Genomic DNA, 56,380 nt, shown 5'->3' on the forward strand with positions numbered 1-56,380 from the left:
TGAACCTGAAGCGGTTGATATGGAACACGAAATGACGCCAGTGAGCGTCTTTTTTTCTGCTCAAATTCCCATTGCTGATTTTCAGAGGCCACTTTGTCAACAGCTCCAAGTTGGGACGAAGTTGCGGACGGACGAAACAGTGGCGCTGGGCTTTGGTATTGGAAAGACCACCGTACAGCGATATATCCGCCTGACCGAGTTAATCCCGCCGATTTTGCAGATGGTGGACGAGGGGCAGATTAATAAAAAATAATTGGTATATTCTAAAAAAGGTCTATAAATTTAATCGTTTACTCTTTTTTTAAGAATTTTCGTTTCCATACTAAGCAGTGTATCAAGTATTACATCAATTTTAATGCCAATGTATGTCATTGACGCTGTTTTGTCAGATGACATTTTTAATGTAATAAAAGTTATTTTCGTATTCACAATTATACTATTATCTATATGGGTAATAAATATAATATTTTCCTGGTATGACAAAGTAAAAATGGAACGCCTTCATATTTCAATTTTAAGTGAATTAATGCAAAAAACAATCAATCTGGATTTAAGTTTCTTTGATAACACTACATCGTATGATAAATACAATCGAGCATATGCAAATTGTTGTAATGTTGTTAATAGTGTGAACTCAATTATATCTACATTTATTTTATCGCTAACAAATACTCTTTTAATTAGTAGCCTTCTTGTATGGATGGATTTATACATGTATTTGTTAATGTTTGCGACTATTTTTTTAAATCTTATATTAACAAATCTAATAAAAAAACGCGACTATGTCTATAATTTTAAGGTAAGTGAAAAAACAAACAATTAAATTATATTTACCGTCTTTTTTACATTCCGCAACTTACTTAGAGAAGTAAAAACTTCTAATTTAAGTTCTTTTGCACTTGGTTTAAAAAGCAATTTTGATAAATGTACTATTGAATTAATTAAAGCAAATATAAAAGAAAAAATGCCTTATCAATCAGTTTCTGGAATATGGAATTTATTAGAATCCAGTTTTGTTGCACTATACTTCGGTGTTTCTGTCGTATTAAAAAAAATTGCCATTTCTCAGTACTTTACTTATGTAAATGCATATAGTCAATTTAAAAATACAATTTTACAGTTTGGAGATGTATATAGTAAATTATATAGTAATAGTATGTATGCACGTGACTATATAGAGTTTCTTAATTCAGAAGAAAGTCATACATTAAACACTTCTGGAGAAACCCTAGACAAAATAAATGAGATCGAATTTTGCCATGTAACATTTAGGTATCCAAATTGTAAGAGTAATGCTCTATACAATATATCCTTTAAAATTTCTGCTGGCGAAAAAACGGCTGTTATTGGTAAAAATGGTGCAGGGAAAACAACCATTATAAAACTCTTGCTTAGACTTTATGATCCCCAGTCAGGAGAAATATTTGTAAATCACAAAAACATAAAACAATATAATACAGAATCTTTGCGAAATGCAATTTGTGTTTTATTCCAGGATTATGCTATTTACGCATTTTCAATTAGAGATAATATATCACTAGGAAGAAAAATTGAAGAAAAGAAAATATGGGACGCATTAGAGCAAATGGATTTAAAGGAAAAAATCAATGGATTTGAACGTTCTATTGATACACCCATTACAAGTCAATTATATCCAGATGGAGTAGAACTGAGTGGTGGTGAATCTCAAAAAATGGCCATATGCCGTCTATATGTTAGCAATGCTTCTGTACTTGCTATGGATGAACCAACAAGTAGTCTGGATCCACGTTCTGAATATCTTTTGTATAAAAGAATTATGGAAGAAAAGAGAGCAGATTCAATTTTTATTGTTATATCACATAGACTCACATTAACTTATAAAATGTCCAAAATTATAGTAATTGATAACGGACATGTAGCTGAACAAGGTACACATGAGGAATTAATGAAAAATCGTTCAATTTATTATGAAATGTATCAATTACAGGCTAACAAATACATTGATATGCAGGATAGCAAGGAGTAATGTAGTGAACCGTAATTATATCAAATCTTTACGACATAGTTAATGGAATCTATAACAACCACTCCATCACATCCACACTCTCCCCATTCCCCCTTACCTCAAAGTGCAGATGGCTGCCCGTTGGGGCTCCGGTGGTTCCCACATAGCCGATCACCTCGCCCTACACCATCTCCTGAAGTTTCCCATTTCCTCATAGGAAAGCTTTGGAGAATTCATTTTCACGCTGTGCTCTTTGCTGTGAATTTCAGCCTGACGATGTCTCTCCGGATATGTTGTGCGAATACTGCCGTTGTACACAAAGCGCTATGTCTTTCTCTAAAGGTCGTTTACTTCCCATGGATTGTAGATACGGGGAGAGCAAAGAAATTCTACCTGTTCCGCAGCGATGAATTGTCCTCAAAACGCAAAAAAGCGGAGCCTTTTTGCCCGAAAAAACGGACGGAAGGCTCCGCAAAGGGAAAAATATCTGATTTCAGGGTTTGGACATCTACGGTGCAGCGCACTTGAAAATTCGGGCTCAAAATGCCCGCAAACCCGCATGAAACCTGAAAAAAATGGGACGACATCTATTTTGTCGTCCCTTCATGGAGCGGGAGAGGGGAATCGAACCCCCGTATTCAGCTTGGGAAGCTGATGTTCTACCATTGAACTACTCCCGCAAAACATAATTCCATTTATTGCTTCTATAATGCTTTGTTATATTATCACATTTCTTTCTGAATTGCAAGAGGAAATGGTGAAAAAGTAGAAATGATTTTATCTGTGGTTCCAAAAGATAAAGCAGTTTCTTGACATAAAACTGAAATTGAGTTAAAAGAAAAATTCACATTCCGTATTTTTCACATTTTCCACAGGGTTTTCCACAAAGCAGCACTCGTTTTTTCTTGGTATTTCCTGATTTTTCCCGTCTTTTCCCTTTTTTCCACAGTAAAAGCACTGTGGAATTTGGGGAAAACTTGAATTAACATAATGTCTTAAGAAAATGCTTTATGCTTCATTAAAATGAAGAGCACGCGGTCCGGTATAATACGCAATGGCACGACAAATGAAATCTTCCGGCATTTCAAAATATTCCGCAAGCTGCCATGGCTCCCGGAACCCTTCCCGCATGGCTTGCTGAAGATTATCAAAAGGGAGGCATGATTCTATAGCCCAACGTTCAGCCTTATACTCGTGCCGCTCGACCAAATCGATGGGACTGCTCATGCGGTGCGTACACCCTGTTGCACAGTGTCCTATTTCATGCGCCAGCACTGCTTTCATATTTCGCAGGCTTGAAAAGCAGGCAGGGTCGAGGAAAATGGCGTATTTTTGCTGATACTCAATGGTGGCGGCTTGCGAGAAACCGATATCTCTCAAATAAAGATGAATATCCTGTTTGCGCAGTTCTCCGTACAACTGTGAAAGCTGTACCATATCATTTCTCCTTTGTTTCTTTTTCCTGCTCCGCTCTAAACAATCGGGCAAATTCAAGGAGGCGCTGTTTGTTTTCCGGCGACAGCTCTTTCGTCTCGTTGTGAAGGGCATAGGTGAAATCGTTAAATGTCAAATCCGGCTGTGTTTCGGTGAAAGGCTCTTCTCCACGCAGCAGATAATCCGCCGGGATTCCAAAGTATTCCGAAAGCTTCTGAAGAGTGGAACCGCTTGGCGTCGATCCGTTTTTCCATTTGGAGACTGTGGACCGGGAAAGATTGATATCTTCCGCAGCCCGCGAGGTACTTACACCCTTTCTGGCACAGAGACGGCTGAAATAATCGTAAAACATGGGAAATTCTCCTAAATAAAAAATGAGAAACATAAAATCACTCAAGTGAATCGCTTCCAGTTTCGGGCTCTTTGTGATATCCCGAACGTGTCGGGGTATACTGCAAAAGAGCGGGGCAAATGTTCCGCCAAAGGAGAAACAATCATGAAAAAAGAACAGAAGAATTTCGTACCTGAGGATCGACAGGCGTATGTTCCCTGGGAAACGGAGGAGGAGCTCAACGATTTAAGCGGTGTGGTTTCCTGCGGAGAATGCACCGGTTTGATTCCCACGCCGCCGGATGATGAAGCGGAGGGGGAAGCCTATGCGGAGCTGTATCCCATCCCGCAGCCGCAAAATGGAAAAAAACAAAAATAAAGGCGGGGCGATCCGGATGGATCGCCCAATTTTTGAAATACCCTTTAATAATACCGGATAACCGCTACCACGCGGCCAAGGATTGTCACGTCTGTAACATAGATAGGCTGGTAATCAGGATTTTCCGGCTGCAGGCGAATACAATCCTTATCGTGGTAGAAGGTTTTAACGGTTGCTTCATCTTCGATCAAAGCGACTGCGATTTCCCCGTCGCGCACGGTGGAAGTTTGGCGGGCAACAACAATGTCACCGTTGAGAATGCCGGCCATTTTCATGCTGTCGCCACGCACATTCAGTGCGAAATATTCTTCTCCCGATCCATGGGGAGGAGAAAACGGAACATATCCCTCTATGTGCTGTTCCGCCAGAATGGGCTGTCCGGCGGCTACGCGTCCCACAATCGGCACCTGCACCGCGCTTCGTTCTCCCACAATGTGAATGGCACGGTTTAACCCCGGATCGCGGATGATGTACCCCTCCCGTTCCAGTGTTTTCAGATGCGCGTGAACACTCGACGTGGAACGCAGGCCTGTGGCGAGACAGATTTCCCGTACAGTAGGAGGCAGACCATCTCTTGTTCTGCTTTTTAAATAATCATAAACCTTTTGCTGGCTTTTGGTAAGCATATCCTTCACCCTTTCCAAGTGGAACATGTCATTATCGCTTGGATTTTTACGGATTGTATATAGTATAGCATAAAAGCTGTCACTAGTCAAACAAATGTTTGTAAAAACTATCTCTGTTCTTGTTTTAAAATGCAAGGGAATAATTCAAAGAATATTCACAGCGCTGTAACAACTATTTTGAGCAATGTGGCTATAATAAAGCTGTAATCAAGGAAATGGAGCCGCACCATTCTTTGATTCATGTTCTACCCTCCTCAATATACCCTCAAGCAAAAGAAAAAGCCGGCCCTTCGGGGTCGGCTTTTTCATGTTTCAAGCGGCTTTGGATGGCAGTTATGGTTCCATCCAGCCGGTATATCGGATGATGGAAGGGTTCTGCCCCTCCGGATTCCCGCTGAGAACCTGCTTTCTGTATTCCGATGGTGTCAGGTGTACCATTTGGCTGAATTGGCGGTGAAAATTGCTCAGCGAACTGAATCCGGTCGCTTCGGCAATGTCAAGAATGGTTCGGTTGGTGTTGGTCAGGAGTTCACAGGCTTTTGTGATGCGGACACTGTTGAGATAATGCAGAGGACTGATCCCCATCACTTCTTGAAAAATTCGTCTGAAATGCGTCAAACTGATGTGGCAGAGGTTTGCCAGTGTTTCCATGGAGAATTGATTCATGTAATGGTCCTCGATATAATCCAGAGCGGGGGCGACCCGAAGAATGTTGCTCCCTGCTGTGCGGCGGGTTTCCTTTTCCATTGCAGTGGGAACGGGCTGCTTGCTTTGGAAGTGCATAATTTCTGTGAACAGGGTAAACAGATAGCTTCTGACTAAAATAGGATTGGCCGAAGGAAGAGAAAGCTCCTGAATGGAGGCCTGTGCCAAAAAGGAAATATTGGTGGAAGGTTGAGCAGGTATGATGTACTTTTTTACATCTTCCTGAAGGAAAAAAAGAGGAGAATTGGGCTGGAGCAGATCAATAAACAGCTGGCGGGGATCAAAGAAGAGATACGACCAACGGCTGTTTGTACCGGGATCGGAAAACGTGGTGTGCGGCGTATTACGCGGAATACAGGTGATATCTCCCGCAAAGAAATGAATTTCCTGACCGTTGCAAAATCGCAGAGTCCCGCTTCCGGAATGGCAAATCCCAATTTCAAGACAGTTATGGAAATGGAGACGCTCGCTTGGAATATCAGAAATTTTCCATTTGGGTCCACTCAGGAACACAAGGGGAAAATGGGAAGGGAGATAATAATTTCTGTATTCAATGATTTCCTTCCCTTTTTTGAATGACATGTAAATTCTCCTCTCTAAACCCAGGCTGAATCTGGATACATCTGTTTTCACAGCGCAGAATCGCTTTTATGACAGTCTATTGAGCAAGAAAGCTTGCCCGGGGCATCCAAATGGTGTCCCGGGCAAGCTTCTTTGTTCCATGGATACAGAACGGAATATAGGCTGGCAGCACTTATTCGGCCTGAATGGCTTTGTTCATTTCGACCAGCTTGGCGACATCCTCCGCCTGAGCGACAGCCTCGTTATAGAAATACTCAAACACTTCGTCCACATGATAGTTGTTTTGCAGCTCAGCAATCATGTTATCGCGGATCTGTTCGAATTCTTCATCGGAGGCAGCGGCAACAGCCAGAACGACGTTGGTGCCCATATATGCGTTGATTTCATTGACATACGTGTCGATATCGCCTTCCGGATCGCCGAAGGAGATGTACATCATGGAGTCGGTGGTGGGAGTCTCGGCGCGGTAAACATCGACCTGGGATTCCTGGCCGTAATGCGCAATGAAGTCCTTCATGGTATCGTTCAGCTTTGCTTCGTTTGCCTTGTCGGAGAACTGATACAGATCGATCGCAACGTCAGTCGAAGGCTCGATCGTACCGTTGCCGAAGCCGCAGAAGTGATGGAACACATTCACACCGGTTTCCACTCCCAGAGCGTCGTCCTTGGTTACGGTCAGATACTCGTCGGTCGGCACGGGGACACCGTCCTCCATGTTCCAGTACTGGCCTTCCAGGCCGTTCCAGGCGATGCGGGAGAATTCATAAGTGGAAACGAAATCGAGCAGGGCGACACATCTCTCCGGATATTCCGTCTGCGCGTTGACAACATACTGACGCTCACTGCGGTACATGTTGCCGAAGCGATCCTCCGCGTCGCCGCTCAGGCTGGGCAGGGAGATGAAAGTTTTCTGGTTGCCCTCGGTTTTGTTGAATTCTGTATTGGCGCTGGTGGACATCCAGCCGGGTACATTGAACATGTATTTGCCGGCCTTGAGATTTTCCTCATAGATATCGGAGGTCATGGTAAAGGAGTCGGGATCGAGCAGGCCTCTCTGGTTGGCTTTGTTGTAGAAGCGGACCGCTCTCCAGAAAATCCCCTCCGGGTCGGTGAGCTGGTTGTTTTCCAGCGGGGTGGAGTCCACCGTGGAAACGCCGAGCACACGGCCTGTGGTTTCGATCAGGTTGACGCCTTCCTGCGGCCCAAGGCCAAAGGTAAATACCCATTCGCCCCAGCCCTGTCCGGCGCCAAACCATGCGCCAAGGCCATATGTTTTCAGACCATCCTCGGTCTCCGGCTCGAGAGCCACAAGCTGCTCGAGAACATCCAGCAGGTCCTCGTCATAGCTTTCCAGCTTCGGATAACCGGCTTCCTTATACAGATCCCAGCGGATGTAGTGGCCGCAGGTCGGTACCGTGCCGTCATCCCAGGAGCCTTTGCACATGCCCCACAGATACATGTTGCCGTCCGGACTGTTCGCGGGCAGACGCTGCGCCTCGATCATCAGAGCGCCGGCGGGATCGTTGACGGTGTTGGGGGCGTATTCCTCCAGATAAGGCTCCAGATTCAGCGCGGAATTGGACTGAATCAGCATCGGGAGCTGCTTGGTCGGATCGGACAGCATGAAAATATCGGGCAGATCGCCGCTCGCCATCAGGGCGGCCAGCTGTGTCGGTCAGTCCGCCTCGGTCAGAGCGGTCAGATACAGATCAATGTTCAGGGAATCCTCCACATATTTGGACACCGGATCGCTTCTCAGGCCGTCGGCTTCACCGCTGCCGACAAACGCCACAACGTCAAGAGCCACACGCTCCGCAAATTTGGATTCTTCGCCGCCGTTTTCTCCGGCGGAAGCGTCAGAGGCGGTGGAACCGTCTCCCGACGGTGCGGAGGAAGTTCCTTCGGAAGAGCTGCAGGCAGTCATGCCGCCAACCATCGAAACAGCAAGCGCAGCAGCAATCATTTTAAGTACAAACTTCTTTTTCATATGTTCTCCTTCTTATTTTCCTACTATGAAATTTCATTCCCTGCCGGAAATGAATAGTAAGAACACAGTCACACGCTTTCAGCCCTTCACCGCACCGAGCATGATGCCCTTGGTAAAGTAACGCTGCATAAAGGGATAGACGCACAGAATCGGGAAAATCGTGACAAAGCTCATGGCCATGCGGAGCGTCATGGAGCTGACCTTGACAGCCGCGCCAGCCGCCGCGCCGGCTCCCACAGAGGTGACCACGTTGGATTGCAGGTTTTGGTACAGGAGATATTGCAGGCAGTGCAGATTTGCCGCGCCGCGTCCCTGCATGAAGAACATGTCATCCGACCAGGTGTTCCACTGGTTTACAGCGGTAAATACCACGATGCATGCCAGGATAGGTTTGGACAAGGGCATGATAATCTGCGCATAGATGCGGAAGATCCCCGCACCGTCAATTTCTGCCGATTCGATCATTTCACCGGGAATGGATTCGATGTATGTTTTAATCAGAATGATGAAATAGGCCTGTACGGCGGTGGGCAGGATGTAAACGAGAAAATTGTTTCTCAGGTTCAATGCGCTGATCGTCAGATAATAAGGAATGAATCCCGCGTTGACATACATGGTAATAATAAAGAAACGGTACAGGAATTTTTTTGCTGGCAGAAATTTATCCGCGAGCAGATAGGCCGTGAAGCTGGAGCAGAGCACCGTGAGAATGGTGCCGAAAATCGTTCTGGCAAAGGAGACGAAGATGCTTGATGTCAGCCCCGGAATCTGGACCAGATTTGTATAAGCTTCGGTGGTGAATTCCAGCGGGATAAAGTACACGCCGCGGTTGACTGCCGCGGGGGATGACCAGGAGTTGATAAAGATGTACCACATTGGGTACAGACACAGGAAGGTGAACAGAACCAGGATGAAAATATTGATTGCGCCGGGGACGGTCAGCTTCTTTTTGTTCTCCATACATTCAAATCCTTTCGTGGTAATCTCAAATAATGTCCGATGCCGGCTTTAGAAAATGGAGTTGCCTCTGAGTTTTTTGGAGGCAAAGTTGGCAAAGGACAAAAGCAGAATGCTGACCACCGACTTGAAAATGCCCATCGCGGTGGCAAGGGAATATTCCATGTTCCGAATACCCATGCGGTACACATAGGTATCAAAGACTTCCAACTTGTCCCATGTCATGCCGGTGCCCAGCAGCCAGAACTGATCGAAGCCGTTGGAGAGCATGTTGGAGATCGCCAGCAGCAGGAGAACAAAGAATGTGGACAGCAGGCCGGGGATAGTAACGTGCAGGATTTTCTGCCAGTTGTTCGCACCGTCGACATCGGCCGCCTGATACAGCTCCTGATCGATTGAGGTGATGGCGGACAGATAGATGATGGCGTTGTAGCCGAGAGTTTTCCAGATGTTGATGGATACCTGAACCGCCCAGGCATGGTCCGCGTTGGTCAGCGGATTGACCGGATCGCTGATCACACCCAGCCCCATGAGAATGTTGTTCAGCGCGCTGTTTTCCGAGGAAAGCAGCATGAATACAATGGAATACACAAGAACCCAGGAGATGAAATTGGGAATTGATGTGCAGGTTTGTACAATCTTCGCAAATTTCTTGTATTTTACCTGTGAAATCGCAATCGCAAAAATAGCAGGAAGTACGGAAAAGCAGATGTTCAGAGAGGAGATGGCCAGCGTATTCCGCATGACCTTGATGAAATCTTTGGAGTTTGTAAAAATACGCTCAAAATATTTGAGCCCAACGAAATCGCATTCCCAAATCTGCAGGCCGGGAGAGTAATCGACGAAAGCGTAACTCCACCCGAACAGCGGCACATAGCTGAAAATGGCTACCATGGCCATAAACGGAAGAAGAAAAAGGACAAGCTTGATTTGCTTCTGCCGTCGCCCCGAGAGCCGTCCCGCCTTTCTTGTCACAGTGTTTTCTCCCATGTGTGATCGACCCCTTTCTTGATGAATGTGTGCTGGCACAATTTGCTGTATTTTCACAGACAAAGAAATGCGGTGCCTTTTTCCGTTTCTTCCTTCGATTTGTAAGATTCGGAATTGTGAATTTTTACAGGAAGAAACAGATGTGAGTTTGTCGCGTTTTCAGCACGGTTTTTTTTGGTTTTTTCTGCGTTTTCACAAACTGTTCTTGATTTTTTCAAAAAAACTATGCATTTCTTTGCTAACTTGTGCTGTTTTACAATATGTTTTGTGCATAATGCTATCTACATTATGATATATTTTGTGTGCTCTTTCATCCACATTTCGCAACCTAACATGTGCAATTTCAACCATAAAGGTGGAGAATGTACAAAAGAAAACTTTTTGAACAAAACAGAAACGCACATAGTGGTATTTCAAACTCTTTCTTTCTGCAAAATAAACACATAAAAATTTTAATTTCCAAAAAGAGGAAGAAAATTGCGTTCAAAAATCCTTCAAATTTTAGTTAGATCCGTGTCATAATTGTTTCGTAGTATAATTATTAAGTTACTAAATAAAATAAAAGCCTGTCTGTGGGGAAAACTGCCAGTATGTTTTTCCCATGACAGTCTGGAAAAGAGGGAGTCTGTTGCAACAGGAGCAAAAAAAGCGGCTGCTGGAAGTGCTGCGCAGCCTGAAAAAAAACCGCCCGGTACTGCGAACACCGGGCTTATCACAGAATGAATTCTTTCTTCTGTACCATATGCGGGAGCATCTGCACCGGCAGGGGGAGGATTCGATGCGGATCGGAGATTTGCATCACTGCACCCATACCAGCCTTCCGGCGGTTTCGCAGAGCCTGGGAGTGCTGGAGGCCAAGGGATTCGTCGTACGCAGCACCGACCCGGGCGATCGCCGGAGTGTCAAGGTTTCTCTGACGAAGGAAGGGGACGAGGCGATCGAGACAGCGCTGGAAAAGGCCCGGAATTTTCTCAACCGGCTGGAAAACAAGCTGGGAGCGGAAAATATGGAACAGCTTATCACGCTGATGGAACAGCTTTCCGAGGCGCTTGACGCGCTTTGGGAGGAGGATGCCGGGGAACGCCGGAATGAGTGGACTGCAAAGAAGGAGAGACAACCGTGAAAAAGCTTGCCAAGTATCTGCGCCCCTATCTGGGCCTGATTGTGCTCTGTGTCGCGCTTTTGTTCGGGCAGACGGTGTGCGATCTGACGCTGCCGAACCTGATGTCGGATATCGTAAACGTCGGTATCCAGCAGGGAGGCGTGGAGGAAAGCGCACCCAAAGCCATCAGCCGTCAGGGCCTGTCGTTTCTGGAAGTGTTTTTGAGCGGCGAGGACGCCGCACGTCTGGAAGGATGCTATGAAACCGTCGCCGCGGGAAGCGACAGCATTCTGACGGATTCCTACCCCGCTGCGGCACAGGAGGATATCTGTGTGCTGCGGGAAGGCGGTGAGACTGAAGCGCAGGAGCTGTTCGGAAAGGCCGCGGCGGCTATGACAAAGAGTGCCGAACTCATGATGGAACAGGCCGGAACCGGTTCGGAGCCGTCGGGCGGGGAAGCACAGGACGCACAGACCGGCGAAACGCAGATGGATGTGCAGGCTCTTTACAGCATGCAGCCCCTGTTTGAGCAGCTTCCGCAGGAAACCATGGAGGAGACGCGCAGCTATGCGCAGGCGCTGGATTCTTCGATGCGGGAGCAGATTGCTACAGCGCTGATCCGCCCCTTTTATGAGGAGCTTGGTGTGGACACGGATGGTATGCGCAGCGGGTATATTCTGCGTGTCGGCCTGCAAATGCTTCTGGTTACGCTGGCGGGTGCTGCCTGCACCATCCTGGTCGGATTCAACGCTTCGCGGATTGCGGCGGGCGTGGCCCGTTCCATGCGCCGCGATGTGTTTGCGACGGTGGAGAGCTTCGGCAGCGCGGAATTTGACCGCTATTCCACGGCTTCCCTCATCACCCGCACCACAAACGACATCACCCAGGTGCAGATGCTGATCGTCATGGGCCTGCGGCTGATCTGCTATGCGCCCATTATGGCGATTGGCGGTTCGGCCATGGCGCTGCAGAAGAGCGTCTCTATGAGTGGAATCATTGTGGTGGGCGCGCTTTTTCTGATTGGCATCATCGCTGTGGTGTTTTCGATCTCCCGGCCGAAGTTCCAAATCGTGCAGAAGCTGATCGATCGCCTGAATCTGGTGACCCGCGAAAACCTCAGCGGTATGATGGTCATCCGCGCTTTTGGTACGCAGGAGCAGGAGGAAAAGCGCTTTGACAAATCTAACCGCGATTTGACAAGCGTTAACCTGTTTGTCAACCGTGTGATGGTATTCCTCATGCCGGCCATGATGTTCTGCATGAACGCCATCAACCTGGTGATCGTGTGGGTCGGCGCGCATCAGATCGAAGCTGCCGCCATGCAGGTGGGCGATATGATGGCCTTTATGCAGTATGCGATGCAGGTGATCATGAGCTTCCTGATGATTTCCATGATGTTTATCATGGTGCCGCGTGCCGCCGTTGCGGGCGACCGCGTAGCGGAGGTGCTCGAGACGGTTCCCTCCGTGCAGGATCCGGTTTCGCCGAAACGCTTTGGGCCGCAGACGGGCGGAGTGGAATTCCGCCATGTTTCCTTCCGCTACGACGGCGCGCAGGAGGATACGCTGCACGATATCACGTTCACAGCGAAGCCGGGCGAGACGACGGCCTTTATCGGCGCGACAGGAAGCGGAAAAAGTACACTGGTCAACCTGGTGCCGCGTTTTTATGATGCAACCGAAGGACAGGTGCTTGTCGGCGGGCTGGATGTCCGTGAGGTCACGCAGAAGGATCTGCGGGAACGGATTGGGTTTGTCCCCCAGAAGGGGAACCTTTTTTCCGGTACGATCCGCTCCAATCTGGCCTATGGCTCTCCCAAAGCCACAGACGAGGACGTCCGTCGGGCCGCGAGCGTGGCGCAGGCTTCCGAGTTTATCGAGGAAAAGCCGCAGGGCTTTGACGAACCGATTGCGCAGGGGGGAGGAAATGTCTCCGGCGGACAGAAGCAGCGTCTTGCCATTGGCCGCGCTTTGACCAAAAAAGCGCCGGTTTATGTCTTTGACGACAGCTTTTCCGCTCTTGATTTCAAAACAGACGCTGCTTTGCGCCGCGCTCTGCGCGAATATACAAAGGATGCCGCTGTTCTGCTGGTGGCGCAGCGTGTGAGCACCATCATGAACGCGGAGCAGATCATCGTGCTGGACGGCGGACGGATTGTGGGCAAGGGAACGCACAAGGAGCTGCTGGCTTCCTGCCCGACTTACCGCGAGATTGCCGTATCCCAGCTTTCAGAGGAGGAGTTGCAATGAGTCAAAAGACAAACAGACCCGGTCTCGGTCACGGCCCGGGAGGTCCCGGCGCCGCTCATCCTGTGGAGAAAGCGAAGGATTTCCGGGGCAGCTTCGGCAAGCTGGTGCGGTATCTCGCACGTTACCGGGTGCGCTTCCTTCTTGTTCTCGTTTTCGCCGTGGCTTCCACCATCTTTTCCATTCTGGGTCCGAAGATTCTGGGGCAGGCTACCACAGAACTGTTTGAGGGGATCATGGGCAAGATTGCCGGGACTTCGGACGGGATTGATTTCGGCCGTATTGGGCAGATCCTTCTTTTTCTGCTGGGGCTGTATGTGATAAGCGCCGCGTTCTCCTATTTGCAGGGATGGATCATGACGGGCGTTTCCATGAAGGTCACGTATGGGCTGCGCGGGGAGATCATGAGCAAAATCAACCGCATGCCCCTGTCGTACTTTGATTCCGTCAGTCATGGCGAGGTGCTTTCCCGTGTGACGAACGATGTCGATACGCTGAACCAGACGCTGAACCAGAGCATCACACAGATTATCACCTCCGTCACCATGCTGGTGGGAATTCTGGTCATGATGTTCTCCATCAGCTGGCAGCTGACATTGGTAGCCCTCTGTATTCTCCCGGTGTCGAGCGGATTTATCGCCATGATTGTCCGCCGCTCCCAGAAGCATTTCAAGCAGCAGCAGGAGTTTCTTGGCCATGTCAACGGCCATGTGGAGGAAATGTACGGCGGCCACGTAGTGATGAAAGCGTTCAATGGTGAGGAGGACAGCCTGCACCGCTTTGACGAGTGCAATGACAAGCTGTATGAGTCGGCATGGAAATCACAGTTCCTCTCCGGCCTGATGCAGCCGGTCATGAACTTTGTGGGAAATCTCGGTTATGTGGCTGTGTGCATCCTTGGCGGCTGGTACGCCTCCTCGGGCGTCATGACAGTCGGTGACATTCAGGCGTTCATTCAATATATGCGCCAGTTCACCCAGCCGATTTTACAGATTGCAAATATCAGCAACATCCTTCAGCAGACAACGGCAGCGGCAGAGCGCGTGTTTGAGTTTCTGGACGCACCGGAGGAGGAGCCGGATCGGCCCGTGGTTCATGTCAACGAGGACGACAGTGTGCCGGACACCGATACCAATATTCATGTGAAGGGATCCGTGCAGTTTGCTCATGTCCATTTTGGTTATCATCCGGATAAAATCATCATCCACGATTTCAGCGCGAACATTAAGCCCGGCCAGAAGGTGGCTATTGTCGGCCCCACGGGAGCGGGCAAGACTACCATGGTCAAGCTGCTGATGCGTTTCTACGATGTCAACGATGGCGCTATTCTGATCGATGGCTATGACGTGCGCAATTTCACCCGCAACGAACTGCGCTCACAATTCGGCATGGTGCTCCAGGAAACGTGGCTGTATAATGGGACCATCCGGGAAAATATCCGGTACGGCAGGCTGGACGCCACGGATGAGGAGGTGGAGGCAGCAGCGAAAGCGGCACAGGCGGATCACTTTATCCGTACGCTGCCGGGCGGCTACGATATGGTGCTCAATGAGGAGAGCAGCAACGTCTCGCAGGGCCAGAAACAGCTGCTGACCATCGCGCGCGCCATTCTGTCCGATCCGAAAATCCTGATTCTTGACGAAGCGACCTCGAGCGTGGATACCCGCACCGAGATTCTGATTCAAAAGGCGATGGACCAGCTTATGAAGGGACGCACCAGCTTCGTGATTGCGCACCGGCTTTCCACGATCCGCGACGCCGACTGTATTTTGTGCATGAAGGATGGCGACATTGTGGAGCAGGGCACGCACGAGGAGCTGCTGGAGCGCGGCGGATTTTATGCCAATCTGTATAACAGCCAGTTTGAGCGTCCGTCCTCCCTTCCGGCATAACGGGCCTCTGCGCGCCATATATTGAGATCGGCCTGAACCTATCTTGACAGGAGGGGGAATGAGGATGGAACGAAACGATACCATCCACTATTTTGTTGACGCCAACAGCTCCGCAGGTTATGTGGACCTGTACGATCAAAGCTTCGGGGGCCTTTCCCGGGTCGTGGAGCTCAGCGATTTTCCGGATGAAACAGCGGAACGATTGCTGTTTTATCTGTCCGCCCGTGCACAGGAGGAGGGGCGGCGCGTGGAGGTGATCCACCACTGTCTCACCAACCGTCCCATGGGCTTGATCCTGCCTGAGCTTTCGGCGGGCGTGATCAACCGGCAGACCTGGAGACCGGGCGCTTTCTCCGCTCTTTCCGCGCTGGAGGACGAAACGCTGAGCGAGGCCCGAAACTGCCTGAAGGCGGCGTGGGAGCTCTTTGGCGAAGCCCGGGTAGTCCATGACGAATGGGAGAAATATTATATTGAGAACCTGGATTTTGCCGCGGCGGACAATCTGGCTTCGGAAACCTGCGAACGGCTGCTGGGAGGAAAACGGTCCGTATATCCCGGCGGCGGAAGCATGGTGGAGCGCTTTTTCGGCGCTGCTGCCGCCTTTGGTTCAGTCGATCACATCCCAAGCCTGACGGCAAACCTGCAAAAGCGCTATTTCCTCAAGGGCAGACCGGGCACAGGCAAATCCACCTTTCTCAAGCGGATTGCCGCGGCGGCGAAGGAGCAGGGCTTTGCCGTGGAGATGTACCGCTGCTCGCTCGATCCCGGAAGCTGCGACATGGTTCTGGTGCGGGAGCTTTCCTTCTGCGTCTTTGACAGCACCGCTCCGCACGAGTATTTCCCTGAGCGCGAGGGGGATGAAACCATTGATATCTACCGTGCCGCTGTGCGCCAGGGGACGGACGAAAAATATGCCGCTGAGCTGGCGGACGTGACAGAACGGTACCGCGCGATTGTGCGTCGGGCCACAGCTCAGCTTTCCTCGGCCCAGCGTGCGCTGGAAGCCTTCCAGCGGGCAAAGCTTCCCGTTTTCAGTGCCGGGACGCTCGCGGGGCAGCAGGAACGTCTGGCCGAAATACTGTTTGAGGACTGACAGAGACCGTGCGCCGGTTTCCCGGATTTGGGGAAACCGGCGTTTTTGTAAGAAAAACCGGAGACAAACGGAAAAGGATCTGCTATACTGAGACGAGAAAGCCCCCGATGGGGCGGGGAAAGGAAGGTCCATCCGAATATGATGAAGGGAAAAACGGTACTCCTTGGGGTCAGCGGCGGCATCGCGGCGTATAAGGCGGCGTATGTGGCCAGCGGCCTGACCAAAATGGGCTGTGACGTGCATGTGATTATGACGCCGCACGCTGTCAATTTCATCAATCCCATTACGTTTGAAACACTGACGGGCAACAAGTGTCCCGTTGATACCTTTGATCGGAATTTTGAGTTCCATGTTGAGCACGTTTCTCTGGCTAAAAAGGCGGATTTGTGCCTGATTGCTCCGGCGACGGCGAACGTTTTGGCAAAGCTGGCGCACGGCATTGCGGACGATATGCTCACCACGACGGTGCTGGCCTGCCGGTGTCCGAAAATCGTTTTTCCCGCGATGAATACCAGAATGTATGAGGCTCCCGTCACACAGGACAATCTGGAGACACTGCGCAAGTACGGCTATGTCGTCGCGGAGCCGGACGCGGGCCGTCTGGCATGCGGGGACGTCGGCGCGGGCAAGCTGCCGGAGCCGGATGTGATCCTCGATTACGCGCGGCAGGCCATCGAGTATGAAAAGGATCTCAGCGGCCTGCGGCTGCTGGTCACAGCCGGGCCGACACAGGAATCCATCGATCCGGTGCGCTATATTACCAACCATTCCACCGGCTCGATGGGCTATGCCATTGCCCGGGTGGCGTCCCGGCGCGGCGCGTCCGTCACGCTGGTGAGCGGACCGACGGCGCTGGAAAAGCCGCGCTTTGCCGAGACGGTCAACGTGGTGAGCGCCGCCGATATGTTCCGCGAAGTAACGAGCCGCCAGGCGGAGCAGGATATCATCATCAAGGCTGCCGCCGTCGCGGATTACCGCCCGTCGCAGGTCTATGAGGACAAGGTGAAAAAGGGCGACGGCGAGCTTTCTATCCCGTTGTCGCGCACGCAGGATATTTTGCAGTATCTTGGGGAGCACCGCCCGGAGGGGCAGTTCCTCTGCGGTTTCTCCATGGAGACGCAGAATATGCTGGAAAACTCGAGAAAGAAGCTGGAGAAGAAAAAGGTGGATATGATCGCCGCCAACAATCTCAAGGTTCCCGGCGCGGGCTTTGGCACTGCCACCAATGTGATTACCATCATCACAAAGGACAGCGAGGAGGAGCTGCCGCTGCTCTCCAAGGAGGAGACGGCTGATCGCCTGCTGACGGCGATTCTGCGGGAACGCGGAAAGAAAAATTGAAAAATGCGCGCTTTGCATCAGGTATAATCGCGAAGCGGCGGCGCACACTATCTGTGCCGGTTTCTTCCGGCAAAAGAGGCCACGGCCAAACACGGGAGTTGTCCGGTGTTTCCCACGGCTTGACAGAGAGGTGTCTGCTTGATGACCAGCTTACAATGTGATGTGAAGAACTGTGCGAATTTCCGGGATGGCTGCTGCTGCCGTCCAAGCATCCAGGTAGAGGGCTGCACAGCCCGCGGCTGTGACCAGACGTATTGCTCCTCCTTCCAGGAGAAGGACGGCGCATTTTCCAACAGCTGCTCCTGCTCCGTACCGAATACGGCGCTGGAGATTCGCTGTACGGCGGGCAATTGTGTCCACCAGAAGAACAACGCCTGCACAGCCAGTATGATCTCCGTGTGCGGCAGCACGGCCTGCCGCAAGGACGAGACCGAGTGCGCAAGCTTTTCCCTGAACTGAGCACGCGCTGAGCGGCAGGGCGGGACAGGCCATTCTCAAAAGATGGTCTGTCCCGCCTTTTCTTTTCCCCGGAAAATCTCGCTGATTTGCCTGAATTTTCGCCTGAGAGGCGGATTTTGTAAAGCAGGCGAAAATATTGCGCAAAATATCGGCCGATCGCTTGCTTTCGCATAAACTTGTGTTATAATACCTAAGTGGGGGATTCCCAAAATGGGAATTGTCCTGTGATTTTGATGTTTTGGCCATGGCGCTTTTCGCCGTGGCTGTTTTGTGTCCTGAAAAAAGCGGAAAATCGTTCGGAAAGAAGGTGGCGTTGTGAACCCTGACCCTTTATGCGGCGGAGAAACCAGGCAATTTCATAGAGGAGATGATACGCAATGCTGTCCTATTTCAAGACAGTGGACGGGCGCGTGCGCAGCACAGCGGGGTGGGAGCCCGGCTGCTGGATCAACTGTGTTGCTCCGTCGGAGGATGAGATCGCCGGTTTGATCCGGGATTTCTCCATTGAACCGGATTTTTTCCGCGCCGCAATGGACGAGGAGGAATCCTCTCATATTGATACGGAGGATGGGAACACCCTCATCATCATTGATATCCCGGTGGTAGAACGCACCGGGAAGGAAATCGCATACGTCACAACGCCGCTCGGCATCATTCTGACAGAGAAGAACGTGATCACCGTTTCCACCCGCGAAAACCCCATTCTTGACGAGTTTGCGGAGGGGATTGTACGCGGGGTGCAGACGAATCTGAAGACGCACTTCATCCTGCATCTGATGCTGCGCATCGCGTCGCGCTACCTGCAATACCTCAAACAGATTGACCGCATGACGAGCCAGATTGAGCGGGAGCTGCGCCGGTCGATGAAGAATTCCCAGCTTTTGCAGCTGATGGACATTGAAAAATCGCTGGTGTATTTTTCCTCGTCTCTCAAGGGCAATGAGCTGACGATCGAAAAGATCATGCGCGGGCGTGTGGTAAAGCTGTACGAGGAGGATCAGGATCTGCTCGAGGATGTGCTGATTGAAGTCAAGCAGGCTGTGGATATGAGCGGGATTTACCTGGATATCCTTTCCAGCACAATGGAATCCTTCGCCTCCCTGATCAGCAACAACCTGAATATGGTGATGAAGGTGCTGGCTTCCATCACACTGATCATCTCGATCCCGATGGTGATCTCCGGCTATTACGGCATGAACGTGGAAGGGATCCCGTTTACGACCTTCTGGTTCCCGATTGTGATATCGATCCTGTGCATGGCTGTCACGGCGGTTATTCTAAAGAAAAAAGAAATGCTTTAGGGCTTGTTTGAAAAATCATGAACATCGTCTTTTTCCCCAATAACGGCTGCTTTCTGCGTCAAAAATGCTCGGAATCCGGCAAGGATTCCTGCGCTTTTTTCCTGGAAATCACCTCGCTCTGGGAAAAAATTCGGCATTTTCTCTATTTTCAAACAAGCCCTAAGGGTTGCCTGAAACACCGGAGATCCTGTAAAATAATATCTGAAATAAGGCCCGAACCGGCGTTCAAGTGAGCGCCGGTTTTTTCCCATGCTTTGCATAGAAACGGCCGCAGTTTTCGACGCGGCCCAAGGAAGGATGACGAGACCATGAATACAAAGAACGGCAGAATATCCGTACATATGCAGGAGATTGCCGAAGCGGCCAAAACGCTGCGGGCAGGGGATAATATCCTGCTCAGCGGCGTGATTTACACAGCACGCGACGCCGCGCACAAGCGAATTGCGGCGCTGCTCGATGAGGGAAAGGAGCCGCCGTTCCCGCTGCGGGGGAGCGCTGTCTATTATGCGGGGCCGACTCCCGCGCCAGACGGGCTCCCGATTGGTTCCTGCGGGCCGACCACTTCCTCCCGCATGGATGTGTTCACGCCCCGCCTGCTGGATCTCGGGCTGACCGCCATGATCGGCAAGGGCGGCCGATCTCCCGCTGTCTGTGAAGCGATTCGCCGCAACGGCGCGGTGTACCTGTGCGCAATCGGCGGCGCGGGAGCGCTCGCGGCGCAGGCGGTGCGCTCCGTTGAGGTGATTGCGTTTGAGGATCTGGGCTGCGAGTCCGTCAAGCGGCTTCTGGTGGAGGACTTCCCGCTGGTGGTCGGCATCGACTGTGCGGGCGGCTCCCTCTTTCGGTAAAAGCGGGAAAGGCTGGGATTTGCATTGACAGAACTTCTGATTCGCCTTTTTGTCCGTGACTACCGGAACACGGAACAGCCGCAGGTGCGCGAGCGCTACGGAAAATTTGCCGGGATCGTTGGCATTGTGTCCAATCTGCTTTTATTCGCCATGAAAGCGATCACCGGTCTGGTGACAGGGAGCATTTCCATCATCGCGGATGCTGTGAACAACCTCTCGGACTCCGCTTCCTCGGTTATCACCCTTGTGGGCTTCAAGCTTTCCGGAAAACCGGCCGACGAGGAGCATCCCTATGGCCATGCACGGATTGAGTACATTTCCGGATTGATCGTTTCCTTTTTGATTCTGCTGCTCGGTGTGCAGCTTTTACAGGAATCCATCAACAAAATCATCACCCCCGAGGAGACGGTTTTCAATCCCGCGGCGGTGCTGGTGCTTGTGCTGTCCTGCCTGATCAAGGCATGGCAATCCTTCTTTTATCGAAAGGTGGGGCGCAGGATTTCGTCCCCCACCATTGAAGCCACGGCAGCGGACAGCCGCAGCGATGTGATTTCCACGCTGGCGGTTCTGTTGGGACTTATCATCTCGCGTCTGACCTCCTTCAATCTGGATGGCTATATGGGCGTGGCGGTGGCGCTTTTGATCCTGTGGACCGGCGTCAAGGTGGTCAAGGAGACGAGCGATCCGCTGCTGGGCATTGCCCCTTCCAGCGAAACGGTGGACGATATCTACCGAACCATCCTCTCCTATGAGGGAATTCTGGGGCTGCACGATCTGAATGTCCACATGTACGGGGAAGGCCGCACCTTTGCCTCCGTCCACTGTGAAGTGGATGCCAACGAGGACGTGATGGCCAGCCACGATTTGGTGGATAACATTGAGCGGGATTTCCTGCGCGACAAGAATATTCATCTTGTCATCCATATGGATCCTGTGGTGACGGACGACGAACCGACCAACCGTCTGCGCGAACAGATCAGGGAGATGCTGACCGGCATCTCTCCGGAAATCACCATGCACGATTTCCGCGTGGTCTGGGGGAAAACACATTCCAACGTCCTGTTTGACGTCTGTGTTCCCTTCGGCTTCCGCTATACCGACAGCGCTCTGCTCGACGAGATCGCGAATGGCCTTTATATGCTGGGGAAAAATTATGTGCCGGTTGTCACGGTGGATCACAGCTATGTGCCGGACAACAGGGAGAAGGAAGCGTAACGGCAAAACAGCGGAATAGCATAAGCTTGATAGCTGAGAACTGAGAAACCAGAGATTGTACAACAAAAACCGCCCGGACGAGAATGATATCGTTGGGCGGTTTTTTGTCAAGGATTTTGATGAAAGAAATAGAGGGAATATCATGTTGGATGTACCCAAAATCCAAGCGGTTTGCAGGAAAGCGAGTCATTGGGATTTGTATGGCGCCCCCTTTGGCGGCAATTATGTCCATATGCACTTGTTTCGGCCTGTTATTGATTTGGAGGAATTGGAGCTGTGGGAGGAAATCATGGGTTTTAAACTCCCGGAAGATTATCGGTGCTATTTAACGTGTTTAGGAAATGGAGGGGCAGGGCCTTATTATGGAGTGCGTCCTTTTCAGTTTCTGCTGCGGGATGAGTACCAAAAGAAAACGATATATGCTCGGGGACAGGAACAGCGGTTTCATAATTTGGCCAAAAGACGCTATGAATATGAGCTTCAGGATCCATTGGCGCTCTATGAAGAGTATTGCAGCCGCACGCCGGAATCTGAGCAAATGGATTATTATCAGTTTGATGAAATGCTTTGGGAAAAAGAAGAGCACGAAGTATATGAGGTCTTATACGAACATGGATTGCTCAGTATTGGTGATTTGGGGTGCAGCGGAGAAATCGGATTGCTGCTTAATGGTTCGCACCTGGGATATGTGGGAGGGGTGAGTCAGGAGGGATACTTTTGCAACTTGGCTCCTAATTTTTCCCTGGCTCAGGAAATGAAAAGCTGGGAACCCTTCGCGGATTATTTTATGGAGTATGTGCGAAGAACGCAGGAGTTTTGTGAGAATCTTTCAGTGGCACAAAAAAATCAGGCGCTTCGGGAGAGGGAAATTGTCCTGGCTTTTCAGGCGGCAGTGGAATGCCAGGATTGGAAAGAAACGCTTCATCTTCTGAAAAATACGGATCCCAAAATCTTGTCTGAAAAGACAACGTTTTTCCTTCAATATCATCAAAAGACAGTCTGCCAGGCATTGCCGGACGAGCCCTTGCCGAAGGACTTCTATCATGAAATGGAAAAGTGCAGCAAATGGAACTATGAGCGGTATCACGGCTTTTATGATCCAGAGAAAAAGAAGGTCATGAGAGATAACTATGAAGCCCATACCGATCTGGCAATTCCTACTTTTCAGCAGTTTTTTCAAACGTTTGTCGACATGAAAGAGGATGTTATCTGAATGGCAAAATGGCGCGCCATGTTTTGCCGGGAAAATTCTGTAAGCAGCTGTTTTCCTGAAAAACAGCTGCTCTGAAGTCGGGCTTTGTTCACATATTTTTCACCTGCTTTTCATTTGCGGGCGGGGGGGAATTGTGGTACAATGAGGTACATAAAATCCCGGTGTTTCGGGGAAATCATAGAGAAAAGCCGGGATTTCCGAACAGAAGAAAGGATGCGTGAAGCAGATGAAAATAGCAAAAAACCTGACAGAACTGGTGGGGAATACTCCTTTGCTCGAACTGCGCGGCTATGCGCAGAGACATGACCTCAAGGCGGAACTGGTCGCGAAGCTGGAAGCGTTCAATCCGCTTTCCTCCGCCAAGGATCGCGTGGCGCTGGCGATGATCGAGGACGCGGAGCGCCGCGGTCTTCTTTCGGAGGGCGGTACGATCGTGGAGCCGACCAGCGGGAACACCGGCGTGGGGCTGGCGTTTGTGGCGGCCACGCGCGGCTACCGGATGATTCTCACGATGCCGGAGACGATGAGTGTGGAGCGCCGCCGCCTGGCTGCCGCACTCGGCGCCGAGGTGGTGCTGACGGAGGGCGCGAAAGGTATGAGCGGCGCGATCGAAAAGGCGAAGGAGCTGGCCGCGGAGATTCCCGGCGCGTTTCTGCCCGGACAATTCTCCAATCCGGCAAATCCCGAGGCACACCGCACCACCACGGCGCAGGAGATTTGGCGTGATACGGATGGAAAGGTGGATATCTTTGTGGCGGGCGCAGGCACGGGCGGCACCATCACAGGTGTGGGCCGCGGCCTTCGCGAGCACAATCCCGCCGTTCGGCTGGTAGCGGCGGAGCCGGACGCTTCCCCGGTTCTTTCCGGGGGAAAGGCAGGACCGCACAAAATTCAGGGAATCGGCGCGGGCTTCGTGCCGGAAATCCTGGACGTTTCCCTGCTCGACGAAATCGTCCGTGTTCCGAATGAGGACGCTATTTCCACAGCGCGTGAACTGGCCCGGCACGATGGACTGTTGGTCGGTATTTCCTCCGGAGCTGCCGTCTGGGCGGCGGCGCAGGTGGCAAAGCGCCCGGAGAACGAGGGAAAACGGATCGTGGTGCTGCTGCCGGATACCGGCGAGCGCTATCTCTCCACAGGAATTTACGACGATTGACAGGGAGCTTCCCCGCTGGAAGGAGGGTTTTTCATGTATCAGATCCTGGTGGTGGACGATGAGGAAAACATCCGAAGCTTGATCAAAAAATATGCCGTGTTTGAGGGGAACGTCGTGTTTGAAGCGGCGGACGGCATGCAGGCCGTGGAAATGTGCCGGGAGCATCCGAACGATTATGACATCATCATCATGGATGTGATGATGCCGGAGCTGGACGGCTTTTCCGCCGTGAAGGAGCTGCGGAAATATTGCCAGGCTCCGGTGCTGATACTCTCCGCCCGCGGTGAGGAGTATGACAAGATCCACGGCTTTGAGCTGGGGGTGGACGATTACGTCGTCAAGCCCTTCTCGCCCAAGGAACTTATGATGCGGATCAACGCCATCCTGAAACGTGTGCGCCCCACGCCGGACGAGCCGTCCAAGGAGATTGTCCGCTTTGAGGGGCTGACGATCGACTTTACCGGCCGGATTGTGATGGTGGACGGGCAGAAGGTGGAGCTTTCCCCGAAGGAATACGATTTGCTGTTTTATATGGTGAACAACCGCAACATTGCCCTGACCAGAGAGAAGCTGATCACCAATGTGTGGGGCTATGATTTCTACGGGGATGACAGGACGCTGGACACGCACATCAAGCTGCTCCGCAAAAGTCTTGGCCCCTACAGCAAATTTATTGTGACGCTGCGCGGCGTGGGGTACCGCTTTGAAGCATAGGGAAGGCAGCACGCCGGGCGTACAGTGGGGACTGTTTGGCAGCTTTGCCATTTTTACGGCGGTGATCCTGGCTCTGCTGTGGATTTTCCAGGTGGTTCTGTTGGACGCCTTCTATAAGGCCATCAAAGTCAATGAGATCAAAACCTCCGCCCACACGATCTGCAACAGCATCAATTCCTCCACCTTACAGGAGGATTTGCAGCGAATCGCGCTGAATAACCAGATTTGCTGCATTGTCTGCGACGCACAGGGAAACCGTCTGTATTCGGAAAGCGCCGTACCCAATTGTGTCATTCACCGCCTGAACAACTGGGATTTGGCGATGGTTTACACACTGACGGCGCGCAACGGCGGATCGTATTTCGAGCGGTTCCCTCAGGAGATCCGCCAGTCGATCACCTTCCTTGGAGAGAACACGGCGGTTCTGCGTTCGCAGGAGGCGCCGGAGGTCATGATTTTTGCCCAGCTTGTCACACGAAGCGACGGAAAACAGCTGATGGTGCTGCTCAATTCCGTTATCTCTCCGGTGGGAGCGACGGTGGAAACGCTTCGCTACCAGCTTCTGACCGTCAGCCTCATCATGGTGCTGCTGGGCCTTCTGCTCGCTTATCTGCTTTCCCGCAAAATCGGGCGTCCCATTGAATCCTTGAACAGCGCGGCAAAAACGCTGGCAAAGGGGGATTATGAGGTTCATTTTGAGGGAGGGGGCTACCGTGAGGTGTGCGAGCTCTCCGACACGCTGAACTATGCGGCGCAGGAGCTCTCCAAAACGGAACGTTTGCAGCGCGATCTCGTTGCGAATATTTCTCATGACCTGCGCACTCCGCTGACACTGATCACAGGTTATGCCGAGGTCATGCGTGATCTGCCCGGAGAAAATACGCCGGAGAACGTGCAGATTATCATCGACGAAGCGACGCGCCTGACCACGCTGGTCAACGATGTGCTGGATCTCTCCAAGCTCCAGGCCGGGGTGGTTCCCATGGAGCGGGAGGTATTCAATCTGACGGAAAGCGTGCGCAGTATTCTCACACGGTATACGAAGCTGACCGATTATCATATTGTGTTTTACGCGGCGCAGGATGTTTTTGTCGACGCCGATGAGCTGAAGATTTCTCAGGTGGTTTACAACCTTGCGAACAACGCCTTGACCTACACCGGCGCGGACAAATCCGTGACGCTGCGCCAGTCTGTGCTCGACGGCAAGGTTCGCATTGCCGTTTCCGACACGGGTGAGGGGATTCCGCAGGAGAAGCTGGACGATATCTGGGAGCGTTATTATAAGGTGGATAAGGCGCACAAGCGCGCGCAGGTCGGGACAGGTCTCGGACTTGCAATTGTAAAAATGATTCTCGATATGCACGGCGGCGAGTACGGCGTACAGAGCCAGGAAGGAGTCGGCTCCACGTTTTGGTTTGAGCTGGACGCTGTCCAGCCTCCCGATGGCAGGGAACTGGCTTTGAACAGCGGTGCATAAGTTTTGCGGGAAACAGGGAAGGTCTCCATGTTTGGAGGCCTTCCTTTTTTGTGCAGCAGACTTGACAATTTGAAATATTGTATATATACTATATACACAGTATATATACCGTGCCCCTGTCGCGAGGGGGCGAAAGGGTGAAATCCTTGAATATTATCATCAGCAACAACAGCGGCAAACCGATTTACGAGCAGATTACCCAGCAGATCAAAACGGCAATTTTAAAAGGGGAGCTTTCCCCTGGCGAATCTCTGCCGTCTATGCGTCTGCTGGCGAAGGAGCTGCGCATCAGCGTGATTACGACAAAGCGCGCTTATGAGGATCTCGAACGGGAGGGTTTTCTGGTGAGCGTGGTGGGCAAGGGAAGCTTTGTCGCACCGCAGGATCCGGAGCTTTTGCGGGAGGCTCGCCTGCGCGGGGTGCAGGAGCACCTGGAACGCGCCGTCGAGGCTGCCCGGACGGGAAATGTTTCTCTTTCGGAGATGCAGGAAATGCTCGTTTTGCTGTACGGGGAGCCGGAGGAATGAGCCGAAAGGCGGGAGGCACAGATGGAACAGGAGCTGCTTTTGGTGGACGGTCTGACAAAACGGTATGGAAGCTTTACCCTGGATCAGGTAAGCTTTTCCGTTCCCGGCGGGAGCATAGTGGGATTTATTGGGGAGAACGGTGCGGGCAAAACCACGACGCTCCGCCTGATTCTCGACGAGATCCCACGCGACGGCGGACGGGTCTCCGTGTTTGGCAGGGACAACCGGGAACAGGGGAGCGAGGTTCGGGAAGAGATTGGTGTGGTGTTTGATGAATGCCATTTCCATGAAATGTTTACGCCGGGAGAAATCGGGAAAATCCTTTCCCGATGCTACCGGTGCTGGGATGGGGAACTGTACCGCTCTCTGCTTTCGCGCTTTGCTTTGCCGGAGAAGGGGAAAAGGGTCAAGGAGCTTTCCCGCGGCATGAAGATGAAACTGGGGATCGCGGCGGCGCTTGCCCACCATCCCCGCCTCCTTCTGCTCGATGAAGCCACCAGCGGGCTGGATCCCATTGTCCGTGATGAGATGCTGGAGCTGCTGCAGGAGTTTGTCGGGGACGAGGAGCATGCCATCCTTTTTTCGAGCCACATTACGGAGGATTTGGAGAAGGTGGCGGATTACATCGTATTTCTGCACAAAGGGCGTGTGGTGTTTTCCGAGCAGAAGGACACACTGCTCTATGATTGGGGCGTCATCAAGTGCGGCCAGGCGGATTTGTCCCGGATTGACCGGGAGGATATTGCCGCGGTGAAAAGCGGCGCGTTTGAGACGCGGGTGCTTACGAAAAATCGGGAGGCGGCGGCACGCAAATACCGCGATCTGACCGTCGACCATACCTCCCTCGAGGAAATCATGGTGCTCTATGGAAGGGGAGAGGAGCAATGAAGGGGATTTTATACAAGGATTTGCTGTTGGCATGGAAGAACATGAAATACCTGCTGCTTGCGTTTGCGTTTTTCGCGCTTGCTCTCGTGTCGCAGTCGCCGCAATCGCGCGCGATGATGGTAGGAATGTATCTGTGCCTGGTCGGCGTGCTTACCCCACTTTACACGTTCAGCTATGATCGGGCAGCGCGGTGGGATGTGTACGCCCGGTCGCTTCCCCTGAAGCGCTGGCAGATTGTGCTGTCCAAATATTTGTTGGGTGTTCTCTTTTTTGCCTGCGGCCTGGGGCTCGGGGGCTGCCTTGCTGTGGTGGTAGGTTTTGGCAGCACAGCGGCGCAGGCGGGGCAGCTGTTTGCCTCCCTGGCGGGGATGATTCTGGTTGGCCTGCTGATTCTCTCGATTGAGCTTCCGGTTTTTTACCGCTTTGGCCCGGAAAAAGCGCGTCTGATTATTATTCTGGTGATTTTTATGCTGGCGTCCCTGCTGGGCGCAAGTATTTCCTTTCGTGAGACGGAGGGAATCGATCTGCTGCTGTTTGTTTTGAACCAGTCTCCGGTTCTTCCATTTCTGTTTGCGGGTTTGATTGTTTTTATCGGGATCGGTTCTTTTTTTCTCAGTGTGCGCATTTACTCCAAAAGGGGAGAATGACGCGGCCGCGGCCCGGCTTTCCCCGAGGGGGAGCGGACACGGCCCGGCATGAGCCGGGAAGAAGGGTGCATGAAATCTGCTTTTTTGCCTGAAAATCCCCCTTTTTCACCAAAATAGCCGTTTGTATCTTTGAGGGTTTTATGCTAAGATAAGAGCAACATCCAAGGCCGCGGCGTTGGGTGAAAACAGGCGAAGCTCCGGCAAAGAGTCCGGGCCGCCGGAAAGGAAGGAAGAAGGCAAATGGATATGGGCTGGGCAATTTTCTGGCTGGCTATGATTGTGGTGGCCGTTGTGGTGGAAGCAATGACCAATCAGCTGGTTTCTATCTGGTTTGTATTGGGCGGGATTGCCGCACTGATCGCGAATCTCTGCGGTGCGCCGCTGTATGTGCAGTGGATTCTGTTTGTGGTGGTTTCAGCCATTGCTCTGGTGTGCACAAGGCCGCTTGTCAGAAAACTGACACACTTCCGCCGCCAGGACACCAACGCTGGACGCTGTGTTGGACAGATTGCCGTGGTAACGCAGGAGATCAACAACACGGCGGCAGCCGGGCAGGCCAAAGTGCTCGGCAGCATCTGGACCGCCCGATCGGCTCGCGGCACCGTAATCCCGGCGGGAACGGAGGTTGTCGTGCGCGCCATAGAGGGCGTGAAGATTATCGTGGAGGAGCTCCCCGCCGGCTCACAGATTTAACAGAGGAGGAATATACCGCATGTGGCCATTATATGTATTTCTGGCATTTGTGATCATCCTGATCATCGTGGTGATCAGCAATGTGAAGGTGGTTCCGCAGGCATATGCCTATGTCATGGAGCGCTTCGGCGCCTATAGTGCGACATGGGAAACCGGCCTGCACGTGAAAATCCCGTTTATTGACCGGATTTCCAAGAAGGTTTCCCTCAAGGAGCAGGTTATCGATTTCCCGCCGCAGCCCGTGATCACGAAGGATAACGCGACGATCCAGATCGATACCGTTGTGTATTTCCAGATCACCGACCCGAAGCTGTATGCTTACGGTGTGGAGCGCCCGATCTCCGCGATTGAGAATCTGACCGCGACCACCCTGCGCAACATCATCGGTGAACTCGAGCTCGACGCCAGCCTGACGTCTCGTGACATCATCAACACGAAGATCCGTCAGATCCTCGACGAAGCAACCGATGCCTGGGGTATCAAGGTCAACCGTGTGGAGCTCAAGAACATCATCCCGCCTCCGGAAATCCAGAACGCGATGGAGAAGCAGATGAAGGCTGTGCGTGAAAAGCGCGCCGTCGTTACGGAGGCCGAGGGTACCAAGCAGAGCGCCATTCTGGTGGCGGAAGGCGAGAAGGAATCCACCATTCTGCGCGCCGAGGCGAAGAAGGAAGCCCGCATCCGTGAGGCAGAGGGTGAAGCACAGGCTATTCTGGCTGTGCAGCAGGCTTTGGCGGACAGTCTCCGCATGCTCAATGAAGCCGCTCCGTCGGATCGCGTCATCGCGCTCAAGAGCCTGGAAGCCTTCCAGAAGGCTGCGGACGGCAAGGCGACAAAGATCATTATCCCGTCCGAGATTCAGTCTCTGGCCGGGCTGGCCACTTCCGTCAAGGAGCTGATCTCCGACAGCAGCACTTCGCGCTCTTAAGAGTCAGAATTCACAAAAAGCGCGGGGGAGGTCCCCACTTCCCCCATTTCTTCCACGAATTCAGCAAAACTGCTTGAATTTACAGCGCGTTTATCCTAAAATAAAGAGAGATAAATAAGCTTCTTCGGGAAAACCGGGGAAATGATGCTGGAGGGAAGAGCGCGATGGGGAATTGGTTTCTGTGTCGTTCCGCAGAGCCGCATTGCGTCAACTTCATCTTGTGACCGGAAACCGGGCAGGCTGCGCAGCAATCCATGCCGCAGCCTGCTTTCTTTTGTTTCCGGGTGATTCCCGTTTCCCGCAGGGGAAGCATGCAGAAGAGAAAGGAAGATGTCTGTGAAAAAGGTAGCCGTCATCATGGGGAGCGACAGCGATTTTCCGGTGGTAACTCCCGCCATCAAGCGTCTCAAGGAGTTTGGAATCCCGGTGGAGGTCCGTGTGATGTCCGCCCACAGAACGCCTGACGCCGCCGCGTCGTTTTCGGCAAACGCTGTGAAGGACGGCTTCGGCGTGATCATTGCCGCAGCGGGAAAGGCCGCGCATCTGGCGGGTGTTCTCGCCGCGCACACCACTCTGCCGGTCATCGGCATCCCTGTCAAGTCCTCCACCCTCGACGGCCTGGATGCCCTGCTCGCCACGGTGCAGATGCCCAGCGGGATCCCGGTGGCCACCGTTGCGATTGACGGCGCGGACAATGCCGCTATCCTGGCGGCCCAGATGCTGGCTCTTTCCGACGAGGGCCTTGCCGCCCGCCTGCTGGAAATGAAGAAGAGCATGGCTGAGGGCGTGGAAAAGAAGAATGCCGCTTTGCAGGAAAAGGTAGCGCTGCTCTAAGCGCACCAGAACGAAAACGGGAGGAATTGGATTCATGAATGAGAAAAGCTACAGCAACAGCTATAAAGCGGCCGGCGTCGACGTGACCGCCGGCTACAAGGCCGTAGAGCTCATGAAAGAGCATGTGAAGCGTACCAACATCCCCGGCGTCCTGTCCGGCATCGGCGGCTTCGGCGGCCTGTTCCAACCGGAGATCGGCGGTATGAAGGAGCCTGTCCTTGTCAGCGGCACCGACGGAGTGGGTACGAAGCTCAAGATTGCCATGCTGCTGGACAAGCACGATACGATCGGTATTGACGCGGTGGCAATGTGCGTCAACGATGTGGTGTGCTGCGGCGCCCAGCCCCTGTTCTTCCTTGATTACATCGCATGCGGAAAGAACGTGCCGGAAAAGATTGCGCAGATTGTGGCCGGTGTGGCGGAGGGCTGCGTACAGTCCGGCTGCGCCCTGATCGGCGGCGAGACGGCGGAGCACCCCGGCATGATGCCGGACGACGACTACGATGTGGCCGGCTTTACCGTGGGCATTGTGGACAAGGAGAAGATTCTGGACGGAAGCACCATGCAGGCAGGCGACGCCCTGATCGGCCTGGCTTCCACAGGCGTTCACTCGAACGGCTTCAGCCTGGTTCGCAAGGTGTTCAATCTGAGCGAAAAGAACATCAATCTGTATGTGGGTGAGCTGGGCGCCACGCTGGGCGAAACGCTGCTGACTCCGACAAAGATTTATGTGAAGCCGGTTCTCTCCGTGCTGAAAAACCATACCGTGCGCGCGATCTCCCATGTGACCGGCGGCGGCTTCTATGAGAATATTCCGCGCATGATGAAGGATGGACTCACTGCGAAAATTGAGCTGGCCTCTTTCCCGAAGCTGCCGATCTTCTCGCTGCTCCAGCAGCAGGGCAAGATCCCGGAGCGCGACATGTACAACACCTTCAACATGGGCATCGGCATGTGCATGGTGGTGCCGAAGGAGGAGACCGACGCGGTTCTGGCGGATCTCAAGGCCTCCGGTTCCGACGCATACCTCATCGGTGAGGTGGTCGAAGGCGAGGAGGGCGTGATCCTGTGCTGAACATCGCGGTGCTTGTCTCCGGCGGCGGAACCAATTTGCAGGCGCTGATCGACGCACAGCAGAGGGGCGAAATTCCGCAGGGGCGGATTGCCCTTGTTCTGGCCAGCAAGCCCGGCGTGTATGCTCTGGAACGGGCAAAGCAGGCGGGAATCCCTTCGGATGTGCTGGTGCGGCGCGAGTTCCCGACACAGGAAGCGTATGACGAGGCGCTGATCGGAAAGCTGGAAGCGGCGGGAACCGATCTGGTGATCCTCGCGGGATTTCTTACGATTATCAGCGAGACGGTGGTTAACCGTTTTGAGAACAGAATCATCAACGTGCACCCATCGCTCATTCCCTCCTTCTGTGGGGAGGGCTACTACGGCCTTCGCGTTCATGAGGAAGCGCTGTGCCGCGGCGTGAAGGTGACGGGTGCAACCGTCCATTTCGTTAACAACGTGTGTGACGGCGGCCCGATCATTCTCCAGCGTGCCGTGGAGGTGCAGGAAGGGGATACCCCCGAGACGCTGCAGCGGCGTGTGATGGAGGAAGCCGAGTGGAAGCTGCTGCCGAAGGCGGCCGCTCTGTTCTGCGAGGGCAGGCTTTCGGTGGAAAACGGCGTAGTGCATTGCAGGGAGGAGTAAAAAGCGTATGAAGAGAAAGGATATGAAGGCGGAGATCGCCTCAACAAGCTATCCGGGCCGCGGCATCCTGATCGGCCGCAGCGAGGATGGGAAAAAAGCTGTCATCGCGTATTTCATCATGGGGCGCAGTGAAAACAGCCGCAACCGCGTCTTTGAGCTGGTGGGCGACGATCTGAGAACCCGTGCGTTTGACGAGAGCAAGATGCAGGATCCGTCCCTCGTCATTTACAATGCTGTGCGCGTGCTCGATGATACCACGATCGTGACAAACGGCGACCAGACCGACACGATCTACGATTTTCTCGCGGCGGGCAAGACGTGGGAGGAAGCCCTGCGCACCCGTACCTTCGAGCCGGACGGCCCGAATTTTACCCCCCGCATTTCCGGCGTGGTCTGCAACAAGACGGGCGCGTACCGTCTTTCGATCCTCAAGAGTGATGACAATGACGAGTCCTCGGCACAGCGCTTTTTCTTTGAATATCCGCAGCCGAAGGCGGGCGAGGGCCATTTCATTCATACCTACATGGGAGACGGCAACCCGCTGCCTTCCTACGAGGGAGAGCCGACCCCGGTGACCGTGTGCGGCGATTTGGCGCAGTTCACGGAGGATATCTGGCAGTCGCTGGATTCGGACAACAAGATTTCCCTTTTCACCCGCTTCATCGATCTCGAAACCGGCAAGTGGGAGACGGAAATCCGCAACAAGAACCAGTAAGAAAATTCGATTGGATGGAGGAATCAGGATGTCTCAGGAATTGATGCTCAAATACGGATGCAACCCGAATCAGAAGCCGTCCCGGATTTTCATGCAGGACGGCAGGGATCTGCCGATTGAGGTGCTCAACGGCCGCCCCGGCTATATCAACTTTCTCGACGCTTTCAACAGCTGGCAGCTCGTGCGTGAACTCAAGGAAGCCACCGGCCTGCCGGCCGCTGCGTCCTTTAAGCACGTCAGCCCGGCGGGTGCGGCTGTGGCCGTGCCGATGAGCGACACGCTCAAGAAGATTTATTTCGTCGACGATCTGGAGCTTTCCCCGATCGCGACGGCTTACGCCCGTGCCCGCGGCGCGGACCGTATGTCCTCCTACGGCGACTGGGTTGCTCTCTCCGACGTGTGTGACAAGGAGACGGCTACCCTTCTCGCGCGCGAGGTTTCAGACGGCATCATTGCCCCCGGCTATACGGACGAAGCCCTGGAGATTCTCAAGACGAAGCGCAAGGGTACCTACAACGTGGTGAAGATCGATCCCGATTACCGTCCGGCTCCGGTGGAGCACAAGGATGTGTTCGGCGTGACCTTTGAGCAGGGCCGCAACGAGCTGAAAATCGACGCGGAGCTGCTGAAAAACATCGTTACGGAGAAGAAGGATCTGCCGGAGGAAGCCAAGCGCGACCTGATCATCTCGCTGATCGCTCTCAAATACACGCAGTCGAACTCCGTCTGCTACGCGAAGGACGGACAGGCCATCGGCATCGGCGCGGGCCAGCAGAGCCGTATCCACTGCACGCGTCTTGCTGGCAACAAGGCCGATATCTGGTATCTGCGCCAGCATCCGAAGGTGCTCGGCCTGAAATTCAAGGAGGGTATCCGCCGTCCCGACCGCGACAACACGATTGACGTCTACATCTCCGACGAGTATATGGATGTGCTGGCCGATGGCGTGTGGGAGCAGTTCTTTGCGGAGAAGCCGGAGGTGCTGACCCGTGAGGAGAAGCGCGCATGGCTGGACACGATGACCGGTGTTTCCCTCGGCTCCGACGCGTTCTTCCCGTTTGGGGACAATATCGAGCGCGCCCGCAAGAGCGGCGTGCAGTATGTGGCGGAGCCGGGCGGCTCCATCCGCGATGACCACGTTATTGACACCTGCAACAAATACGGCATGGTTATGGCCTTCATTGGCCTGCGCCTGTTCCATCACTAAGCGTAAATATGCCGGGGTTTCCCGTCCGGAGCGCGCCCGCATGGCTCACTCTGCGGCGGGAAGCCCTTTTCTGTGAAGAAGGAGGAAACCGTTTCATGGATATTCTTGTGATTGGCAGCGGCGGACGCGAGCATGCCATCGTCCGCAAGCTGAAGGAAAGCCCCCGCACGGGAAAGCTGTACTGCGCTCCCGGCAACGGCGGCATCGCGAAGGACGCGGAGTGCGTCCCGATCGGTGCGATGGATATTCCCGCTGTTGTGGCCTTTGCGAAGGAAAAGAACATTGATCTGGTCTTTGTCGCGCCCGACGATCCGCTTGCGGCCGGAATGGTCGACGCGCTGGAGAAGGAGGGGATCCCGGCCTTCGGTCCGTGCGCCAATGCCGCCGTTATTGAGGCGAGCAAGGTCTTTTCCAAGGATCTGATGAAGCGCTATCATATCCCTACGGCTCAGTATGAGGTATTTTCCGAGCCTGCCGAAGCGATTGCGTGGATCGAGAACAACAACCGCTTCCCGATCGTCGTCAAGGCGGACGGACTGGCGCTCGGCAAGGGTGTGCTGATCTGCCCGGACTTTGAGGCGGCGAAAGCGGCTGTGAAGGAGATCATGGAGGACAAGGTGTTCGGCGCGTCCGGCAGCCGTGTCGTGGTGGAGGAATTCCTCACCGGCCCGGAGGTCTCCGTTCTTGCCTTCACGGACGGCCACTGTGTCAAGCCGATGGTGTCCAGCAAGGATCACAAGCGTGCGCTCGACAACGACGAGGGCCTGAACACCGGCGGCATGGGCACAATCAGCCCGAATCCGTACTACACCGACGCGATTGCGAAGGAGTGCATGGAGACCATCTTCCTGCCGACGATCGAGGCCATGAACAAGGAAGGCCGTCCCTTCAAGGGCTGCCTGTATTTCGGCCTGATGATCACCCCGGACGGCCCGAAGGTGATAGAGTATAACGCCCGTTTCGGCGATCCGGAGACGCAGGTGGTGCTGCCGCGTCTCAAAACAGATTTTGTTGACATTGTGATGGCGGTTGTGGAGGAGCGTCTGTCCGATCTGACGATCGAGTGGAGCGACGAAGCATGCGCCTGCGTGGTGATGGCTTCCGGCGGATACCCCGGCCATTATGAGAAGGGGATCGCGATCGAGGGCCTGGATGAAAACGGTCAGGTGGACGGCGCTGTCGTTTACCACGCCGGAACGGCGCTTCGCGACGGGAAGTTTGTCACAAACGGCGGCCGCGTTCTCGGTGTCACCGCACTGGGCGGCACGCTTCCGCAGGCGCTGGAAAAAGCATATGCCGCGGTGGGTAAAATCCACTGGGACGGCGTACACTACCGGCATGACATCGGTGTGATAAAATAAAGATACCGCACTGTTGCCTTTTAGTGCGATAAAGTGTATAATAAAAGCCATACTGCGTTTCCTGGTGCAGAAAAAGAAAAGAAAAAGCCGGGCTTTGGGTGCGGATTGCGTCCAGGCTCAGCCTGGTGGGAAGGGGAATGAAAAAGATGTATCAGAATATGATGGATACCATCGGCTTTGTCCGCGAAGTGGATCCGGAGCTCGGGGCTGCTATGGCCGACGAGCTGGGCCGTCAGCGCCGCAATTTGGAGCTGATTGCTTCCGAAAACCTGGTTTCGCCCGCTGTGATGGCGGCTATGGGCAGCATCCTGACGAACAAGTATGCAGAGGGCTATCCGGGCAAGCGCTACTATGGCGGCTGCGAATATGTTGATGTGGTGGAGAACATTGCCCGCGAGCGTGCCTGCCGTCTGTTCGGCGCGGAGCATGCCAATGTGCAGCCCCACTCCGGCGCGCAGGCCAATATGGCGGTCTATTTTGCTCTGCTTGGGCCCGGCGACACCGTAATGGGCATGAGCCTTTCCGAGGGCGGCCATCTGACGCATGGTTCCCCCGTCAACATGTCCGGTAAATATTTCAATTTTGTCCCCTACGGCGTCAACGCTGAGGGCTATATTGACTATGAGAAGCTGCACGAGCAGGCCAAGGAAGTCAAGCCGAAGCTGATTGTCGCGGGCGCGAGCGCTTATCCGCGCGCGATCGACTTCAAGAAGTTCCGCGAGATCTGCGACGACTGCGGCGCTTACCTCATGGTGGATATGGCGCACATCGCGGGCCTGGTCGCTTCCGGTGATCATCAGAACCCGGTGGAGTGGGCGGACGTTGTGACCACCACGACGCACAAGACGCTGCGCGGTCCCCGCGGCGGCCTGATCCTCTGTAAGGAGCAGTATGCCAAGGCGATCGACAAGGCGATTTTCCCCGGTACGCAGGGCGGCCCGCTCATGCACATCATCGCGGGCAAGGCGGTTTGCTTCGGCGAGGCGCTTAAGCCGGAATTTAAGGAGTACGGCCATCGTGTCGCGGCGAATGCGCAGGCGCTGGCAAAGGGCCTGCTCAACCGTAACGTGAAGCTGGTTTCCGGCGGCACGGACAACCATCTGATGCTCGTTGACCTGACGGGCCTGGAGCTGACCGGCAAGGAGCTCGAGCACCGTCTGGACGCTGTCTATATCACGGCGAACAAGAACACTGTCCCGAACGAGCAGAGAAGCCCGTTTGTGACGAGCGGCCTGCGTCTCGGCACCCCCGCCGTCACCACGCGCGGACTGGACGAGGGAGACATGGATCAGGTGGCGGAGTGCATCGCACTGGCCATCCATGATTTTGAGAACAGCGAGGACAAGATTCGCTCGATGGTGGAAGCGATCTGCAAGAAGCATCCGCTTTACGAATAAACAGCGATCGTTCCGCTTGTTGGGCCGGGGAAGGCAAGCCGCTCTCCCCGGCCCTTTTCCGCGCTCAGGCGGCGCAGGGAAATCCGTCGGGTTTCCCGCAAATATAAGGAAAAGGGGAAAAGAATATGGCTTCTCCGCTTGCGGATCGGATTCGTCCGCAGACGCTCGATGAGATTGTCGGCCAGCGCCATCTGCTCGCACCCGGCAAGGCGCTGCGCCGGATCATCGAGTCCGGCACCATCCCGAATCTGGTTTTTTACGGCCCGCCGGGCGTGGGAAAGACAACGCTCGCGTCGATTATCGCGAGGCAGACGAAGAAAAAGCTGGTCAAGCTCAATGGCACCACAGCCTCCACCGCCGACATCCGCGAGGTAGTGGCGGGATTGGACGGTCTTGACGCTATTCACGGTGTTCTGCTGTATCTCGATGAGATCCAATATTTCAACAAAAAGCAGCAGCAGACGCTGCTGGAATTTCTGGAGGACGGCAGTATCACACTGATTGCGTCCACAACGGAAAATCCATATTTCTATGTATACAACGCCATTCTGAGCCGTTCCACTGTTTTTGAGTTCCGATCGGTGGAGCCGGAGGAGGTGCTGCGGGCTGTACAGCGTGCTTTCTCCGTTTTGGAGGAGGAGGGCGAAACGCCGCTGGTGATCGAGGACGGCGTGCCGGAGCAGATCGCGTCGGCCTGCGGCGGAGACGTGCGCAAGGCGATGAATGCCGTCGAACTGAGTGTGCTTTCCGCCGAGGTGACGGCGGAGGGCACACGCCGCGTCCTGCTCGAAAATGCCCGGGAGCTGACGCAGAAAAGCGCTGTGCGGTATGATAAGGAGGGCGACGAGCACTACGATCTCATTTCCGCCTTTCAGAAGTCGATGCGCGGCTCCGATCCGGACGCGGCTGTCTACTATCTCGCGCGCCTTCTCGCGGCGGGCGATCTGCCCTCTGTCTGCCGCCGTCTGATGGTCTGTGCCTGCGAGGATGTGGGGCTTGCGTATCCGCAGATCATCCCGATTGTCAAGGCCGCTGTCGACGCGGCGCTGCAAATCGGCCTGCCGGAAGCGCGCCTTCCCCTGGCCGACGCGGTGATCCTCGTGGCTATCAGCCCGAAATCGAATTCCGCGCATGATGCGATTGCCCGGGCGTCGGCGGATGTGGAAGCGGGAAAACTCGGACGGATTCCCCGCCAGCTGCAAAACAAACACTATGACGGAGAGGATAACCCGAACAAGGGCCAGTTCTACCGCTATCCGCACGATTACCCGAATCACTGGGTGGAGCAGCAGTATCTGCCGGATATCGTCGCGGGTACACGCTATTACGAGTGGGGAGACAACAAAACGGAGCAGGGCTTCTGCGGTTATTGGAAGAAAATGAAAGGGTAAACGATTTTTTTCTTGTAACTTTTCCCGGGAAATGGTATCATGATAAAAGATAAGCGAAAAGCTATGGGTGGAGGTGGACATCAATGAAGGACGAAGTATTATTCAAGCTTTCCTACGGAATGTACGCGATTGGAGTAAAGGACGACAACAAGCCCTCCGCATGTATTGTGAACACGGTTTTTCAGGTGACGAACACGCCGAATACGGTGGCCGTCAGCATGAACCATAACAATTACAGCCATGAGTGCATCATGAAAAATGGGCTGTTTACCATTTCGGTGCTGTCCGAGGATACGCCCGGCACGGTGATCGGTGCTCTGGGCTTCAATTCCGGGCGCGACACCGACAAGCTGGCCAACATCCGCCACAAGGTGCTGGCCGAGGGTGTGCCGGTGATCAAGGAAAATACCTGCTGCTGGTTCCTGTGCAAGGTGATTACCAGCGTCGATACGCCGACGCACACGGTATTCATTGGAGAAGTCATCGCGGGAAGTGACAAGGCCAAGGGAACTCCCATGACGTATGACTATTACCACAGTGTGATCAAGGGCTCCGCGCCGCGCAACGCACCTACCTACCGCGCCGCCCCTCCGGTTGAGGATGGGAACGACGGGGAAGAGTGGGTCTGCACCGTCTGCGGTTATTTGTACAACGATCCCGATGTTTCGTTTGAAGAGCTTCCGGCGGATTGGGTGTGTCCCATCTGCGGGATGCCGAAATCGGCGTTCAAACGGAAATAAAACAAAACAGGAAAGCTCACTTCGGTGCGGATTTCCGCACCGGATGGGCTTTTTTTTTGGAAAAAAGGCGCCCTGTGGGGCCGCCTGAAAGGAAAAGAGGAGAGTATATTGAAAAAAATCATCCAGGTCAACGAACGGCCTCCCCTTGGACAAGCGATTCCGCTGAGCATCCAGCATATGTTTGCCATGTTCGGCGCTTCCGTCCTTGTCCCGACGCTGTTCCACATCGATCCTGCCGTCGTGCTGCTGATGAACGGCCTCGGTACGCTGTTTTTTATCTTCATCACAAAGGCCAAGGCGCCCGCCTATCTCGGCTCCAGCTTTGCCTTTATCGCCCCCGCACTTTTGGTTATGGCACAGCATGGATCCCCGTATGCAGACCCGCTGTTTTCCAACCCGACGCCTGAGCAGCAGGCGCAGCACATGGAGGCATTCGCGTATGCACAGGGCGGTTTTGTGGTGGTTGGTATTCTCGGCTGTGTGCTGGCGCTGATCATTTATAAGTTCGGTTCGCGCTGGATTGACATTATTCTGCCGCCCGCGGCCATGGGGCCGATTGTGGCGCTCATTGGCCTGGAGCTGGCCGGAACGGCCGCGGATACGGCGGGCCTTCTGCCGGGCTCCGGGGAGAGCGTGGATATGCGCGGTCTTGCGGTGTTCCTTGTGACCCTGGGAGTGGCTGTCCTTGGCTCGATCCTCTTCCGCCGCTTTTTCAGCGTGATTCCCGTGCTGATCGCGATTGTCGCGGGTTATGTACTCGCCGCTGTGCTTGGGATCGTTGATTTTACGCAGGTGAACCAGGCGGGGGTGCTGTCTCTGCCGCATTTCCAGCTGGCGAAATTTGACGTCAACTCCATCCTGACGATGGTACCCGTTATTCTGATTATTGCCTCCGAACACATTGGTCACCAGATTGTCACCGGCAAAATCATCGGCCGCGATCTGCTCAAGGATCCCGGTTTGCACCGTTCCCTGCTGGGAGACAACATTTCCACCGCTGTGTCCGGCCTGATCGGCTCTGTTCCGACGACAACCTACGGGGAAAACATCGGCGTGATGGCGATGACCAAGGTGTACAGTGTGTGGGTGATTGGCGGAGCCGCCGTGCTTTCCGTAGTGTGCGCTTTTATCGGCAAATTCTCCGCGTTGATTTCCTCCATTCCCGGCCCGGTTATCGGCGGGATTTCCTTCCTGCTGTACGGCATGATCGGCGTGTCCGGGCTGCGGATTCTCGTCGACTCCAAAGTGAATTTTGACCGCGCCCGCAATCAGGCGCTGACAGCAGTTGTCTTTGTAACAGGCCTTTCCGGTATCACGGTCAACCTCGGGGATATCCAGCTCAAGGGCATGGTGCTGGCCTGCATCGTGGGCATGCTTATGGGCATCCTGTTCTACATTTTTGATAAGCTGCGTATTTCCAATGATCTCGAGGATTCCGCTGCCTGAGCGGAGCCGGAGCAGATGGCAGAAAATCAAAAGAGATTTTTACAAATTTGAAAAAATATGAAAGAAATGATTCTTTTTTCGTAAGTGCAGGGGAACCGTCTTGAAAATACCCTGGCGGCATAGTATAATAAGATCCAAATCAAAAATACTCCGTATCCCAAAGAAAATGATTAGGAGGCCAACCATGAACAGCAGCGAGAAAAAGAGCTTGCAGATTACCGCCTGCAAGATCAGAATGGATGCCGTCACCGGTGTCTTTCACGCAAAATCGGGCCATCCCGGCGGCTCCCTCTCCGCGGCGGACCTGCTTGCGTATCTGTATTTCAAAGAGATGAAGGTCAATCCCGAGAATCCGTCGGATCCGGATCGTGACCGTTTTGTTCTTTCCAAGGGCCATTGCTGCCCCGGTTTGTACGGCGCGCTTGCCGAGAGAGGCTTTTTCTCGCCTGAGGAGATGAAAACTCTGCGCCATATTGGCTCCATGCTTCAGGGCCATCCGAATATGAACGATACGCCCGGCGTCGATATGAGCACCGGTTCTCTCGGTCAGGGCATTTCCGCCGCCTGCGGCATGGCGATGGCTGCCAAGATGGACGGCAAGGCATACCGTGTATATTCCATTCTGGGAGACGGCGAGATTGAAGAAGGCCAGGTGTGGGAGGCTGCCATGTTTGCCGCTCACAACAAGCTGGACAACCTCTGCCTGGTGGTGGACAGCAACGGACTTCAGATTGACGGCCCTGTCGAGGAGGTTGCGGGTCCCGCTCCGATCGACGAGAAATTCCATGCTTTCGGTTTTGATGTGCAGGTGATCGATGGTCATGATTTTGACGCGATTGACGCCGCTTTTGCACATGCCCGCACTGTGAAGGGCAAGCCCAGCGTTATCATTGCCAAGACGGTGAAGGGCAAGGACGTCTCCTTCATGGAGAATCAAGTCGGCTGGCACGGTACCGCTCCGAATGCGGAACAGTATGAAACGGCAATGAATGACCTGAACAAGGTGCTCGCCGGATTGGAGGCAGAATAATGGCTGAGATGGTTAAAATCGCAACCCGTGAAAGCTTTGGCAATGCCATTGCCGAGTTTGCGGATCAGTATCCGGATGTAGTGGTGCTGGACGCGGATCTGGCGGCAGCTACCAAAACGGGCATTTTCAAGAAAGCCCATCCCGACCGCTTTATCGACTGCGGCATTGCAGAGTGCAACATGGTAGGCGTTGCGGCGGGTCTGGCGGCATGCGGCAAGATTCCTTTCGCCGCATCCTTCGCCATGTTCTCCGCGGGCCGTGCGTTTGAGCAGGTTCGCAACTCCGTGGGTTATCCGCACCTGAACGTGAAGATCGTCGGCTCCCATGCCGGTATCTCCGTGGGTGAGGACGGCGCGACACACCAGTGCTGTGAGGACATCGGCCTGATGCGCACCATTCCGGGCATGGTGATTCTCAATCCTGCCGACCACTATGAGATGCGCGCCGCTGTGAAGGCTGCGATCGAGTATAATGGCCCTGTGTATCTGCGTCTGGGCCGTCTGGCTGTTGAGAGCGTCAACAACAACGACGATTATACGTTTGAAATCGGCAAGGGAATTACCCTGCGCGACGGCTCGGATATCACCGTGATTGCCACCGGCCTCTTGGTGGGAGAAGCCGTCAAGGCAGCCGACGCGCTGAAGAACGAGGGGATCAGCGTTCGCGTGATTGATATGCACACGATCAAGCCCATTGACCGCGAGATTATTCTCAAAGCCGCGAAGGAGACGGGCAAGATCGTCACCGCTGAGGAGCACAATGTGATCGGCGGTCTGGGCGATGCTGTCGCCAGCGTCCTTTCCGAGGAATGCCCCACGCCTTTGGTGAAGATTGGCGTTAACGATGAGTTTGGCTATTCCGGCCCGGCGGTCGACCTGCTCAAGCAGTTCGGTCTTTGTGCTTCCCACATCGAAGAAGTGGTGAAAAAGACTCTCGGAAAATAACAGAATTTGTTTTATCTTTGTCCCCGGCGCAGGAGAGAATCCTGCGCCGGGGACTTTTTATTGACAAAGGAATTTCTGACCGATATAATGAAAGAAGAATCATGCAAAAACATCAAATATTTGGAGGATTTTGTCATTATGGATCCGAACGAGAACAGAAATTACCCACCGGAGGAGAATGCCTCCGTTCCGCCCTCTGCGCCGGATCAAGGCAGCACACAGCTTCCTGCCGGATCCCAGCCCCCCCAGTACCAACCGCCTCAGTACGGCGGCTCCTCCTCGTATCAGCAGCAAACATATGGGCAGTCCTACCAGTCGCCCCAGTACCAGTCTCAGTCGTACCAAGCGCCGGATTATCAGTCCCAGTCCTACCAGCAGTCGCAGCAGTCCTACCAGTCTCAGTCCTATCAGGCGCCGCAGTATTCCGCTCAGCCGTATCAGGCTATGCCCTATGACATGCAGGACCAGCCAAAGCGCAGCAGTGGTCTTGCGATTGCCTCTATGGTCTGCGGAATTCTTTCCGTGGTGATTTGCTGCGGTATGTGGGTTTCCTGGATCCTCTCCATAGTAGCGATTGTTTTGGGCGCTGTGTCGCTCAGCAAGCGTCAGGGAGGCCGCGGCATGGCGATCGCTGGAATTATCACGGCGGTGTTCGGTCTGCTGCTGTCCATTGGGTTCTTCATCTTCGCGTATGCGGTGGGGGAGGCAGGGAATTCCTTTGATTCCAGCTACTCCTACTACTACAATTACTACGACGATATTTTCTGATGAGAAAGCCTCTTTCCGCAGAAGATCTGTTATACCGGCTGGGGCTCTGGCTTCTGCCGGTATTCTTTTTGTGTGGTATTCTGGTGGCCTGTATGGGGGATGCTGTGTTGGGATGGTTTTCTCCCTGCCCGATCCACGCAATCACAGGGCTGTATTGTCCCGGCTGCGGCGCAACCCGCTCTGTGATGGAACTTGCACGGCTCCATGTGGTGAAAAGCTTTTGCTATCATCCTTTTATTCCATACACCGCACTGGTGTATACCGTTTTTCTCCTTTGGGAAACGTGGCGGCGCCGTTTTCGTCCGCATCTGCCGCGATTTCCCATTTTTCCGTGTGTGGTGGCTGGGATCGTGCTGCTGTTCCTTCAATGTATCTGGAAAAACACGGCGCTGTTTCTCGGTTGGAATCCCTTTTTTCTGTTTTGATATTTCATGAAAAGGAAGGTCTGCGATATGAGCTTTGGTGAAAAAATTCTGCGTTATCAGGATGATATTCTCCGCGATCTGGCGGAGCTGATCCGCATTCCCTCTGTCCGTTCCGCTCCGGAGCCAGGGATGCCGTTTGGCCGGGAGTCTGCCCGTGCTTTGGAGACGGTGCTTTCCATGGCGGAGCGTCTTGGCCTGACGGTGAAAAATGTGGATAACTATGCCGGTCATGCGGAGTATGGCGAGGGAGAAGAGACGGCAGCTGTCCTTGCCCATGTCGACGTGGTGCCTGCCGGGGATGGCTGGGAAGGCGATCCCTATACCATGGTAATCCGCGACGGCTGCTGTTATGGCCGCGGCACAGCGGACGATAAGGGAGAAGCCATCGTCGCGCTTTACTGCCTCAAGGCGCTCAAGGATGAAGGGGTTCCCGCGAAGCGCCGCCTGCGTGTTGTGTTTGGTGCGGCGGAGGAGACGGGCAGTGAGGATCTGGCCTACTATTATCAAAAGGAGCCGCTGCCCGTCATGGGCTTTACCCCGGACGCCGAATATGGTATCTGCAACCGGGAAAAGGGGCGTGTCAGCGCGGTGATCCAAGGAAAGCACGATTCCGCCGTGATCCGTTCCTTCTCTGCCGGAACAGTGGCCAACGCGGTTCCCGCGAGGGCCGAGGCAGAGATTCTCTGTACACCTAAGCAGGCGCAGGCTCTGAAAAATGCCGCGGAACGGGAAGGCGAACGTTTTTCCGTGGAGCTGACAGCGGATGGTGCGCGCGTAAGCGCATTGGGCGTGGCGGCACATGCCATGCAGCCGCAGGAAGGGGTCAACGCGGCCGCTCATCTGATTCATCTCCTGGCCGGTGTGTTTTCCGAACAGGAGCTGGGTGGTTTCTTCTCCTTTGTGGATCGCTGCATCGGTCTGGAATACAACGGCGCTTCTCTCGGTGTAAAGCAGGAGGATGCGGAATCCGGTCCGCTCACGCTGAATCTGGGCCTTGTCTCTGCCGGTGAAGCAGGAGATTCGATTACTCTGGATATCCGTTTCCCTGTGACTAAAGACGGCGAGGCGATTCACGTTCAAATTGCGGAAAAGGTGCGGGAAGCGGGATTGACTCTGGAACGCTGCGATGTGACGGAGCCGCTCTTCCTTCCGGCAGACAGCCCCTTTATCCATCTGCTCAGCGATGCCTATCAGGCAGTGATGGGAGTTCCCGCTGAGCTCTACGCAACAGGAGGCGGGACGTATGCCCGGGCGCTGAAATCGCGGGGTGTGGCCTTTGGTCCTTTCTTTGCGGATGAACCGGATCGGTGCCTGCACAATGTGGGAGAGCATTTTGAAATTTCCCGCTTTATGCAGCATGCGCAGATTTGTCTGGAAGCCATGTATCGGATGCTCACGGTGTGAAGAAAAATTCTCATAAAGAGAAAAAACCGGCTTGAAGCAGTGCTTTACTCTGCTTCAAGCCGGTTTTTTTCTGTCCGGTTTGCGGTGGAAGGATCCACTGTCCTTTTTGCAGGATCCGGCGGAATTTCACTCACAGGTTATCCGCGAGGGTTCCGAGTTTTTTCATACACTTCTGGCAGACGTTGTATCCCTTGTATGTCATAATGTCGTCCATGCTGTCGCAGAAGATGCAGGACGGCTGATATTTCTTCAGGATAATACAGTTTCCGTCGACAAAAATCTCGAGAGGATCCTTGTCGTTGATGTGAAGTGTTTTGCGCAGTTCCGTCGGAATGACGATGCGGCCAAGATTGTCAATGGGACGGACGATTCCTGTGGATTTCATGTCTGGCACATTCCTTTCTCCGTAATTTTGTCGAATTGTAGAGCTTCCTATCATTATAATAGTAGTAAATGGAAATCATGTCAAGCCGTGGAATGTAAATTTTTTTTGACATTTTCATAATATTCGTCATTATATCATACAATTCTGCGGAAGGGAAGGAGGAAACGAAAAAAATGTTGAACCTTGTTTGGGCAGCGTTGATTTTGGTGAGCATTGTTTGTGCTTTTGTAACGGGAAGAACACAGGAACTGACACAGTCTGTCTTTCGGGGAGCACAGCGGGCGGTGGAGCTGGTGTTTGCCATGGCGGGAGCGATGGCAGTTTGGACCGGGGTGCTCAAGGCTGCGGAGGCGGGAGGACTGACAGGCGCGGCGGCCCGCATGCTTCATCCGGTGATTCGCCGTTTGTTCCCTGATTGCCGTGAAGGCGGGGAAGCGGAGCAGGCCATTTGCATGAACCTGACAGCAAATCTCTTTGGGATGGGAAACGCGGCCACGCCGATGGGGATTGCCGCCATGCGTGCGATGGAGCGGGAAAATCCTGTGGGGGGCATCAATCGTTCCATGGTGCGGTTTGTGGTGGTGAATACAGCTTCGCTCCAGCTTTTTCCCACAACGCTTGGGGCCTTGCGTGCCGCGGAGGGAGCGGCCAATCCGTTTGATATCCTTCCTGCCGTTTGGTTGGTTTCCGCTGTTTCGCTTGCGGTGGCGCTGCTTGCCTGTTTTGCTTTGGAGGGTCGTCATGCCTGATTTCGTTTCCCTGCTGATTCCTCTTTTTCTGGCTCTGGTAGTGGTGGCATGCCTGGTTCGCCGTGTGGCTGTGTTCGATGTGTTTACCGAGGGGGCGAAGGAGGGGCTGCAATCGTGTGTCTCCCTTCTGCCGCTGCTTGCGGGGCTTGTGATGGCTGTCACCATGCTGGAAGCTTCTGGTGCGCTGGAGCTGGCCGCCGATCTTCTGGCTCCGTTTGCGCGGGCGTTTGGTATGGCGAAAGAGGTCATTCCGCTGGCTCTGATGAAGCCTGTGTCCGGAAGTGCTTCCACAGCGCTGCTGTCGCAGATTTTGAACGATTGCGGGCCGGACAGTCTGGCAGGGCGGACAGCCAGCGTATTGGCCGGATCGACGGAAACGGCGCTGTACTGCATCGCCGTTTATTTCGGCGCGGTGAAAAAGCGGGAAAAAACATGTGCGCTTCCGGCGGCGTTGGCAGGACATCTGGCTGCCTGCCTGTGCGCAGGCTGGGCGGTACGGTGGTTTTTGGGCGCAGGAGCATAATTGTGAGGAAAAGGTCTTGACAAAGTCCCAAAACAGTGTATTATTGTATTATGAACTTAATACAATAATACACAAGAGGAGCGAGGTGATTCCATGGCATGGAACCTGCAGTCCGATCGCCCGATCTATGCGCAGCTGGTGGATCAGATTCAGCGCATGATTGTAACAGGCATTTTCCCGGCCGGCTCCAGGCTTCCCTCTGTAAGGGAGCTGGCAGCTGAAGCGGCGGTAAATCCGAACACCATGCAAAGGGCTCTTGTCAAGCTGGAGGAGGACGGGCTGCTGTATACGCAGCGGACAAGCGGAAGGTACGTGACGGAGGAGACGGAACGGATTATGGAAGTCAAAAGAGCGCTGGCGGAGGAGTTGATCCAGCAGTTCGTTGAGAATATGAATCGTTTGGGGTATACACGGGAACAGTCTGTGGAGCTTTTAAAAAAAGAGGAGGAGAAGAATGCAAAATCTAATTGAGTGTCATGACCTCGTCAAGTCCTTTCCGTCCTGCCGGGCACTTGGCGGGATCAACCTGCAAATCCCCAGCGGGCGAATTGTGGGGCTTTTGGGGCCGAATGGCAGCGGCAAGAGTACGTTTATCAAACTGTGCAACGGCCTGCTTTCGCCGGACAGCGGCCAACTGCTTATTTGCGGCAATACGCCCGGTGTAGAGACAAAAAAGGTTGTCTCTTACCTGCCGGAGCGTACTTATCTGAATGACTGGATGAATGTCAATCAGATGATCCGCTTTTTCGCGGATTTCTATGAGGATTTTGAGAGCGCCCGTGCATATGACATGCTCTCCCGTCTCAACATCAATCCGGCCCAGCGGATGAAAACCATGAGCAAGGGAACCAAGGAAAAGGTGCAGCTTATTTTGGTGATGAGCCGCCGCGCCAAGCTGTATCTGCTCGATGAGCCGATCGGCGGCGTGGATCCCGCGGCCCGCGATTTTATTCTCAATACCATCATCAGCAACTACAATCCCGAGGGAAGTGTCGTGATTTCCACACACCTGATCTCGGATGTGGAAAAGATTCTGGATGACGTTGTTTTTATCAACGGCGGAAATATTGTCCTGTGTGATTCGGTGGATAACATCCGGGCACAGCAGGATAAAAGTGTGGACATGCTGTTCCGGGAGGTGTTCCGATGCTGAGAAAATTGATGAAATACGAGTTTCAGGCCACAGCCCGCTATTTTCTGCCGATGTATCTGCTGCTGCTGGTTCTGGCGCTTGTGACACGTCTGACCTTTTCTTTGGCCTTTATGCAAACGGATAATACCTTTGTGAAGAGCTTTCTGGTGGATATGCCTTCGGTAGTGATGGGTTTTGCCTATGGAGCGGGACTTTTGGCCGTCTATGTGATTACCCTTCTGATCATCGTCCAGCGCTTTTACAAAAACTTGCTGGGGGACGAGGGATATTTGATGTTTACCCTGCCCGTCACGCCCGTGCAGCATCTTTGGAGCAAGATTCTGACAGCTTTTGTGTGGTGCGTGGGTGGTATCCTGATTACGATCCTGTCCTTCGTAGTTCTTTTTGCCGACAATACGTTTTTTGTCGATCTGATGGATTTTCTTGCTGCTTTGGGAGAAGCCATGTGGAAGGAAGCGCCTCATTCGTGGATCCTGCTGATTTTGCTCCTGGTTTTCCTGGTGACTTCTCTGCTGCATGCCATTCTCCAAATCTATGGGGCGATCGTGTTGGGATGCCAGGCGAAAAAATACCGGATCCTGGCCGGAATAGGCGTGTATCTGATTTTTTCCATGGTGGAGCAATTCCTCATTTCGATGGCCTTCACCGCCCTGTTTTTGATTCCTGATTTTCCGATGGGGCTTATTTACCTTTTGGGCTATCCAAATGAGACGGCAGAAGGGGTGCTGTTTGTCGTGGAGCTGATGGTGGGAGGAATGATTCTGTATGATCTCCTGCTTGGAGGCGGCTATTATATCCTGAGCCGTCAGATGCTGAAAAAGCGCCTGAATCTGGAATAAGCGGGAAGCGTAAGAAAAGGACCGGATGCCTGCAAAGGCATCCGGTCCTTTCAGCTGGTCAGAGAAGCGTTTCACTTTGAGGTTCTCAGCTCTCCAGAGCGGCGGGGGAGTCGTATTTTTTCAAAATTTCCATGAATTCCTCGCCGGTGATGGTTTCTTTTTCGAGAAGATAATGGGCCAGCTCATGCAGCGCGGGCAGATTCTCTTTGAGGATCGAGAATGCTTTTTCGTGCGCCTTTCCGATGAGAGTAATCACTTCTTCGTCGACCTGGCGGGCTGTGCCCTCGGAACAGGCCAGAGAGGTGTCTCCGCCCAGATATTTGTTGCTCTGCGTTTCCAGAGCGATCATGCCGAATTTTTCCGACATGCCCAGGCGGGTGACCATGGAACGAGCCAGCTTTGTGGCTTGCTCGATATCGTTGGAATCGCCGGAGGTACAGGTGCCGAAGATCAGTTCCTCAGCAGAACGGCCGCCGGTCAAAGTGGCGATCTTGTTGAAGATTTCTTCGCGGCTCATCAGGACGCTTTCATCCTCAGCCACCTGCATGGTATAGCCGAGCGCTCCGGAGGTGCGGGGGACAATAGTGATTTTGTGTACGGGAGCGGAATCCGTTTGCTTGGCCGCAACCAGTGCATGACCGATCTCATGGTAAGCGACAATTTGCTTTTCCTTGGGAGCAATCACAGCGCTTTTTCTCTGGTAACCGGCCAGAATGACCTCCACGCTTTCCTCCAGATCCTCCTGCGTTATGGCGAAGCGTCCCAGACGCACAGCTCGCAGAGCGGCTTCGTTGATGATATTGGCCAGCTCCGCACCGGATGCACCGGCCGTGGCGCGTGCAATGGCGGAAAAGTCGATGTCAGGCCCAAGCTTGACATCCTGCGCATGGACGCGGAGGATGGATTCGCGGCCCTGCAAATCGGGAAGCTCCACCGGGATGCGGCGGTCAAAGCGGCCGGGGCGCAAAAGCGCTTTGTCAAGCGTTTCGGGGCGGTTGGTAGCGGCGAGAATGACAACGCCTTTCTTGCCGTCAAAGCCGTCCATTTCCGTCAGAAGCTGGTTCAGCGTCTGTTCACGCTCGTCGTTTCCAGTCAGACCGGCACTGTCACGTTTCTTGCCGATAGTGTCAATCTCATCGATAAAAACGATACACGGGGCTTTTTCCTGCGCCTGCTTGAACAGATCACGTACTTTGGCGGCGCCCATGCCGACAAACATTTCCACGAACTCTGAACCGGAAATGGAGAAAAACGGAACGTTCGCTTCTCCGGCCACAGCCTTGGCCAGCAGTGTTTTACCGGTGCCGGGAGGGCCGACAAGCAGTGCGCCCTTGGGCATGGTTGCGCCGATAGATTCATATTTTTGGGGATCGTGCAGGAAATCGACAATTTCCTTGAGCGCTTCCTTTGCTTCATCTTCACCGGCCACATCCGCAAAGGTTTTTCCTGTCTGCGCGGCGACATAGATTTTCGCGTTGCTTTTGCCGAAGGACATAGCGTTTGGACCGCCCATTTTTTTCTGCATGTTGCGCACCAGCAGATAACCGACTCCCCAGAGAAGCGCCGTCGGGAGGATCAGGCCGACCAAAAGAGATAACCATGGGGATTCTTCCCTGGGAACCACTTTCGTAAATTGCACACCGGCCTGAGTCAGGCGATCGACCAGCTCCGGATCGTCCCATGCGCCCGTTACATAGATGAACGGATCGTTTTCATTGGTAGAATTGAACGCGATTACGTCTCCATCCTTTTCCACCTGCTTGACCTCACCGTTTTCCAGCATGGTGAGGAAGGTGCTGTAATCCACCTCTTTGGTTTTCATTCTGCTGAGCTGGGGCATCAGGATTGTGTTCAGCACCGCCATAACAGCCAGGACAATCACACAATACCAGATCAGGGATTTTCGGGGGTTCTTTTTTTGTTCTACCATAGCGGATACCTCCAGTTTGTAAGAGAAGCGTTTTTTCTGTGTACGCTTCGGAACACCTGAATCTTGAGACTATTATAGAGCCGGAACAAAAGAAATGCGTGAATAAAAAGTTAACTTTTGTTTACAATAAATTTTTATTTATTGTTCACGTTTCGTTTCTTGACAGGAGAGAGGTGCTCCCGTATAATGAACACCAGAAACAGAAAGGGGGTGGCGCTGTGGACGAGTGCAGAAAGGAGCTGGCGAGGGAAACGCTTCGCCTTCTGCCGCTTTTGTTCCGCCGCCTGTTTCAGACAAGCAGAAGAACCGCACTTCCGGATCTGCCGCCCACGCAGCTGCAAACGCTGATGCTGCTGGAACGTGCAAAAGGGCAGGCGAATATGACATGGCTGGCGGAAGAGCTCTGCATTTCACGCCAGCAGCTGACAAAGGTGGCAAATTGCCTTGAGGATCGGGGCTTTGTGCGGCGGGAGCAGAGCGCGGAGAACAGGCGCATGGTCTATCTGGTGCTGACAGATTCGGGGCGCCAGGCAATGCAAAGTGTTCTGTGCGAGGCTCTTTCCACCCTGGAGCATTCCTTGGAGTCCTATAGCGCCGAGGAGCTCCAAGTGCTGATTTGTGCTTCAAAAATCATGCAGCAGCATCTGGAAAATGACAGGAGGCAAGAAGGATGAATTTCTTTTCCAGGTTTCAATATTGGTTACAGCGTTTCTTTTATGGGCGATACGGAGGAGATCAGCTGAACTGGGCTCTTCTGATTTTGTATTTGCTCTTGTGGCTTCTGGGCGTGGTGACACGGATTGTGGTGTTCCCTATTTTGTCCTGGCTTCTGTTCTTTTTGGTGCTCTTTCGCATGTTGTCCCGCAATACCGCGAAACGGTGGGCGGAAAATCAGAAATTTCTCAGAGTCTGGAATAAGGTCAAGGGCTTTTTCACTACCAGGGCCGCACAATGGCGTGATAAGGATCATCGGTATTATAAATGCCCCAAATGCAAAAATAAATTGCGCGTCCCGCGCGGCAAAGGAAAAATCCAGATTACCTGCCCGGTTTGCCGGACAGAATTTATCCGGAAAACATAACCGTCTGGCGGATAGAAAAAAGCAATCCTTCGGCTTTCGAAGAAGCCGAAGAATTGCTTTTTTAAATAACATGGATTATTCTTCTGTTTTTTCTTCTTCCTCATTGGCATCCGGAACAATGTACAGGTGGGGAGCTTCCTTTTTTTCCGTGGGGGATGCGGGGGCAGCGTCCGAAGCCTTTGGCATCTCTTCCTGCAGCGGTTCAGCCGGAATCTCCGATTCCGGAACATGCGGCTCCGTTTTGGGAGCCTCGGCAGGGGCGTCGCCTTCCTTCGGCTTGCGCACCGCGTAGGTAGAAAGCTGTTCGGTTTCACGGTTGTAATGGAACAGCAGAGGTGTCAGAGGATGGGTGCGGTGCTCGGGATCCTTGAGCATCCCGACGCAGGCAGTGGCCAGCTTGGGAAGCAGCTCCTCCTGTTTTTTCTCCGGTATAAACAGCAGGGCTTCCCGCACGGGCATAGCTATGATCAAATTATCGTCCAGCCGTTTTGCCAAATCCTTCCACAAGTTTTTGACCAGGATGTAGGAGGTGACATGGTTGGGATTTCCCACCAAAATGTATCCGCCGAAGGTAGTTGCCCGCACTTCAAAGCGCACGTTCTGCACCAGGTTGCGAATGGAAATGTTCAGCAGCTCCAGCAGGCTGACGGATTCGGGAACCGCTGTTTTTTGCAGGACGCGGAACGAGGTTCCGGTATCCTCCACAAAGAAAATCCGGGTTGCGGCATGGAAGGGGATGCAGGGGAGAGGAATGTCGATGGTGCGTCCCGCTGTTTCAAAGCGAAGGAAGGGAGGGGTATTGGCGGGGCGGAGGAACGGATAAATGCGCGGTTTGAGCTCCTCAAATTTTTGAAGCTGCTTTCCTTCCGGGGAATCCGGATCGGGGGCTCCGTTGCTGCTGGTCTCGGGGGCAAGGATGGATTCGCTGCGCTTCGGCTCGGTGGAGCCTCCTTTTTTCTTTTTCTTCTTATTAAACTTGGAAAAAAGTCCCATGGAAATCTTCCTTTTCCTGTAAAGTAGTAGTGTTTATCGCCCCTCTCCAAGGGCTGGCCGTCAAGCCGGAAAATTTGTTATTCCTTTTTTTCACCAGCCTGCTGTGCAAGGCGGCAGGCTGCCACCGCATCCTCCAAGGTATCGCAGGTAACAAGAAATCTGCCCTTATGGCAGAAGCGGATGGTGGAAAGCCCTGTGAGTTCCTGGAGCGCCGCAGCGTCCCTTCCGGCCCACGCGGCGGGAAAATCAACGGGCGCTTCGCCGTCTTCTCCGCTGGGAACCACCTGTGCGCCGAAACCGCCGCGCTGAGAGGGGTAAATGACAAACTGCGCGTCGGAATGGGCGAGCACATATTTCCATGGGCAGTAGCAGTCGAGCACTACCACGCCATCCTGCATATTGGCGAGGGCCTCGCGCACACGAGCCGAAGCGCGGCACACAGCCCAGATATCCTCCAGCTTTCTTTTCAGAACGCCACAGGCAAACTCCACAGCTTCGAAATACCGCTCATCGGCGGAAGCGTCGGAATCCCAGGCCGGATTAAAGGTTCCTACAGCGGAAGCCAGCTCGCTTCCGCAGCCGGTGTTGTCGTCAAGATCCAGCGGCTGGATGAATTTTTCGTCAAAGTGGGCTGCTTCCCGCGCCGCTTCCTCGGGGGAACAGCCGCGGCAAAGCAGCTGCTCGCCAAAGGCGCGCCACAGCAGGCCGAAGGCTGCATAGGGTACACCGTTTTCCCGCACAGGGGCGCCCTGCTGGTGATGGTCAAATTCTCCCCATCCGATGTCGAATACCAGCCCGTCGAAGCCTTCGGGAACCTGAAAGACGCGGGAAATGCCAATCCCCGGACGCAGCAGGCGCAGCAGAGCGCCGGAGAACACATCGTCCGCGTGAAATTTTCCCGCATGCGTCAGTGCGTATGGGGGAAGCTCATGTTGCTGCATATTGTTTCAATCATCCTTTTCTGTCTTGCGGGAAAAGAGCCGCTGCCGGTAATGGGCGGGGCTGATCCCGTATTTCTTTTTGAATATTTTGGAAAAATTATAAACATCGTCATAGCCCACCGACCGAGCTGTTTCCGTAACTGTGCAGGAGCTGGTTTCCAAAAGCTCCGCCGCCCGGTTCAGGCGCACACGCACCAGAAATTCCTTCGGTGTGACGCCGGTTTCCCGGAGAAAAATCCGGCTGAGATAGCGCCGATCAATTCCCAGCATGGAGGCAATGGATTCGATCGAGATGGGCAGAGCGTAGTTGGCGCGGATATAATCGGAGGTACGCGCCACATAATCCCGCGGTGTGCGCGGGGAAGCGTCCTGTGAGCACAGAATACTGAACAGCCCGTACAGCAGTGAGCACAGAGAAAGCTCTGTGGAGGGGCGCCGGTCCGGGATGGAGCGCAGCTCCTCAAAAAGGGAGGAGGCCTGCGGCACATCGCGCCAGCATACATCGTCTGTAAAACCGGAGGAACGAAGCAGGGAGGGGCACAGCGCCCCGTCAAAACCGATCCAGATGTATTCCCACGGCGTTTTTTCATCCGCCTGGTAAAACGTCAGCTCGCCGGGACGGATCAGAAACATGCATCCCCGATGCAGCGAGTAGGTCACACCGCCGCGCGCGAAGGTTCCGCATCCGCTCATAATGTAATGGATCAGATAGTATTCGCGTGAGGCGTAGCCATAGGAATGGCCCGGATCACAGCGCTCATCTCCGTAGGTAATGGGGTTCAGACCCGGAAAGCTTCGGTTGAGCACCGAACGCTCCACCGCCATCTGGATTTCCTCCTTTCTGCGTGAAAATCAGGCAAAAGCGTACCGGACCGGAAAATCGATCCTTTCAGGGACGCTTTAGTTACATAATACCATGAAAGGATTCCTTTATGCAATTCTTTTTTTCAAACTTCCATGGTATGATTGCCTATAGAAAGGGAGGAATTCCCGAAAAAAATTAGGAGGATTTGTGAGATGAAAATTACGTTTATGGGAGCAGGCAGCACGGTTTTTGCCAAGAATGTGCTGGGAGATTCCATGCTCTGCGACGTTCTCTCGGAGAGCGAGATCTGCCTTTATGACATTGACGGCGCGCGTCTGAAAGAATCCTGCATGATGCTTGACAATATCAACCGCAACAGCAATGGCGGCAAAGCCACGATCAAGACCTTCCTTGGTGTGGAGAACCGCAAGGAGGCGCTGCGCGGCGCGGATTTCGTGATCAACGCCATTCAGGTCGGCGGCTATGAGCCGTGCACCGTGATTGATTTTGAGATTCCGAAAAAGTATGGCCTGCGTCAGACCATCGCGGATACCCTGGGCATCGGCGGCATCATGCGCGCTCTCCGCACCATCCCGGTGATGGAGGACTTCGCCCGCGATATGGAGGAGGTTTGCCCCGACGCATGGTTCCTCAACTACACCAACCCGATGGCAATGCTCAGCGGCTTCATGCAGCGCTACACCGGCATTAAGACGGTCGGTTTGTGCCACAGCGTGCAGACCTGCTCGCAGAACCTGCTGGAAGCATTGGACATGAAGGATAAGCTGGAAGGCCGCCGCGAACTGATTGCCGGTATCAACCATATGGCCTGGCTGCTGGAAATTTATGATAAGGACGGCAACGATCTTTATCCGGAGATCCGCCGCCGTGCTCTGCACAAAAACGATACGGAAAAACATAACGACATGGTGCGCTATGAATACATCCGCCGCCTGGGCTACTACTGCACCGAGTCGAGCGAACACAACGCGGAGTATAACCCCTTCTTCATCAAGGCCAAATACCCGGAGCTGATTGATCGCTATCAGATCCCGCTGGACGAGTATCCGCGCCGCTGCGTCAAGCAGATCGACGATTGGAACAAGCGCCGCGATGAGCTGGTGCACAATACCGCTTTGACGCACGAGAGAAGCCGCGAGTATGCTTCCTATATCATGGAGGCAATCGTGACGAACAAGCCGTATAAGATTGGCGGCAACGTCCTGAACACCGGCCTGATTGATAACCTGCCCGCGGATGCCTGCGTGGAGGTTCCCTGCCTGGTGGACGGCAGCGGTGTGACGCCGTGCCATGTGGGACGTCTGCCCGTACAGTTGGCCGCCATGAATATGACGAACATCAATGTGCAGCTTCTGACCATTGAAGCGGCGGTGACAAAGAAGCGCGACCTCATCTACAACGCTGCTATGCTTGAGCCGCATACAGCCGCAGAGCTGTCCATCGACGACATCGTGAAGATGGTCGATGAGCTGATTGAGGCTCATGGCGATTATCTGCCCGCCTACCACTGAGATCAGGGCAGAGGAGCCGAATAAAAAACGGAAAACAGGGCTGTCTGAAGAATTTTTCTTCAGACAGCCCTGCTGCTTTGTTTGTATGTAGAGGGGTTACAGCTTTTTGAGCATATGGATATGCGGCACCGATTCCTCATACACCATATCGCCATAGGCAGCATAGCCAAGAGATTCATAGAATCCCTGTGCGCGGACCTGCGCGCACAGCCCTACCTCCCGTGCGCCAAGGGTTCGGGCCTTTTCTTCGAGCGCTTCCATGATTTGCGCGCCAAGGTGTGAGCCGCGGTATTCGCGCTGTACCGCGATACGCCCGATTGTGAAGCGGCTTTCCCGGGACTCGTCGGGGAACACCCGTCCCGTGGCAAGAGG

60 protein-coding genes, 1 tRNA gene and 2 pseudogenes (1 of these 63 cut by a window edge) are annotated in these 56,380 nt (G+C 53.7%); 44 read left to right on the forward strand and 19 right to left on the reverse strand.

Annotated features, from left to right (window positions below):
• Positions 1-106: 106 nt before the first annotated feature.
• From B5F35_RS18410 to B5F35_RS06110, 3 genes and pseudogenes are all read left to right on the forward strand, one after another.
• Positions 107-241 (forward strand): annotated as a pseudogene (locus B5F35_RS18410) (ParB/RepB/Spo0J family partition protein); the annotation flags it as partial.
• A gap of 66 nt (positions 242-307) precedes the next feature.
• A complete protein-coding gene (locus B5F35_RS19580) occupies positions 308-823 on the forward strand; it encodes an ABC transporter transmembrane domain-containing protein (protein ID WP_140401163.1) in 516 nt (171 codons plus the stop codon).
• A gap of 141 nt (positions 824-964) precedes the next feature.
• On the forward strand, positions 965-2,008 hold the full coding sequence (locus B5F35_RS06110) for an ABC transporter ATP-binding protein (protein WP_087239074.1): 1,044 nt from the start codon (positions 965-967) through the stop codon (positions 2,006-2,008).
• Positions 2,009-2,057: 49 nt separating this feature from the next.
• Here B5F35_RS06110 and B5F35_RS19430 read toward each other — a convergent pair whose 3' ends face one another.
• The 4 genes from B5F35_RS19430 to B5F35_RS06135 all read right to left on the reverse strand — a co-directional run bounded on the left by B5F35_RS19430 (position 2,058) and on the right by B5F35_RS06135 (position 3,773).
• Complete coding sequence (locus tag B5F35_RS19430; RefSeq protein ID WP_087239076.1) at positions 2,058-2,162, reverse strand: M23 family metallopeptidase; 105 nt, start codon at positions 2,160-2,162, stop codon at positions 2,058-2,060.
• A gap of 431 nt (positions 2,163-2,593) precedes the next feature.
• Positions 2,594-2,667, reverse strand: a tRNA-Gly gene (locus tag B5F35_RS06125).
• A 328-nt stretch (positions 2,668-2,995) separates the two neighbouring features.
• Positions 2,996-3,424, reverse strand: coding sequence for an ImmA/IrrE family metallo-endopeptidase (locus B5F35_RS06130; RefSeq protein WP_087239080.1), 429 nt, complete (start codon positions 3,422-3,424; stop codon positions 2,996-2,998).
• A gap of 1 nt (position 3,425) precedes the next feature.
• Entirely contained in the window at positions 3,426-3,773 is a 348-nt protein-coding gene (locus B5F35_RS06135) for a helix-turn-helix domain-containing protein (RefSeq protein ID WP_162611346.1), read from the reverse strand.
• Positions 3,774-3,917: 144 nt separating this feature from the next.
• Here B5F35_RS06135 and B5F35_RS06140 point away from each other — a divergent pair, with 144 nt between their 5' ends.
• Positions 3,918-4,130, forward strand: a complete 213-nt coding sequence (locus B5F35_RS06140; protein ID WP_087239083.1) for a hypothetical protein — start codon at positions 3,918-3,920, stop codon at positions 4,128-4,130.
• A 44-nt stretch (positions 4,131-4,174) separates the two neighbouring features.
• Here the strand turns inward: B5F35_RS06140 and lexA are convergent, their stop codons facing one another.
• The 7 genes and pseudogenes from lexA to B5F35_RS06170 all read right to left on the reverse strand — a co-directional run bounded on the left by lexA (position 4,175) and on the right by B5F35_RS06170 (position 9,977).
• Positions 4,175-4,756: a transcriptional repressor LexA gene (gene lexA, locus B5F35_RS06145; protein ID WP_087239085.1), complete on the reverse strand. Its 582-nt coding sequence runs from the start codon at positions 4,754-4,756 to the stop codon at positions 4,175-4,177.
• A gap of 333 nt (positions 4,757-5,089) precedes the next feature.
• Complete coding sequence (locus B5F35_RS19160) at positions 5,090-5,503, reverse strand: helix-turn-helix domain-containing protein (protein ID WP_242969421.1); 414 nt, start codon at positions 5,501-5,503, stop codon at positions 5,090-5,092.
• Positions 5,504-5,785: 282 nt separating this feature from the next.
• Positions 5,786-6,043 (reverse strand): annotated as a pseudogene (locus tag B5F35_RS19165) (cupin domain-containing protein); the annotation flags it as partial.
• Between the two features lie 172 nt (positions 6,044-6,215).
• Complete coding sequence (locus B5F35_RS06155; protein WP_087239089.1) at positions 6,216-7,697, reverse strand: type 2 periplasmic-binding domain-containing protein; 1,482 nt, start codon at positions 7,695-7,697, stop codon at positions 6,216-6,218.
• Positions 7,698-7,718: 21 nt separating this feature from the next.
• Positions 7,719-8,030: a hypothetical protein gene (locus B5F35_RS06160; protein ID WP_087239091.1), complete on the reverse strand. Its 312-nt coding sequence runs from the start codon at positions 8,028-8,030 to the stop codon at positions 7,719-7,721.
• A 78-nt stretch (positions 8,031-8,108) separates the two neighbouring features.
• On the reverse strand, positions 8,109-8,990 hold the full coding sequence (locus tag B5F35_RS06165) for a carbohydrate ABC transporter permease (RefSeq protein WP_087239093.1): 882 nt from the start codon (positions 8,988-8,990) through the stop codon (positions 8,109-8,111).
• A 48-nt stretch (positions 8,991-9,038) separates the two neighbouring features.
• A complete protein-coding gene (locus B5F35_RS06170) occupies positions 9,039-9,977 on the reverse strand; it encodes an ABC transporter permease (RefSeq protein WP_087239095.1) in 939 nt (312 codons plus the stop codon).
• A 628-nt stretch (positions 9,978-10,605) separates the two neighbouring features.
• On the opposite strand from B5F35_RS06170, the gene B5F35_RS06175 reads away from it, so the two are divergent.
• The 7 genes from B5F35_RS06175 (at position 10,606) to B5F35_RS06205 (ending at position 19,411) form a co-directional block, all read left to right on the forward strand.
• Complete coding sequence (locus B5F35_RS06175) at positions 10,606-11,100, forward strand: MarR family winged helix-turn-helix transcriptional regulator (RefSeq protein ID WP_162611347.1); 495 nt, start codon at positions 10,606-10,608, stop codon at positions 11,098-11,100.
• Positions 11,097-13,328: an ABC transporter ATP-binding protein gene (locus B5F35_RS06180; protein ID WP_087239098.1), complete on the forward strand. Its 2,232-nt coding sequence runs from the start codon at positions 11,097-11,099 to the stop codon at positions 13,326-13,328. The genes B5F35_RS06175 and B5F35_RS06180 overlap by 4 nt, the downstream gene beginning before the upstream one ends.
• Positions 13,325-15,217, forward strand: coding sequence for an ABC transporter ATP-binding protein (locus B5F35_RS06185; protein ID WP_087239100.1), 1,893 nt, complete (start codon positions 13,325-13,327; stop codon positions 15,215-15,217). Before B5F35_RS06180 ends, B5F35_RS06185 begins: the two co-directional genes overlap by 4 nt.
• A 64-nt stretch (positions 15,218-15,281) precedes the next feature.
• The gene (locus B5F35_RS06190; protein WP_087239102.1) at positions 15,282-16,310 is read left to right on the forward strand and encodes a hypothetical protein; all 1,029 of its coding nucleotides are present in this window, start codon (positions 15,282-15,284) and stop codon (positions 16,308-16,310) included.
• Between the two features lie 138 nt (positions 16,311-16,448).
• Positions 16,449-17,651 carry a bifunctional phosphopantothenoylcysteine decarboxylase/phosphopantothenate--cysteine ligase CoaBC gene (coaBC, locus tag B5F35_RS06195; RefSeq protein WP_087239104.1) on the forward strand — a complete coding sequence of 401 codons (1,203 nt, stop codon included), beginning with the start codon at positions 16,449-16,451 and terminating at the stop codon, positions 17,649-17,651.
• A 141-nt stretch (positions 17,652-17,792) separates the two neighbouring features.
• The gene (locus tag B5F35_RS06200; protein ID WP_087239106.1) at positions 17,793-18,110 is read left to right on the forward strand and encodes a DUF1540 domain-containing protein; all 318 of its coding nucleotides are present in this window, start codon (positions 17,793-17,795) and stop codon (positions 18,108-18,110) included.
• 377 nt (positions 18,111-18,487) lie between these two features.
• Positions 18,488-19,411 carry a magnesium transporter CorA family protein gene (locus B5F35_RS06205; RefSeq protein ID WP_087239108.1) on the forward strand — a complete coding sequence of 308 codons (924 nt, stop codon included), beginning with the start codon at positions 18,488-18,490 and terminating at the stop codon, positions 19,409-19,411.
• On the opposite strand, the gene B5F35_RS18420 is transcribed toward B5F35_RS06205, so the two are convergent.
• On the reverse strand, positions 19,408-19,671 hold the full coding sequence (locus B5F35_RS18420; RefSeq protein ID WP_140401159.1) for a hypothetical protein: 264 nt from the start codon (positions 19,669-19,671) through the stop codon (positions 19,408-19,410). The genes B5F35_RS06205 and B5F35_RS18420 overlap by 4 nt on opposite strands.
• A 48-nt stretch (positions 19,672-19,719) precedes the next feature.
• Here B5F35_RS18420 and B5F35_RS06210 point away from each other — a divergent pair, with 48 nt between their 5' ends.
• The 26 genes from B5F35_RS06210 (at position 19,720) to B5F35_RS06335 (ending at position 45,077) form a co-directional block, all read left to right on the forward strand.
• Entirely contained in the window at positions 19,720-20,259 is a 540-nt protein-coding gene (locus B5F35_RS06210; protein WP_087239110.1) for a FumA C-terminus/TtdB family hydratase beta subunit, read from the forward strand.
• Positions 20,260-20,283: 24 nt separating this feature from the next.
• Positions 20,284-21,474 carry a cation diffusion facilitator family transporter gene (locus B5F35_RS06215; RefSeq protein ID WP_087239112.1) on the forward strand — a complete coding sequence of 397 codons (1,191 nt, stop codon included), beginning with the start codon at positions 20,284-20,286 and terminating at the stop codon, positions 21,472-21,474.
• Positions 21,475-21,925: 451 nt separating this feature from the next.
• Positions 21,926-22,687 carry a hypothetical protein gene (locus B5F35_RS06220; protein WP_162611348.1) on the forward strand — a complete coding sequence of 254 codons (762 nt, stop codon included), beginning with the start codon at positions 21,926-21,928 and terminating at the stop codon, positions 22,685-22,687.
• A gap of 226 nt (positions 22,688-22,913) precedes the next feature.
• Positions 22,914-23,843, forward strand: coding sequence for a cysteine synthase A (gene cysK / locus B5F35_RS06225; protein ID WP_087239284.1), 930 nt, complete (start codon positions 22,914-22,916; stop codon positions 23,841-23,843).
• Between the two features lie 33 nt (positions 23,844-23,876).
• Positions 23,877-24,557 (forward strand): response regulator transcription factor, encoded by a 681-nt coding sequence (locus tag B5F35_RS06230; RefSeq protein ID WP_087239116.1) that lies wholly within the window; start codon positions 23,877-23,879, stop codon positions 24,555-24,557.
• On the forward strand, positions 24,547-26,034 hold the full coding sequence (locus B5F35_RS06235) for a HAMP domain-containing sensor histidine kinase (RefSeq protein WP_087239118.1): 1,488 nt from the start codon (positions 24,547-24,549) through the stop codon (positions 26,032-26,034). The genes B5F35_RS06230 and B5F35_RS06235 overlap by 11 nt, the downstream gene beginning before the upstream one ends.
• Positions 26,035-26,180: 146 nt before the next feature.
• Positions 26,181-26,561, forward strand: a complete 381-nt coding sequence (locus B5F35_RS06240; protein WP_087239285.1) for a GntR family transcriptional regulator — start codon at positions 26,181-26,183, stop codon at positions 26,559-26,561.
• 21 nt (positions 26,562-26,582) lie between these two features.
• Complete coding sequence (locus B5F35_RS06245) at positions 26,583-27,449, forward strand: ABC transporter ATP-binding protein (protein WP_087239120.1); 867 nt, start codon at positions 26,583-26,585, stop codon at positions 27,447-27,449.
• Positions 27,446-28,096: an ABC-2 transporter permease gene (locus B5F35_RS06250; RefSeq protein WP_087239122.1), complete on the forward strand. Its 651-nt coding sequence runs from the start codon at positions 27,446-27,448 to the stop codon at positions 28,094-28,096. Before B5F35_RS06245 ends, B5F35_RS06250 begins: the two co-directional genes overlap by 4 nt.
• Before the next feature lie 246 nt (positions 28,097-28,342).
• Complete coding sequence (locus B5F35_RS06255; RefSeq protein WP_242969419.1) at positions 28,343-28,789, forward strand: NfeD family protein; 447 nt, start codon at positions 28,343-28,345, stop codon at positions 28,787-28,789.
• Positions 28,790-28,808: 19 nt separating this feature from the next.
• Positions 28,809-29,717, forward strand: a complete 909-nt coding sequence (locus tag B5F35_RS06260) for an SPFH domain-containing protein (protein WP_087239125.1) — start codon at positions 28,809-28,811, stop codon at positions 29,715-29,717.
• Positions 29,718-30,047: 330 nt separating this feature from the next.
• Positions 30,048-30,551, forward strand: coding sequence for a 5-(carboxyamino)imidazole ribonucleotide mutase (gene purE, locus B5F35_RS06265; RefSeq protein WP_206424021.1), 504 nt, complete (start codon positions 30,048-30,050; stop codon positions 30,549-30,551).
• 34 nt (positions 30,552-30,585) lie between these two features.
• Positions 30,586-31,626: a phosphoribosylformylglycinamidine cyclo-ligase gene (gene purM / locus B5F35_RS06270; RefSeq protein WP_087239127.1), complete on the forward strand. Its 1,041-nt coding sequence runs from the start codon at positions 30,586-30,588 to the stop codon at positions 31,624-31,626.
• Positions 31,620-32,249 carry a phosphoribosylglycinamide formyltransferase gene (purN, locus tag B5F35_RS06275; protein ID WP_087239129.1) on the forward strand — a complete coding sequence of 210 codons (630 nt, stop codon included), beginning with the start codon at positions 31,620-31,622 and terminating at the stop codon, positions 32,247-32,249. The genes purM and purN overlap by 7 nt, the downstream gene beginning before the upstream one ends.
• A gap of 7 nt (positions 32,250-32,256) precedes the next feature.
• On the forward strand, positions 32,257-32,964 hold the full coding sequence (locus B5F35_RS06280; RefSeq protein WP_087239131.1) for an IMP cyclohydrolase: 708 nt from the start codon (positions 32,257-32,259) through the stop codon (positions 32,962-32,964).
• Between the two features lie 28 nt (positions 32,965-32,992).
• Positions 32,993-34,171 carry a phosphoribosylaminoimidazolecarboxamide formyltransferase gene (locus B5F35_RS06285; RefSeq protein WP_087239133.1) on the forward strand — a complete coding sequence of 393 codons (1,179 nt, stop codon included), beginning with the start codon at positions 32,993-32,995 and terminating at the stop codon, positions 34,169-34,171.
• Between the two features lie 95 nt (positions 34,172-34,266).
• Complete coding sequence (gene purD / locus B5F35_RS06290) at positions 34,267-35,532, forward strand: phosphoribosylamine--glycine ligase (protein ID WP_087239135.1); 1,266 nt, start codon at positions 34,267-34,269, stop codon at positions 35,530-35,532.
• Between the two features lie 146 nt (positions 35,533-35,678).
• On the forward strand, positions 35,679-36,929 hold the full coding sequence (gene glyA / locus B5F35_RS06295) for a serine hydroxymethyltransferase (RefSeq protein WP_087239288.1): 1,251 nt from the start codon (positions 35,679-35,681) through the stop codon (positions 36,927-36,929).
• Between the two features lie 125 nt (positions 36,930-37,054).
• Positions 37,055-38,320: a replication-associated recombination protein A gene (locus B5F35_RS06300; RefSeq protein ID WP_087239137.1), complete on the forward strand. Its 1,266-nt coding sequence runs from the start codon at positions 37,055-37,057 to the stop codon at positions 38,318-38,320.
• A gap of 83 nt (positions 38,321-38,403) precedes the next feature.
• Positions 38,404-39,060, forward strand: a complete 657-nt coding sequence (locus B5F35_RS06305) for a flavin reductase (protein WP_087239138.1) — start codon at positions 38,404-38,406, stop codon at positions 39,058-39,060.
• Between the two features lie 105 nt (positions 39,061-39,165).
• Complete coding sequence (gene uraA, locus B5F35_RS06310) at positions 39,166-40,506, forward strand: uracil permease (RefSeq protein WP_087239290.1); 1,341 nt, start codon at positions 39,166-39,168, stop codon at positions 40,504-40,506.
• A gap of 184 nt (positions 40,507-40,690) precedes the next feature.
• Positions 40,691-41,536, forward strand: a complete 846-nt coding sequence (locus tag B5F35_RS06315; RefSeq protein WP_087239140.1) for a transketolase — start codon at positions 40,691-40,693, stop codon at positions 41,534-41,536.
• Complete coding sequence (locus B5F35_RS06320) at positions 41,536-42,480, forward strand: transketolase family protein (protein WP_087239142.1); 945 nt, start codon at positions 41,536-41,538, stop codon at positions 42,478-42,480. The genes B5F35_RS06315 and B5F35_RS06320 overlap by 1 nt, the downstream gene beginning before the upstream one ends.
• 138 nt (positions 42,481-42,618) lie before the next feature.
• The gene (locus B5F35_RS06325) at positions 42,619-43,248 is read left to right on the forward strand and encodes a DUF4190 domain-containing protein (protein ID WP_162611349.1); all 630 of its coding nucleotides are present in this window, start codon (positions 42,619-42,621) and stop codon (positions 43,246-43,248) included.
• On the forward strand, positions 43,248-43,673 hold the full coding sequence (locus tag B5F35_RS06330; protein ID WP_087239146.1) for a DUF2752 domain-containing protein: 426 nt from the start codon (positions 43,248-43,250) through the stop codon (positions 43,671-43,673). The genes B5F35_RS06325 and B5F35_RS06330 overlap by 1 nt, the downstream gene beginning before the upstream one ends.
• 27 nt (positions 43,674-43,700) lie before the next feature.
• Entirely contained in the window at positions 43,701-45,077 is a 1,377-nt protein-coding gene (locus B5F35_RS06335) for a Sapep family Mn(2+)-dependent dipeptidase (protein ID WP_162611350.1), read from the forward strand.
• Positions 45,078-45,207: 130 nt separating this feature from the next.
• Here B5F35_RS06335 and B5F35_RS06340 read toward each other — a convergent pair whose 3' ends face one another.
• Positions 45,208-45,462 carry an AbrB/MazE/SpoVT family DNA-binding domain-containing protein gene (locus B5F35_RS06340; protein WP_087239150.1) on the reverse strand — a complete coding sequence of 85 codons (255 nt, stop codon included), beginning with the start codon at positions 45,460-45,462 and terminating at the stop codon, positions 45,208-45,210.
• Between the two features lie 173 nt (positions 45,463-45,635).
• Here B5F35_RS06340 and B5F35_RS06345 point away from each other — a divergent pair, with 173 nt between their 5' ends.
• The 5 genes from B5F35_RS06345 (at position 45,636) to B5F35_RS06365 (ending at position 48,726) form a co-directional block, all read left to right on the forward strand.
• Positions 45,636-46,211: a spore maturation protein A gene (locus B5F35_RS06345; protein WP_087239152.1), complete on the forward strand. Its 576-nt coding sequence runs from the start codon at positions 45,636-45,638 to the stop codon at positions 46,209-46,211.
• A complete protein-coding gene (locus B5F35_RS06350; RefSeq protein ID WP_206424022.1) occupies positions 46,204-46,734 on the forward strand; it encodes a nucleoside recognition domain-containing protein in 531 nt (176 codons plus the stop codon). The genes B5F35_RS06345 and B5F35_RS06350 overlap by 8 nt, the downstream gene beginning before the upstream one ends.
• A gap of 93 nt (positions 46,735-46,827) precedes the next feature.
• A complete protein-coding gene (locus B5F35_RS06355; RefSeq protein WP_087239154.1) occupies positions 46,828-47,205 on the forward strand; it encodes a GntR family transcriptional regulator in 378 nt (125 codons plus the stop codon).
• Positions 47,189-47,887, forward strand: a complete 699-nt coding sequence (locus B5F35_RS06360; RefSeq protein WP_087239156.1) for an ABC transporter ATP-binding protein — start codon at positions 47,189-47,191, stop codon at positions 47,885-47,887. The genes B5F35_RS06355 and B5F35_RS06360 overlap by 17 nt, the downstream gene beginning before the upstream one ends.
• Positions 47,881-48,726: a hypothetical protein gene (locus B5F35_RS06365; protein WP_087239158.1), complete on the forward strand. Its 846-nt coding sequence runs from the start codon at positions 47,881-47,883 to the stop codon at positions 48,724-48,726. Before B5F35_RS06360 ends, B5F35_RS06365 begins: the two co-directional genes overlap by 7 nt.
• 85 nt (positions 48,727-48,811) lie before the next feature.
• Here B5F35_RS06365 and ftsH read toward each other — a convergent pair whose 3' ends face one another.
• Positions 48,812-50,656 carry an ATP-dependent zinc metalloprotease FtsH gene (ftsH, locus tag B5F35_RS06370; RefSeq protein ID WP_087239160.1) on the reverse strand — a complete coding sequence of 615 codons (1,845 nt, stop codon included), beginning with the start codon at positions 50,654-50,656 and terminating at the stop codon, positions 48,812-48,814.
• Between the two features lie 218 nt (positions 50,657-50,874).
• On the opposite strand from ftsH, the gene B5F35_RS06375 reads away from it, so the two are divergent.
• A complete protein-coding gene (locus tag B5F35_RS06375) occupies positions 50,875-51,330 on the forward strand; it encodes a MarR family transcriptional regulator (protein WP_140401161.1) in 456 nt (151 codons plus the stop codon).
• Positions 51,331-51,356: 26 nt separating this feature from the next.
• Here the strand turns inward: B5F35_RS06375 and B5F35_RS18990 are convergent, their stop codons facing one another.
• From B5F35_RS18990 to B5F35_RS06395, 4 genes are all read right to left on the reverse strand, one after another.
• Positions 51,357-51,809: a hypothetical protein gene (locus B5F35_RS18990; RefSeq protein ID WP_162611351.1), complete on the reverse strand. Its 453-nt coding sequence runs from the start codon at positions 51,807-51,809 to the stop codon at positions 51,357-51,359.
• A gap of 3 nt (positions 51,810-51,812) precedes the next feature.
• On the reverse strand, positions 51,813-52,730 hold the full coding sequence (locus tag B5F35_RS06385; RefSeq protein ID WP_087239166.1) for a DUF1444 domain-containing protein: 918 nt from the start codon (positions 52,728-52,730) through the stop codon (positions 51,813-51,815).
• A 77-nt stretch (positions 52,731-52,807) separates the two neighbouring features.
• Entirely contained in the window at positions 52,808-53,671 is an 864-nt protein-coding gene (locus B5F35_RS06390) for an MYG1 family protein (protein ID WP_087239168.1), read from the reverse strand.
• Between the two features lie 6 nt (positions 53,672-53,677).
• A complete protein-coding gene (locus B5F35_RS06395) occupies positions 53,678-54,496 on the reverse strand; it encodes an AraC family transcriptional regulator (protein WP_087239170.1) in 819 nt (272 codons plus the stop codon).
• Positions 54,497-54,688: 192 nt separating this feature from the next.
• Here B5F35_RS06395 and B5F35_RS06400 point away from each other — a divergent pair, with 192 nt between their 5' ends.
• Positions 54,689-56,008: an alpha-glucosidase/alpha-galactosidase gene (locus B5F35_RS06400; protein WP_087239172.1), complete on the forward strand. Its 1,320-nt coding sequence runs from the start codon at positions 54,689-54,691 to the stop codon at positions 56,006-56,008.
• A gap of 96 nt (positions 56,009-56,104) precedes the next feature.
• On the opposite strand, the gene B5F35_RS06405 is transcribed toward B5F35_RS06400, so the two are convergent.
• On the reverse strand, positions 56,105-56,380 hold the 3' portion of the coding sequence (locus tag B5F35_RS06405; protein WP_087239174.1) for a GNAT family N-acetyltransferase. 150 nt of this gene lie beyond the right edge of the window; the window shows 276 of its 426 coding nt (coding positions 151-426); its start codon lies off the right edge, out of view; it ends in the stop codon at positions 56,105-56,107.

The organism is Anaeromassilibacillus sp. An200 (genome assembly GCF_002160025.1).
Classification (GTDB): Bacteria; Bacillota; Clostridia; order Oscillospirales; family Acutalibacteraceae; genus Caccousia; species Caccousia stercoris.

Bases quoted from the DNA above. Each gene is read 5' to 3' on its own strand.
- B5F35_RS06110 (WP_087239074.1), top strand. From the start codon at position 965: ATGCCTTATCAATCAGTTTCTGGAATATGGAATTTATTAGAATCCAGT.
- B5F35_RS06130 (WP_087239080.1), bottom strand. From the start codon at position 3,424: ATGGTACAGCTTTCACAGTTGTACGGAGAACTGCGCAAACAGGATATT.
- B5F35_RS06135 (WP_162611346.1), bottom strand. From the start codon at position 3,773: ATGTTTTACGATTATTTCAGCCGTCTCTGTGCCAGAAAGGGTGTAAGT.
- B5F35_RS06140 (WP_087239083.1), top strand. From the start codon at position 3,918: ATGAAAAAAGAACAGAAGAATTTCGTACCTGAGGATCGACAGGCGTAT.
- lexA (WP_087239085.1), bottom strand. From the start codon at position 4,756: ATGCTTACCAAAAGCCAGCAAAAGGTTTATGATTATTTAAAAAGCAGA.
- B5F35_RS19160 (WP_242969421.1), bottom strand. From the start codon at position 5,503: ATGGAAAAGGAAACCCGCCGCACAGCAGGGAGCAACATTCTTCGGGTC.
- B5F35_RS06155 (WP_087239089.1), bottom strand. From the start codon at position 7,697: ATGGCGAGCGGCGATCTGCCCGATATTTTCATGCTGTCCGATCCGACC.
- B5F35_RS06160 (WP_087239091.1), bottom strand. From the start codon at position 8,030: ATGAAAAAGAAGTTTGTACTTAAAATGATTGCTGCTGCGCTTGCTGTT.
- B5F35_RS06165 (WP_087239093.1), bottom strand. From the start codon at position 8,990: ATGGAGAACAAAAAGAAGCTGACCGTCCCCGGCGCAATCAATATTTTC.
- B5F35_RS06170 (WP_087239095.1), bottom strand. From the start codon at position 9,977: ATGGGAGAAAACACTGTGACAAGAAAGGCGGGACGGCTCTCGGGGCGA.
- B5F35_RS06185 (WP_087239100.1), top strand. From the start codon at position 13,325: ATGAGTCAAAAGACAAACAGACCCGGTCTCGGTCACGGCCCGGGAGGT.
- B5F35_RS06190 (WP_087239102.1), top strand. From the start codon at position 15,282: ATGGAACGAAACGATACCATCCACTATTTTGTTGACGCCAACAGCTCC.
- coaBC (WP_087239104.1), top strand. From the start codon at position 16,449: ATGATGAAGGGAAAAACGGTACTCCTTGGGGTCAGCGGCGGCATCGCG.
- B5F35_RS06200 (WP_087239106.1), top strand. From the start codon at position 17,793: ATGACCAGCTTACAATGTGATGTGAAGAACTGTGCGAATTTCCGGGAT.
- B5F35_RS06205 (WP_087239108.1), top strand. From the start codon at position 18,488: ATGCTGTCCTATTTCAAGACAGTGGACGGGCGCGTGCGCAGCACAGCG.
- B5F35_RS18420 (WP_140401159.1), bottom strand. From the start codon at position 19,671: ATGCAAAGCATGGGAAAAAACCGGCGCTCACTTGAACGCCGGTTCGGG.
- B5F35_RS06210 (WP_087239110.1), top strand. From the start codon at position 19,720: ATGAATACAAAGAACGGCAGAATATCCGTACATATGCAGGAGATTGCC.
- cysK (WP_087239284.1), top strand. From the start codon at position 22,914: ATGAAAATAGCAAAAAACCTGACAGAACTGGTGGGGAATACTCCTTTG.
- B5F35_RS06230 (WP_087239116.1), top strand. From the start codon at position 23,877: ATGTATCAGATCCTGGTGGTGGACGATGAGGAAAACATCCGAAGCTTG.
- B5F35_RS06245 (WP_087239120.1), top strand. From the start codon at position 26,583: ATGGAACAGGAGCTGCTTTTGGTGGACGGTCTGACAAAACGGTATGGA.
- B5F35_RS06250 (WP_087239122.1), top strand. From the start codon at position 27,446: ATGAAGGGGATTTTATACAAGGATTTGCTGTTGGCATGGAAGAACATG.
- B5F35_RS06255 (WP_242969419.1), top strand. From the start codon at position 28,343: ATGGGCTGGGCAATTTTCTGGCTGGCTATGATTGTGGTGGCCGTTGTG.
- B5F35_RS06260 (WP_087239125.1), top strand. From the start codon at position 28,809: ATGTGGCCATTATATGTATTTCTGGCATTTGTGATCATCCTGATCATC.
- purE (WP_206424021.1), top strand. From the start codon at position 30,048: ATGTCTGTGAAAAAGGTAGCCGTCATCATGGGGAGCGACAGCGATTTT.
- purM (WP_087239127.1), top strand. From the start codon at position 30,586: ATGAATGAGAAAAGCTACAGCAACAGCTATAAAGCGGCCGGCGTCGAC.
- B5F35_RS06280 (WP_087239131.1), top strand. From the start codon at position 32,257: ATGAAGAGAAAGGATATGAAGGCGGAGATCGCCTCAACAAGCTATCCG.
- B5F35_RS06285 (WP_087239133.1), top strand. From the start codon at position 32,993: ATGTCTCAGGAATTGATGCTCAAATACGGATGCAACCCGAATCAGAAG.
- purD (WP_087239135.1), top strand. From the start codon at position 34,267: ATGGATATTCTTGTGATTGGCAGCGGCGGACGCGAGCATGCCATCGTC.
- glyA (WP_087239288.1), top strand. From the start codon at position 35,679: ATGTATCAGAATATGATGGATACCATCGGCTTTGTCCGCGAAGTGGAT.
- B5F35_RS06300 (WP_087239137.1), top strand. From the start codon at position 37,055: ATGGCTTCTCCGCTTGCGGATCGGATTCGTCCGCAGACGCTCGATGAG.
- B5F35_RS06305 (WP_087239138.1), top strand. From the start codon at position 38,404: ATGAAGGACGAAGTATTATTCAAGCTTTCCTACGGAATGTACGCGATT.
- B5F35_RS06315 (WP_087239140.1), top strand. From the start codon at position 40,691: ATGAACAGCAGCGAGAAAAAGAGCTTGCAGATTACCGCCTGCAAGATC.
- B5F35_RS06320 (WP_087239142.1), top strand. From the start codon at position 41,536: ATGGCTGAGATGGTTAAAATCGCAACCCGTGAAAGCTTTGGCAATGCC.
- B5F35_RS06325 (WP_162611349.1), top strand. From the start codon at position 42,619: ATGGATCCGAACGAGAACAGAAATTACCCACCGGAGGAGAATGCCTCC.
- B5F35_RS06330 (WP_087239146.1), top strand. From the start codon at position 43,248: ATGAGAAAGCCTCTTTCCGCAGAAGATCTGTTATACCGGCTGGGGCTC.
- B5F35_RS06335 (WP_162611350.1), top strand. From the start codon at position 43,701: ATGAGCTTTGGTGAAAAAATTCTGCGTTATCAGGATGATATTCTCCGC.
- B5F35_RS06340 (WP_087239150.1), bottom strand. From the start codon at position 45,462: ATGAAATCCACAGGAATCGTCCGTCCCATTGACAATCTTGGCCGCATC.
- B5F35_RS06345 (WP_087239152.1), top strand. From the start codon at position 45,636: ATGTTGAACCTTGTTTGGGCAGCGTTGATTTTGGTGAGCATTGTTTGT.
- B5F35_RS06350 (WP_206424022.1), top strand. From the start codon at position 46,204: ATGCCTGATTTCGTTTCCCTGCTGATTCCTCTTTTTCTGGCTCTGGTA.
- B5F35_RS06355 (WP_087239154.1), top strand. From the start codon at position 46,828: ATGGCATGGAACCTGCAGTCCGATCGCCCGATCTATGCGCAGCTGGTG.
- B5F35_RS06360 (WP_087239156.1), top strand. From the start codon at position 47,189: ATGCAAAATCTAATTGAGTGTCATGACCTCGTCAAGTCCTTTCCGTCC.
- B5F35_RS06365 (WP_087239158.1), top strand. From the start codon at position 47,881: ATGCTGAGAAAATTGATGAAATACGAGTTTCAGGCCACAGCCCGCTAT.
- ftsH (WP_087239160.1), bottom strand. From the start codon at position 50,656: ATGGTAGAACAAAAAAAGAACCCCCGAAAATCCCTGATCTGGTATTGT.
- B5F35_RS18990 (WP_162611351.1), bottom strand. From the start codon at position 51,809: ATGTTATTTAAAAAAGCAATTCTTCGGCTTCTTCGAAAGCCGAAGGAT.
- B5F35_RS06385 (WP_087239166.1), bottom strand. From the start codon at position 52,730: ATGGGACTTTTTTCCAAGTTTAATAAGAAGAAAAAGAAAAAAGGAGGC.
- B5F35_RS06390 (WP_087239168.1), bottom strand. From the start codon at position 53,671: ATGCAGCAACATGAGCTTCCCCCATACGCACTGACGCATGCGGGAAAA.
- B5F35_RS06395 (WP_087239170.1), bottom strand. From the start codon at position 54,496: ATGGCGGTGGAGCGTTCGGTGCTCAACCGAAGCTTTCCGGGTCTGAAC.
- B5F35_RS06400 (WP_087239172.1), top strand. From the start codon at position 54,689: ATGAAAATTACGTTTATGGGAGCAGGCAGCACGGTTTTTGCCAAGAAT.